This is a genomic window from Enterobacter sp. A8 (assembly GCF_004296595.1).
Lineage (GTDB): Bacteria > Pseudomonadota > Gammaproteobacteria > Enterobacterales > Enterobacteriaceae > Enterobacter > Enterobacter cloacae.
The window spans coordinates 1-57671 of record NZ_SCMF01000008.1; the positions used below are offsets into that span (position 1 = coordinate 1).

Below are 57671 nucleotides of genomic sequence, written 5' to 3' on the forward strand. Positions count from 1 at the left end.
GGCCTGCCGCCAGCGTTCAATCTGAGCCATGATCAAACTCTTCAATTTAAAAGTTTGATGCTCAATGAATTAAACTTCGTAATGAATTACGTGTTCACTCGTTGAGACTTGGTATTCATTTTTCGTCTTGCGACGTTAAGAATCCATGTCACTTTGAGTGCCCACACAGATTGTCTGATAAATTGTTAAAGAGCAGTGCAACGCGGCTTTCGCTCACCGTTGCGAGGTCCCGTATAATACGTTTTCCTCATTCAGAGTCAAGTGATTATTTTCACTTTTCTCTGCCGGCATTCATCTCTGAACCCCGCTAACCCGGCGGCTTGCAAGCCGTTGTTCCGTGTCAGTGGAGGCGCATTATAGGGAGTTCTCAGACGTTGACAACCCCTCTTTAAAAAAAAACGTTCAACCGTCTCTTTTTTGCTCAAAACCGTGCTACAGCGCGAGTTTTTCGAGCTTTTCAAATCCATAACGGCGTAAAACGGGTAAAAGTTGTTCAGTCTCGTTTGTTAATGCCATACAAAAAGCGATATTCGCATCGGCAGATTTGGCATCCGGCGCTTCATGTTCCAGCAGCCAGGCAGTACGACGGGCAATAGCCGCACCGGAATCCACCAGACGCGTCCCCTCCGGCAGTACTTCTAACAATTCTTCCTGTAAGAGCGGGAAATGAGTGCAGCCCAGTACGACGGTATCCGGCGGTTCCGGCATACGCAGCCACGGGCGAAGAATACGACGCAGCTCCTCAAGTGGCACCGTCTTGCCATGCAGCTTCGCTTCAGCCATCTCCACCAGCTCTGCCGAACCGAGCATCGCGATCTGACATTCATTGGCAAAACGATCGATCAATTCACGCGTATAAGGACGCTTCACCGTGCCGCGCGTAGCCAGCAGACCCACAATACCATTCGCAGTCAGGCGCGCAGCAGGCTTTATTGCGGGAACCACGCCCACAACCGGGAACTGAAATTTTGCGCGCAAGGCTGGCAGCGATACCGTGCTTGCCGTATTACAGGCGATGACCGCCAGCGCCAGAGGATAACGCTGCTGTACCGCGGTGACGATTTCAACGACACGCTCAACAATAAAGTCCTCGCTCTTCTCCCCATAAGGGAAAGCGACGTTATCGAAGGCGTAGATATAATGGAGATCCGGCAGGAGATGCCGAATCTCATCATAGACCGAAAGCCCACCGACGCCGGAATCAAATACCAGCACGGTGGGACGCGGATTAGAAGGTGTAGCTGCCAGACAAGGTGTATTCCCGTCCTGCAGTTTGGTAGCCATAAACTGTCTCGTAATCTTTATCGAACAGGTTGGCTATTTTACCACGAACTGTAAGGTGAGAGGTGACAGGATATGAAACTGCGACATCCCACAGGCTTACCCCGCCCATTTTCACGCGTTCTGACGCATACGTGTCTGGATCGATTGCGACATCATAGCGGGTGCCGAGGTAACGGTAAGCGAGGTTCCAGTCGAGATCCCATACCTGCCAGTCAAGTTGATACTTAACCTGCTGCTTAGAACGGCGGGCCAGCACTTCATGAGTTTTGGCGTTACGCGGGTCAACATAATCATAGGAGATCTGATGTCCAACCGGTCCAGTTTCGAACTGTGCCGTCGCTTCCACACCTTTAATACGCGCTTCGTCAACGTTGTAGTACCGATACGTATGCGGATCGCTGCTGATCAGGTTATCAATATCATTACGATAACCGGTGATACGCCAGTTGACCGGTCCCGTCAGGCCTTCAAAGCCCCCTTCCCACTGTTTACTCTCCTCCGGTTTAAGGTCCGGATTGCCGTAAGAAGCGCTGTGGATCTGGCTCATCGTCGGTGCTTTAAAAGCGGTGCCGTAGGAGGCAATCACGCGATAACCATCCACAAACTCCCACGCTGCGCTGGTTTGCCACGTGCCATGGTTGCCAAAGTTGGAGTTGTCGTCATTACGCGCCGCCGCTTCCAGCGTCACGCTGTTGAACTGCTGCATCGCAGACGCGAACACGCCGGTATTACGTTGCTCGTAACCTTTTTCCAGGTAACCGGTCCCGGCCTGCGTCTTCTGCTTTTGCCAGTCCAGGCCTGCGCCGATATTGCCATGGCCAACTTCTATAGTGTTGAGCCATTGGGTGGTGTACTGCTTCACGTCATCCATGGTTGCGGAATCAGCGTAGCGCCCTTTCTTCGGATCATAGTTCTGATCTTTACTGCGGCCGTAACCCGCCACCAGCTGTGACTGGAAAATCCCCTGGCTGTAACGCAAACCGGTATCCCAGTTCTGGCTGTAAAGCTGGCGAGTATCAGGTCGTCCATCCACCATAAAATTGGCGTCGTAATGATCGTAACCGTCATACGCGGTGCGGTTGTCATAACCAAAGCCACGGAAGAACCCGCTCACGCTGTCGGTAATTTGCTGTTCCACGGAGCCGTACAGCGATTTACTCATAAAACCATCGCGGTCAGGCTGGCGCGGCGCATCCTGGGCAGCAATATCAAAGCCGCGGGTATAGGTGTAGTTACCCGCCATAGTGATTTTGGTTTTATTCAGCACCTGCTGGAAAGCGCCATCATAGGTCTGGTAGCCCTTAGAGCCGGCGCCCGCTGAGATTTCCGCACCCGGCTTATCACGCCCGGTGATGATATTAATCACGCCGCCAATCGCGTCGGAGCCATACAGCGCAGAACGCGGGCCACGGACGTATTCGATTCGCTGAATCAGCGAGGTTGGGATTTGGCTCAGATCGGGAACGTTGCTAATCCCGGCGCTGTTCAACGGTACACCGTCAATCAGGACCAGAACATGACGGGATTCAGTGCCGCGAATAAAGGTAGAAGAGGTGGCACCCAGGCCACCGCTTTGCGCGATATCTACGCCCGGCAGACGTGACATAATCTCCACAACGCTCTTTGCCTGCCAGCGCTCAATATCTTCACGCGTCACCACGGACGTCGGTGCCAGAACTGTTTTTGCCGGTTGTTCAAAACGATTTGCTGTCACCACCAACGAGTCAGCGCTATCCTGCGCCCAGCCCGAAAATGCCGTAACGGACAACGCCGTTAACAGCGATACTTTTTTAATCATTGTTAAAGCATCCACAATATAAGAAGGATGCCGCAGGCCTCATCTATAGCACGCGATGATGAAACCAAATGCGACGTGATCCCGGCAGGTCTTCGGGCTGGGTGGCGTTTTGTGGATGAAGACTTCCCATTTTCACAGTGTCTGCAACTCTCATCCCGCCAGTCTTTACCGCTGCGCGTCAGCTCCAGATTTACACTGGATTCCCTTTTCACTCTCAGGAGACCGGAAACAGAATGCTACAATTAGACACGTATAGATGTCCAGATAGCTATTAGCCATTAAATCTGGACATCCACTGCACAATCCCTACAATCCCCGCGTAATTCTTTATCACTCAGGACGCATCATGACCCCCGAACACCTCCCGACAGAACAGTACGACGCACAGCTGGCAGAGAAAGTTGTCCGCCTGCAAAGTATGATGACGCCTTTCAACGCGCCCGTTCCTGAGGTGTTCCGTTCGCCCGTCAGCCACTACCGTATGCGCGCCGAGTTCCGCATCTGGCACGATGGCGACGACCTGTATCACATCATTTTCGATCAGCAGACTAAATCCCGTATCCGGGTTAACAGCTTCCCGGCGGCGAGTGAGCTGATTAACCAGCTCATGACTCTGATGATTGACGGTGTGCGCAACAACCCGGTGCTGCGCCATAAGCTGTTCCAGATTGACTACCTGACCACCCAAAGCAATCAGGCCATTGTCTCTCTGCTGTACCACAAGGCGCTTAACGACGAGTGGCGCGAGCAGGCAGAAGCGCTGCGCGATGCGCTGCGGGCGCAAAACATCAACGTTCACCTGATTGGCCGCGCGACAAAAACCAAAATCATGCTGGATCAGGATTACATCGATGAGCGCCTGTCGGTGGCAGGAAAAGAGATGGTTTACCGTCAGGTAGAGAACAGCTTCACCCAACCTAACGCGGCGATGAACGTGCAAATGCTGGAGTGGGCGCTGAAAGCGACCGAAGGGTCAAAGGGGGATCTGCTTGAGCTGTACTGTGGGAATGGCAACTTCTCGCTGGCACTGGCGCGCAATTTCGAGCGCGTACTGGCAACGGAAATTGCCAAACCGTCCGTTGCGGCCGCGCAGTACAACATTGCCGCCAACCATATCGACAACGTGCAGATTATTCGTATGGCAGCAGAAGAGTTTACGCAGGCCATGAACGGCGTGCGCGAATTTAACCGTCTTGAGGGGATCGATCTGAAGAGCTATCAGTGCGAGACGATTTTTGTCGATCCGCCGCGCAGTGGCCTGGACAGCGAAACCGAGAAGATGGTGCAGGCATACCCGCGTATTTTGTACATTTCCTGTAACCCGGAAACGCTGTGCAAAAACCTGGAAACATTAAGCCAGACGCACAAGGTTGAACGTCTGGCGCTGTTCGATCAATTCCCGTATACGCACCATATGGAGTGCGGTGTTTTACTTACCGCACGGTGATCTGTAGGCCGGATAAGCGTAGCGCCATCCGGCGTTTTTGGCAGGTGGCGCTTCGCTTACCTGCCCTACAAATAATTCCTTACTCTGGCAACTGGCTCTTGCGGCTGCGCATGCGAGAGCCAATCCAGAACACCAGCGCCACAGACAGAACAGCAGGGAAGAAGTTAGAGCCGATATCCGGGTACTCTGCGCGCACCACCGTGCTGTACAGCAACACACCCAGAATAAAGCAGGCAGCGGCCAGACCCGGTAACCCCACCGGCATGGTGCGGTTCAGATAACGCTGGTGCAGGCAGTAAACCGTCAGCACCAGGGCGATAAGCGGGAAAATCGAGAAGGGTACGATGGAGCTAAAAATAGCGGCAAACGTACCATTAATGGATAAGCCAGCGATCAATGCCAGCAACAGCGTCCCTTTATCCTGACCTGACTGTTTCATTACTCACCTTCACTCTTCGGTTTGATGTGCCAGTTTCTCTTGTTCACGGCGATACCAGTAGTACGCTCCTTTGGAAATCATCCTGAGCTGCAATACCAGTCGCTCTTCGAGTTGCTTACGTTGTTCAATGCTGACATCCAGCGCTTCGGCACCTGCACTGAAAACAATCGTCACCATTGCTTCAGCCTGTGCTTCGGTGAACGCACGCGGCATATGGTTTTCGAGTTCAAGATAGTCGGCAAGTTCCGCAATGAAATGCTGAATTTCACGCGCGACAGCGGCACGAAATGCCGCTGACGTCCCTGAACGCTCGCGCAGCAACAGGCGAAACGCGTTGGGGTTATTGCCGATAAATTCCATAAAGGTCGACACGGAGGTACGGATAACGCTACCGCCTTTCGCAATACGCTGCCGCGCCTGGCGCATCAACTGGCGCAGCATGAGCCCACTCTCGTCGACCATGGTCAGACCCAGTTCATCCACATCACGGAAATGGCGATAGAAGGACGTTGGCGCAATCCCGGCCTCGCGTGCGACTTCACGCAGGCTCAAACTGGCAAAACTCCGCTCAGCACTCAGTTGACTGAATGCCGCTTCCACCAGCGAACGCCGGGTTTTCTCTTTTTGTTGTGCTCTTACGCCCATCACGATAGTTGAATCCTTCCAAAGGTCTGATGGCACTATACCAGAGAATAAAATTAATCTGTTTACCTGGCTTTGTGAATGATTGTTTACGCGCGCTTTGTGCTCCACTGCCGGAAAAAAGCACAACGATAATTGGGTTACCCTGGCAATGATGTTATGATTCTGTTGCTTTTATGTATAAGAACAGGTAAGCCTTGCCATGCCACATTCCTACGATTACGACGCAATAGTTATTGGTTCCGGCCCCGGCGGCGAAGGCGCTGCTATGGGTCTGGTAAAACAGGGAGCCAGAGTAGCGGTCATTGAGCGCTACCATAATGTTGGCGGCGGTTGCACCCACTGGGGCACCATCCCTTCCAAAGCCCTCCGCCACGCCGTTAGCCGCATTATTGAATTTAACCAGAACCCTCTTTACAGCGACCACTCCCGACTTCTTCGTTCCTCTTTTGCCGATATCCTGAATCACGCAGATACCGTTATTAACCAGCAGACACGCATGCGTCAGGGTTTTTACGAGCGTAATCACTGCGAAATACTTCAGGGTAACGCGCATTTTGTGGATGAACATACGCTGGCGCTGGAGTGTCACGACGGTTCGGTTGAAACCCTCACCGCTGAAAAATTTGTTATCGCCTGTGGTTCCCGCCCGTATCATCCGGCAGACGTGGATTTCTCACACCCACGCATTTACGACAGCGATTCCATCCTCAGCCTGCACCATGAACCTCGCCATGTGATTATCTATGGCGCGGGGGTGATCGGGTGTGAATATGCGTCTATCTTCCGCGGAATGGATGTCAAAGTTGATCTGATTAACACGCGCGACCGCCTGCTGGCTTTCCTGGATCAGGAGATGTCAGACTCGCTCTCCTACCACTTCTGGAACAGCGGTGTGGTGATTCGCCACAACGAAGAGTACGAGAAGATCGAAGGCTGCGACGACGGCGTGATCATGCATCTGAAGTCTGGCAAAAAGCTGAAAGCCGACTGCCTGCTGTATGCTAACGGCCGTACCGGTAACACCGATTCACTGGCGCTGGAAAACATCGGTCTGGAAACGGACAGCCGTGGTCAGTTGAAGGTTAACAGCATGTACCAGACTGCCCTGCCGCACGTTTACGCGGTCGGTGACGTGATTGGTTACCCGAGCCTCGCTTCCGCGGCCTATGACCAGGGGCGCATTGCTGCGCAGGCGCTGGTAAAAGGCGAAGCGACGGCGCATCTGATCGAAGACATTCCAACGGGGATTTACACCATTCCGGAAATCAGCTCCGTAGGGAAAACCGAGCAGCAGCTGACCTCCATGAAGGTGCCTTACGAGGTGGGTCGCGCCCAGTTTAAACATCTGGCACGGGCACAAATTGTTGGCATGAGCGTGGGAACGCTGAAGATCCTGTTCCATCGTGAGACGAAAGAGATCCTCGGTATTCACTGCTTTGGTGAACGCGCGGCGGAAATCATTCATATCGGCCAGGCGATAATGGAGCAAAAAGGTGGCGGTAACACCATTGAATACTTCGTTAACACCACCTTTAACTACCCGACCATGGCGGAAGCCTATCGGGTCGCCGCGCTGAACGGTTTAAACCGCCTGTTTTAACGCGTTGTCAAAATGGCCATCCATCGCACCACGGATGGCCTCTGCCAGCTGCTCATAGCGGCTGCGCAGCGGTGACCCCGGACGATAAACCAGACCTATAGTACGACGTGGCTCTGGTTTAATGCACGGCAGGTAAACCACACCGTCACGTTTACGCTCGCGCGGCACGGCCAGCGCAGGCAGCAACGTAATACCACTTCCCGCCGCCACCATATTACGCAGCGTTTCCAGGCTGGTTGCGCGGAAATGGGTATCTTCATCCGCTCCCGCTTCAAAACAGAAGCCCATCGCCTGATCGCGCAGGCAGTGACCGTCTTCCAGCATCAGCAGCTTTTCACCGGCCAGATCGGCCATCGGCACACGATCGCGGTTCGCCCACGGGTGATCTTCGTAGATCGCCAGCATCATCGGCTCGTCAAACAGCGGCACTTCGATAAAGGCTTCGCTCTCTTTTACCAGCGCCAGAATGGCGCAGTCGAGCTTGCCGCTATCTAACTGTGCCAGCAGCTGATGGGTTTGCGCTTCATGCAGATACATTTCGAGTTTCGGGAACGTCTGGTGCAGCATCGGAATGATGTGCGGCAGAAGGTACGGACCAACGGTTGGGATCAGGCCAATATGCAGCGGGCCGGACATGGTCTCCCCTTGCTGACTTGCCATTTCCTTGAGCACTTTGACCTCGCGCAGCACGGTGCGCGCCTGATCCACCAGCAGCAAACCCGCCTGAGTGAACAGCACTTTACGACTGGTGCGCTCCAGCAGCATCACGCCCAGCTCATCTTCCAGCTTGCGGATCTGACCGCTCAGCGTAGGCTGGCTGACGTGGCAGGAATCTGCCGCACGGCGAAAGTGGCGATGCTCGGCTAACGCTACCAGGTATTCAAGATCACGAATATTCATTATTCATCCTCCGTCGCCACGATAGTTCATGGCGATAGATAGCATAGCAACGAACGATTATCCCTATCAAGCATTCTGTTGAATAATACACCACATAGACGAGGCGGCACGTGTTTGACCCTTGACGTCCCCGCACCGTCAGCGAGTTTCTCTCAAAACTCGAACAACTAAAGCCAACGTGAACTTTTGCGGACCCCGTGGTCCGCTTTTTTTTGCGTAAAAAAGCCCGGGGGTAAAAGCAAAATGGCAACCGAAGTTGCCATTTTTAGGGTTTGCTCCCTCTCCCTGTGGGAGAGGGCCGGGGTGAGGGCACCAGCCCGCACAAATCAAACCAACCGGTTTTTTGCGTCCGCAATCGCCTGCGCTACCTGCTTCGGCGACACACCGCCTTTCGCCGCACGCTTATCCAGGCATGACTGCAACGAGAGAATCGGGTACACATCCTCCCCAATAACCGCACTGAATTTCTGCAGGTCGGCAAGCGCCAGCTCTTCCAGCGGTTTCCCCTGACGAATCGCTTCCACTACCGCTTCGCCCACAATGTGGTGCGCTTCACGGAACGGTACGCCTTTCGCCACCAGGTAATCCGCCAGTTCGGTCGCGTTTGCATAACCCTGCTGCGCCGCTTCCTGACAACGAGAACGTTTCACCTGAATGCCGTCCAGCACCAGCGCACCCATATGCAGGCAGTCCAGCCAGGTGTCGAGCGCGTCGAACAGCCCTTCTTTGTCTTCCTGCATATCTTTGTTGTACGCCAGCGGCAGCCCTTTCAGGGTCATCATCATGCCGGTCAGTGCGCCCTGTACGCGGCCACACTTCCCGCGGATCAGCTCCAGCGCATCCGGGTTTTTCTTCTGCGGCATCAGGGAAGAGCCGGACGTCACACGGTCAGACAACTCCACAAATCCGGCTTCGCCAGAGTTAAAGAAGATCAGGTCTTCGGCAAAGCGTGACAGGTGGACCATCCCGATAGAAGCATTCGACAGCAGTTCCAGCACGTGGTCACGGTCAGAGACGCTGTCCAGACTGTTACGGGTGGCAGACGCAAAGCCCAGCCAGCCTGCCAGCTGCTCGCGGTCAATTTCATATGCCGTACCCGCCAGCGCACCGCTGCCCAGCGGGCTGACGTCCAGGCGCTTCAGGGTATCCTGCAGGCGGCTTTCGTCACGCGCCAGCATCTCGACATAGGCCAGACACCAGTGCGCAAAGGTCACCGGCTGCGCGCGCTGCAAATGGGTATAACCCGGCATCACCGCGTCCTGGTTGTTCTGCGCCGTGTCTACCAGAGCGCTCTGCAGCTGACGGTTAGCCGCCAGCAGCTCCGCGACGGTATCTTTACACCACAGCTTTAGATCGGTCGCGACCTGGTCGTTACGGCTACGGCCGGTGTGCAGCTTTTTACCCAGCTGGCCAACTTTGTCGATCAGTTTGCCTTCTACCCAGCTGTGAATATCTTCGGCATCGCTCTGGAGAATTTGCTGCGGATCCAGACGCACTTCTTCCAGCAGATTATTGAGCGCCTCTTCCAGCTGCTGCTGCTCCTCTGCGGTCAGCACGCCCACCGTCACCAGCGCTTTGGACCAGGCCACAGAGCCGACGATATCCTGTTCGGCCAGGCGGTAGTCGAAGCGCAAAGAGTCGTTGAACTGTTTGAACCGTTGATCCGCTGCCTGTGTAAAACGCCCACCCCAAAGTGCCATAACATCGTTCCTTTATTCGTTAGTTCCGCCGGGTGGCGCTGCGCTTACCCGGCCTACGGTCATTCATTAATAACTTACGCTAAAATACGCGTGCCAATTGGCGTGCCGTTAAACAGCGCCGGAAGCTGCTCCGCGTGACGCCAGGAGGCGATATCCACCGGGCGACCGAGCGTACGGGCGGCATCCAGCGCGGCATTCACTTTGACGATCATCCCGTCGGTAATAATGCCCTGGGCGATCAGCTGTTCGGCTTTTGCCGCGGTCATTTCCGCAATGCGCTGGCCTTTGCCGTCCAGAATACCGCTCACATCGGAGAGCAGGATCAGGTCCGCGCCCAGCGTTGCCGCCAGTGCCGTCGCCGCCTGGTCCGCATTCACGTTCATCAGCTCACCCTCTTCGGTCACCCCGATAGAGCTCACCACCGGCAGGAAACCGCCTTCCAGCAGCGTGTTAATCAGCTTAGGCGAACCTGGCTGCGCCAGTCCAACGTGGCCGAGTTCTTCATCGAGCTGGGTCACTTTTACGCTGTCACCGTCGCCCAGATAGAGGCCAACGGAGGCAATGTGGTGTTTCTTCGCCCAAGACAACAGAGTCTTATTCGCCGTACCTGCCAGCGCACCGGTGATGATGTCAATCTGGTCGGCAGGCGTCACGCGCAGGCCGTTTTTCTTTTTCACCGTCAGGTTGAGCCCTTTCATCAGCTCATCCACCACGCAGCCGCCGCCGTGCACAATCACCAGCGGACGCTGGTGTGATTCGCGATAGTTAACCAGCGCGGTAAACAGACGCTCCAGCGCTTCTTCGCTGTCCAGCAGTACACCACCGAGTTTGATAATTAATGGGTTCATCATCACACCTTAAATAAGAGCCTGCGTTTCCGGGAAACCGAAACGAATATTTGCACACTGCATTGCCTGAGCGGCAGCGCCTTTGAGTAAGTTATCTTCTGCTGCCACCACGATCAGATGCTCGCCCTGGACGGCATAGCCGATGTCACAGAACGGCAGGCCAACCACGTTTTTCAGCGCGGGCACGCCTTTGTCGTAGAGACGCACCAGCGGTTTATCCGCATACGCCTGAGTAAAGGCCTCGCTCACCTGGTCTTTGGTCACGCCCGGTTTCAGGCGGCAGGTAATGGTTTCGAGGATCCCACGCGGGAAGCTGCCCAGGTGCGGTGTAAAGATGACATTGGCCCCCAGATGGGTAGTGATTTCCGGATGATGGCGGTGATTAAACACGCCATACGGCTGCAGGCTGACTTCACAGAAGCTGTTAGAAATAGCAGCCTTGCGTCCGGCACCGCTGACACCACTGGTGGCGTTGATCACCGGCCACTGGTTCAGATCCAGCAGGTCTGCGTCGATCAGCGGCTTCAGAGAAAGCTGTGCGGCCGTCGGGTAGCAGCCCGGCACGGCAATCAGATCCGCTTCTTTCAGCTTGTCTGCGCTCCACTCCGCCAGCCCATACACGGCTTTTGCAAGCAGGTCCGGGTGCTGATGGGTAAAGCCATAATATTTTTCGTAGAACGCGCCGTCGTTAACACGGAACGCGCCGGAGAGGTCGAACACCACGCAACCGGCCGCCAGGAATTGCGGCGCCAGGTCGTGACTGACCTCGTGCGCGGTGGCCAAAAACACCACGTCGACGCCGTCAGTGAACTCGCTGATGTCAGACATTGGCTGCAGTGGCAAATCGACAATGCCCTTAAGCCACGGATGCAAATCGGAAATTAACTTTCCTGCATCATTGCTTTGCGCTGACACGGTCAAAGCGGTTATGGTCATATGTGGATGGCGATTCACGTAGCTTACAAGCTCTGCGCCCGCATAACCGCTAGCGCCTACAATCAGCGTATTCAACATCGGGTTCCTTTATGCTCAACGTTAATGTATTTTTATTCACATTTATTGCATGAATATTGATACTATCACGACCTAAGGTGTGTCAACAATGAAAATGAACTTACCGCCATTTATCGAGATTTACCGCGCCCTGATTGCCACACCCTCCATCAGCGCGACCGAAGAAGCGCTGGATCAGAGCAATGAGTCTTTAATCAATCTGCTGGCGGGTTGGTTTAGCGATCTTGGCTTTAACGTTGAGGTTCAGCCTGTTCCCGGAACACGCCATAAATTTAACCTGCTCGCCAGTACCGGACACGGCGCAGGCGGACTGCTGCTGGCCGGTCATACCGACACGGTGCCGTTTGACGATGGCCGCTGGACCCGCGACCCGTTTACCCTGACCGAGCATGACAACAAGCTTTACGGCCTTGGCACCGCCGACATGAAAGGCTTCTTCGCTTTTATCCTTGACGCGCTGCGTGACGTGGACGTGACAAAACTGAAAAAGCCGCTCTACATTCTGGCGACCGCCGATGAAGAGACCAGCATGGCGGGGGCGCGTTACTTCTCAGAAAACACATCGATTCGCCCGGATTGCGCCATCATCGGTGAGCCAACGTCATTACAACCGATCCGTGCGCATAAAGGCCATATTTCCACGGCAGTGCGCGTGATGGGCCAGTCTGGCCACTCCAGCGATCCGGCGCGTGGCGTGAACGCCATTGAACTGATGCACGACGCCATCGGCCGCATCATGACTCTGCGCGACGAACTGAAAGAGCGGTATCACTACGACGCCTTCACCGTGCCGTATCCGACGCTGAACCTCGGGAGCCTGCACGGTGGCGATGCCTCTAACCGTATCTGCGCTTGCTGTGAGCTGCACATGGATATCCGTCCGCTGCCGGGCATGACGCTAAGCGATCTCGACGGCTTGCTGACCGAAGCGCTGGCCCCGGTGAGTGAACGCTGGCCTGGCCGCCTGACGGTGTCTGAACTGCATCCACCGATCCCGGGTTATGAATGTCCACCGGATCATCAGCTGGTTGAAGTGGTGGAAAAACTGCTCGGCGAGAAAACCGACGTGGTGAACTACTGCACCGAAGCGCCGTTTATTCAGACGCTGTGCCCGACGCTGGTACTTGGCCCAGGCTCCATCAACCAGGCGCACCAGCCGGATGAATACCTGGAAACCTGCTTCATCAAGCCCACCCGCGAACTGATTACCCAGGTCGTGCATCACTTCTGCTGGCATTAAAACCGCACCGATTAGTCCCCTCTCCCGGTGGGAGAGGGCAACAAATCCCGCGATCTCCGTCACATTCCCATAAGCATCTCTTATCTGACGCAATGCGAATTAAATTTCGTAAATTGCCCGCATTTATTCGTTTGCTGAACCGTTTTCGCAGCAATTGACGACGGGGGTTTTACGTGGCTTTATAAAGGGAGATGACAAAATAATGTCCAGAAGATTTTCGCATGGGCATAAACAAAAATGATGGGGTGACTGGGTTTTTATGAACGAACAATATTCCGCGTTGCGTAGTAATGTCAGTATGCTCGGCAAAGTGCTTGGAGATACCATCAAAGATGCGTTGGGGGAAAACATCCTCGACCGCGTTGAAACCATCCGCAAGCTGTCTAAATCTTCCCGTGCCGGTAACGAAGCGAGTCGTCAGGAGCTGCTCACCACCTTGCAGAACCTCTCTAACGATGAGCTGCTGCCCGTTGCACGCGCATTCAGCCAGTTCCTGAACCTGGCAAACACGGCTGAGCAATACCATAGCATTTCGCCAAACGGCGAAGCTGCCAGCAACCCGGAAGTCATTGCCCGTACGCTTCGTAAACTCAAAGACCAGCCAAACCTCAACGAAGCCACCATTAAAAAAGCGGTGGAGTCCCTTTCGCTGGAGCTGGTGCTGACTGCCCACCCAACCGAAATCACCCGTCGTACCCTGATCCACAAAATGGTCGAAGTGAACAACTGTCTGAAGCAGTTGGATAACAAAGACATTGCCGACTACGAACGTAACCAGCTTATGCGCCGTCTGCGCCAGCTGATTGCGCAGTCCTGGCACACCGATGAAATTCGTAAGCATCGCCCAAGCCCGGTAGACGAGGCCAAATGGGGCTTTGCGGTGGTAGAAAATAGCCTGTGGGAAGGGGTGCCGAACTACCTGCGTGAGCTGAACGAACAGCTGGAAGCAAACCTGGGCTACCGCCTGCCAGTAGATTTTGTCCCGGTACGCTTTACCTCCTGGATGGGCGGTGACCGCGACGGTAACCCGAACGTGACGGCAGAAATCACCCGCCACGTGCTGCTGCTGAGCCGCTGGAAAGCCACCGATCTGTTCCTGAAAGACATTCAGGTGCTGATCTCCGAGCTGTCGATGGTGGAAGCAACGCCAGAACTGCGCGCGCTGGCCGGTGAAGAAGGTGCCAGCGAGCCGTATCGTTTCCTGATGAAAAAACTGCGCAGCCAGCTGATGGCGACCCAAGCCTGGCTGGAAGCACGCCTGAAAGGCCAGCGCCTGCCGAAGCCGGAAGGTCTGCTGAGCCAGAACGAACAGCTCTGGGAACCGCTATACGCTTGCTATAAATCACTACAGGCCTGCGGGATGGGCATCATCGCCAATGGCGAACTACTCGACACCCTGCGCCGCGTGAAGTGTTTTGGCGTGCCGCTGGTGCGTATCGACGTGCGTCAGGAGAGCACCCGCCATACCGAAGCGCTGGGCGAACTGACCCGTTATCTTGGCATTGGCGACTACGAAAGCTGGTCTGAAGCCGACAAACAGGCCTTCCTGATCCGCGAGCTGAACTCCAAGCGACCTCTGCTGCCGCGCAACTGGGAGCCAAGCAACGAAACCCGCGAAGTGCTCAACACCTGTAAAGCGATCGTGGATGCGCCAAAAGGATCGGTCGCCGCCTATGTGATCTCGATGGCGAAAACCCCGTCCGACGTGCTGGCCGTTCACCTGCTGCTGAAAGAAGCCGGTATCGACTATGCCCTGCCGGTCGCCCCGCTGTTTGAAACCCTCGACGACCTGAACAACGCCAATGATGTAATGACCCAGCTGCTGAACATCGACTGGTATCGCGGCTTTATTCAGGGCAAACAGATGGTGATGATCGGCTATTCCGACTCTGCAAAAGATGCGGGCGTGATGGCGGCATCCTGGGCGCAGTATCAGGCGCAGGACGCGCTGATCAAAACTTGCGAGAAAGCCGGTATTGAGCTGACGCTGTTCCACGGTCGCGGTGGCTCCATTGGCCGTGGCGGTGCGCCTGCGCACGCGGCGCTGCTCTCTCAGCCGCCGGGAAGCCTGAAAGGCGGCCTGCGCGTGACCGAACAGGGCGAGATGATCCGCTTCAAATACGGCCTGCCGGAAGTGACCATCAGCAGCCTGTCGCTCTATACCAGTGCGATTCTCGAAGCAAACCTGCTGCCACCGCCGGAGCCGAAAGAATCCTGGTGTCGCATTATGGATGAGCTGTCTGACATCTCGTGCGACCTGTACCGCGGCTACGTGCGTGAAAACAAAGATTTCGTACCTTACTTCCGCTCTGCTACGCCAGAGCAGGAGCTGGGCAAACTGCCGCTGGGTTCACGTCCGGCTAAGCGTCGTCCGACCGGCGGCGTGGAGTCTCTGCGTGCAATCCCGTGGATCTTCGCCTGGACGCAGAACCGTCTGATGCTGCCAGCCTGGCTGGGTGCCGGTGCGGCGCTGCAGAAGGTGGTTGAAGATGGCAAACAGAACGAACTGGAAACCATGTGCCGCGACTGGCCATTCTTCTCTACCCGTCTGGGTATGCTGGAGATGGTCTTCTCGAAAGCTGACCTGTGGCTGGCGGAATACTACGATCAGCGCCTGGTGAAACCAGAGCTGTGGGCGCTGGGTAAAGAGCTGCGCGAACTGCTGGAAGGCGACATCAAAGTGGTGCTGGATATCGCCAACGACTCCCATCTTATGGCCGATCTGCCGTGGATTGCCGAGTCTATCCAGCTGCGTAACATCTATACCGACCCACTGAACGTCCTGCAGGCGGAGCTGCTGCACCGTTCGCGTCTGGCGGAAGAGGAAGGTAAAGATCCGGATCCACGCGTTGAACAAGCGCTGATGGTGACGATTGCGGGCGTTGCAGCGGGTATGCGTAACACCGGCTAATGCTCACTGCCCGGCGGCGCTTCGCTTGCCGGGCCTACGACAGGTAGGCCGGGTAAGCGTTAGCGCCACCCGGCAATACCTCGGTATTTACACCATGCAGCATGATATTACCCACATCCTGACTGACCTGATTAGCGGTACGATGCCGCTACGTCAGGTTCATTTCGCCAACCCCGCCCTCTGCGCACCCGAACTCGCCCTGCAGGTTGATTTCCCCCGTCTGGAGATCGTGCTCGAAGGCTCGGTGAAAGACCAGGCGGCTTGCGTATTACAGCAGGGTGATGTTTTATACGTTCCGGCGGGAGGCTGGAACGATCCGCAATGGCAAACGCCCGCGACAACGCTGAGCATCCTGTTTGGTAAACAGCAGCTTGGATTTAGTCTTTTACACTGGAACGGCGTGGATGCTCGTAATCTTGCAAAACAGCACGTCGCCCGTCGGGGGCCACGCATCGGATCCTTCCTGTTACAGACGCTTCATGAAATGCAGATGCAGCCGCACGAGCAGCAAACAGCGCGATGATTGTTGCCAGCCTGCTTAGCCACTGCGTCGATTTGTTGGGTAGCCAGATCCAGACCGCCTCCCGAAGTCAGGCGCTGTTTGAAGCTATTCGCGTTTATATCGATGAACATTATGCGACCCCGCTTACCCGGGAATCCGTAGCGCAGGCGTTTTACATCTCTCCGAACTATTTATCGCATCTTTTTCAGAAAACCGGCGCGGTAGGTTTTAATGAGTACCTGACCCACACGCGGCTGGAGCACGCGCGTCAGTTGCTGAAAGGGTATGACTTAAAGGTAAAAGAAGTGGCGCATGCCTGCGGTTTTGTCGACAGTAACTATTTCTGCCGTTTATTCCGTAAAAACACGGAGCGCTCGCCGTCGGAATACCGTCGTCAGTATCACAGCCAGCTAATCGGAAAAGCGGCTAATCCAGAATGACCTGCGTATGCTGCGGTGCGGATACCATTTTTCGTACCGCTGCCATGACCTTTTGCGGGTCCCGCAGGAAAGCATTAATGCCGCATTTCACATAGCGGGCGGATTCGAAGCGTTCGTTGCCCGCCAGCTCAATATCCGTGATAAGTAATACGACATCGGCGCGGCAGATATCGTCCTCCGTCAGCTCACTTTCAATGCCTAACGCCCCTTGCGTCTCAATGCGCACTGACCATTTCTCCTGCTGGCAAATCCGCTCCAGCCGTTCTGCGGCCATGTACGTATGCGCCACGCCGCTCACGCACGCGGTTACCGCCACCAGATGACGCCCTGCTATTACTGTCATTTTTAACCTCCAATGGTGACATGAAACCCTTTATCTTCGGCCATACGGCGCATTGCCGCGACCTTGTCAGCTGTCGGAGGACTCACCTCCCGCATCGACCATTGTTGCCCAAGCAGACGGTATTTTGGTTCACCATAAGAGTGAAACGGTAATAAATGCAGCTGCCGTACCCCTGAAGGTAATAAAAATGCCAGCACGCTCGCCATGTTGGCGTCAGTTAGCGTATAGCCCGGAATAAGCGGCACACGGGGGATGACGTTTATGCCTTCGGCCACCAGCTGCGTAAGGTTTTCCAGCACTCTGGGAAGATTTACTGCCGTCACCGAACGTGCCTGCTCAGGATCCATAATCTTCAGGTCAAACAGTACTTCATCACACTGGCGTGCCAGCGGCAGCAATCGGGACAGGGGCGCATCTCCCGCCGTCTCAATAGCGGTATGAATACCGTAGCGGCGCAAACGCTTAAGCAGCTGCGTCGCAAAGGGTGCCTGCATTAATACTTCCCCGCCTGACAGCGTCACCCCGCCTCCCGATGAGCGAAAGAAGACGTCATCCTTCATCACTTCGCGTTCCAGCTCGTCCAGCGTCACGTCGCGTCCGATGCGTTCAAACGCGCCGGACGGGCACTCGTCCGCATCACGCAGGCAGGGAGCGCAGTGCAAACATTTGCTCTCCCGGCGAACCGTCTCTATTTTCGGCGAGATCGACTCAGGATTGGCGCACCACGGGCAACGGTGAGGACAGCCTTTGAAGAAGACTACCGTGCGAATACCTGCTCCGTCGTTCAACGAATAACGCTGAATATTGAAAATACGCGCGACGTCGGCGCGTGTTTCAACGACGTCACAGCTGATGCGCGGTCCGACGGATAATGTCATCCTGGATCTCCTTCGACAGCTCAACAAAGAAGGCGCTGTAGCCGGCAACGCGTACCACCAGCCCGGCAAAATCCTGAGGACGCCGCTGCGCCTCACGCAGGGTTTCCGCGTTGACCACGTTGAACTGGATATGCTGTAACTTAAGCTGCGTAAACGCACGGAGGAAGTCCGCCAGCTTCTGCAACCCGGCATCGCCTTCCAGCGTGGCGGGGGTGAATTTAACGTTTAGCAGCGTACCGTTAGATAACAGATAGTTATCCAGCTTACTTACCGACTTCAGCACAGCTGTCGGCCCCTGCATATCCTGGCCGAGCATCGGAGAAAGCCCTCCATCCGCCAGCTGTTCGCCCGCCAGGCGGCCATCCGGCGTAGCCCCCACGACCGCGCCAAGCGGCACATGGGCGGAGACGGTGTACGAGCCAGGCGTGAAGATTCCACCACGCGGGTTGCGGTATTTTTCGACCTCTTTACAGTAATGGCGCAGCAGTTCCGCACTGATATTATCGACATCGTCGATATCATTACCGTATTTCTCAAAGCGATTGATCAGCCGCGCGCGTACCTTTTCGCCCTCCGGGGTGGCAAAATTCGCTTTTAACACCGCCAGCAGCTCGTCAAAACTTAAGCGTTGCTGTTCAAATACCAGCCCTTTCAGGGCGTGAAGCGAGTCGCTCAAATTAGCAATACCAATCCCCTGCACACCGGAGAAGTTATAGCGCGCGCCACCGTCAGTAATGTCTTTCCCCGTTTCCAGACAGTCGCTGATAAAGGAGGAGAGCAACGGCACGGGTGCCCAGTCGCGATGGCCGATATCGCAAATGTTGCTTCCTTCCACCATCAGTGCAATGTAGTGATTAATCCTGGCGCGTATATGTTCAATTAACCCCTCGTACGTCAGCCCGCTATTACCTTCGTTCTCCTTCATGGCGATTTCCATTACCTTCAGCAGGTTAAACATGGCGATATCATGCAGGCCGTAAGTTTTCCCTGGAATCGACAGTTCAACGCAGCCGACAACCGCATAGTCACGCGCATCTTCCAGCGACACGCCGCGATTCAAAAAGGCAGGTACTATCACTTCATCGTTAAAAATCTGTGGAATGCCGGTGCCCAGCCGAATAGTCTCCGCTGTTTTCAGCAGGAAAGGCCGGTCGATCAGTTCGTTTACCCGTACGCCGAGGTTAGGCTGGGGAAGCTGAACGCTCTGGTAGGCATCCAGACACAGGAACGAAAGCACGTTCACCGCGCTACGCCCGTTTTCCGTCAGGCCACCCAGCAGCGCGGTATACCCGGTCGGGAACCCTGCAAAATAACGGGCGCTGCTGGTCGAGCGCAAGAGCACCACATCGTTACACTTCACCCATAGCGACTCCAGCAACTCTTTCAGAAACGCTGGATCGTCTCCCTGCGTTAACGAGGCCTGATAAAACGGCAGCATATACTGGTCAAAACGCCCGATGGAGAGCGAACTGGCGTTAGATTCGTACTGCAAAATGACGTTCATGTACCAGAACAGCTGACACGCCTGCCAGAAGGTTTGCGGCTTATGCTGTGCGTTGTGTCGCGAGATGTCGGCCATTGCCAGCAATTCTTCGCGGCGAGTAGCATCGCTGCTCTGAGCCAGTTCTTCAGCGAGCGCCGCATAACGCAGAATATGGCGCTGGGACGCTTCGAGCAGAATGAGCGCCGCTGCATAGAACGTGTTTTGCGTATCACGAGCGCAGCGTTCACGCATTTCCGCCACCAGCGCGCCTAGCCCGTTATTAAGCAGGCGAGGATAATCAATAATGATATGCCCCTGCCCTTTATCCGTCTGGTTGACGCTAAAAATCTGCGTCCCTACGGCGGCCTTCACCTCCTCCGTCATCTGGCTGTTGATGAAATCCTTCATCGACCGATTTTCCCAATAGGGATACAGCACCTCACGGTAGGTCTGCTTATCCTCATCGCTGATTTCAAAGCGATCCTGTGGACGGGTGGCGAACTGGTCCAGTTCCTTAAGCAACCAGTAGGGATCCATCTCCGGTGACATAATGCCTGCACGCGGCTTAACGGTGCGGTTTCCGGCAATCAGTTCTTCATCACGAATCGCGATTTCCACATGGTCGAGAATGTGCGCCGTTGCTTTCGCGCGACGGAGAATAACCGGCTCGCCTTCCGTCTGTTGATGGCTGGCTGTATAGAGCAGCGCACGTTCAAGCGAGATCTCGCGAGGGTTGGCAAAGAGCGCATTTTTCAAACGCGGTATACGATTCGTCATGAGGGAACTCCTGTAACGGAAAAAACCAGCCCGCCCCGAAGGGCGGGAGAGCATCAGGCGGTTTGCGCCAGGTGGGCATCGATTTTGTTCATGATGGCGTCGGCACGTTTTACCGCGTCGCTGATATTGACGCGCACGATGGTTTTCCCGGCAAAACGCTCTTCGAATTTAATGCCGATATCTTTAGTCAGGATCACCATATCTGCTGCGGCGATATCCTCTGCCGTCAGTTCGTTCTCAAGACCAATCGACCCCTGCGTTTCTACCTTCACTTCCCAGCCTTTCGCTTTTGCGGCGCTTTCCAGCGCTTCGGCAGCCATATAGGTATGGGCAACGCCAGACGGACATGCGGTTACTGCGATAATTCGGGCCATGTTCTCTTCCTCACTCAGTTAATTTCGAAATCCAGATCCAGGTCATCCTCTTTTTCCTCGACCTGCTTTGTGTTCTTTCGGACAATACGCTTTAGCACGTTGACGCTGACCGCCGTCACCACTGCACCCACGGCAACCGCCGCGATATAGCCGAGCTTGCCGTCCACCACGGGAAGCACAATTAACCCGCCCCATCCGGCATAGCATTGCGCGCCCATAACCGCAGCCGTGACCGCGCCGCAGGCGGAGCCCAACATAATGGAAGGAATCACGCGTAGCGGGTCCGCTGCGGCAAACGGAATCGCTCCCTCGGTGACACCCACGCAGCCCATCACCAGCGCCGCTTTACCTGCTTCACGTTCTTCACCGGTAAAATTCTTACGGCCGATAAGCGTTGCCAGGCCTAACCCCAGCGGCGGTATACAAATAGCCACGGCGGCAATTGCAACGACGGTATAGACGCCTTGCGCAACGCAAATCAGCATGAAGGCATACGCCACTTTGTTGACCGGGCCGCCCATGTCGAACGCCAGCATGAGACCGATAATAATGGCGAGTACCACAATGCTGCCCTGCTGCATGCCTTGCAGCCACTGGGTGAGACCGGTAGTAAGCGCGCCTACAGGCTCGCCCAGTCCCCACATCATAATGCCTGCGGTAATAAACGTGCCGATAATCGGGATGATGAAGATAGGCATAACGGAACGCAGCACTTTCGGCACGGGCAGCTTTTTCAGATACCAGACGACAATGCTACCGAAAATCCCGGCGATAATTGCGCCAAAGAACCCTGCACCGAAGCTGTTGCCCACCCAGGCGGCAATAGCACAGGGAGCAAGCGCGGCGCGTTCTGCAATGGAATAACCAATATAGGCGGCGAGGAATGGCACCATCAGCGTTAAACCCGCCACACCGATATCAAAGAGCTTTTTCAGATTGGGATCGGTTGCGGCATCGGGCACCGCACCTTTGCCGTATAGCATGACCGAAACCGCCAGCAGAATGCCGCCCGAGACCACAAACGGGATCATGTGCGACACCCCTGTCATCAGATGCTGTCGCGTGTTCTTGAGAATATGCACCAACGCTTTCATATGCCGCTCCAGGCCTTTATCCACAAAGATGTTGTGGCAAACAATAGGCAATCAGGAAGACGGCGGACAGGAGACAAAAAGGCCATTTACTGGATTTTTGTAATATCGGAATGAAAATGCGATCCGCCTCGACATTTCTCATCGACTTCGCATTACGCAAACGGTCACAACTTGTGAGTAAAATCTCAATTTTAAGGTGACATTACATTTGTCCAGTTTTTGGCAGTTTTGTCACATGGCGCGCCTCATCATCACGCTCGTATGCTGTTCCGCATAATTGACGATTAGTTTCAGGAGTGTGTATGGCTCTGGTAGTGGAATTTACCTGTGAATTGCCCAACGGCGTTCACGCGCGTCCTGCAAGTCATGTAGAAACGCTGTGCAACACGTTTATCTCGCAAATTGAATGGCATAACCTGCGTACGGATCGTAAAGGCGACGCCAAAAGCGCGCTGGCGCTGATTGGTACCGATACGCTGGCAGGCGATGCCTGCCGCCTGGTGATAAACGGTGAAGACGAGCAGCATGCCCGGCAGCGGCTGGAGCTGTGGCTCAGAGAGGAGTTTCCGCATTGCGACGCGCCGCTTGAAGGGGTAATCAGCACGGAGCTGGATCCCTTGCCTGAATCCCTGACACGCCTGAACCCGACGCTGTTTCGCGCTACTCCGGTATGCAGCGGGAGTGCACATGGCGTCCTGACGTTATTGTCCTCGCTCGATCTCAACGCCCTGACCGATTTGCCCGACGCGCAAAGCGTGGAAACTGAGCAGTCGGCGCTGGATAACGGCCTGACGCAGCTGATCAAACACATTGAGCTGCGCGCCCTGGACAGCGACAGTACTGCCAGCGCTATTCTTGAAGCCCACCGCTCGCTGGCTACAGATACCTCGCTGCGTCAGCACCTCCTGTCAGGGGTCAGCCAGGGTCTAAGCTGCGCCCAGGCCATCATCGCCACGGCGAACCATTTCTGCGACACCTTCTCCCGTTCCAGCAGCACCTATTTGCAGGAGCGGGTGCTCGACGTGCGCGACATCTGCTACCAGCTTTTACAACATATCTATGGTGAAGCGCGTTTCCCGGCTCACGGCCAGCTGACGCAGCCGAGCATCTGCCTTGCTGACGATCTGACTCCCGGTCAGTTTCTTGAACTCGATAAAACGCAGCTAAAAGGACTGCTGCTGAAAAGTGGCGGCACCACCTCGCATACCGTGATCCTCGCGCGTTCCTTCAATATTCCGACGCTGGTTGGCGTCAACAGTGAAAGCCTGCTGCAATGGCGCAATCAGCCTGTATTTGTGGACGGCAATGCCGGTGCGGTGGTCGTCAATGGCAGTGACGCCGTAGCGCGTTACTATCAGCAGGAAGCGCGCGTCCAGCAGGCGATACGCGAGCAACAGCGCGTCTGGCTTGACCGTGAAGCCAGAACCGCCGACGGCCTGCGGGTAGAAATTGCCGCCAATATTGCCCACGCGGTGGAGGCCCAGGCAGCATTTGGAAATGGTGCCGAAGGCGTGGGCCTGTTCCGCACCGAAATGCTCTATATGGATCGTGCCAGCGCACCCGGCGAAAACGAGTTATACAACATTTTCTGTCAGGCTCTGGAAAGTGCAAATAGCCGTAGCATTATTGTGCGCACTATGGATATCGGCGGCGACAAGCCGGTGGAGTACCTGAATATTCCAGCTGAGAACAATCCCTTCCTCGGCTACCGTGCCGTACGCATATATGAAGAGTATTCTTCGCTGTTCACGACCCAGCTTCGGGCGATCCTTCGCGCCTCTGCCCACGGAAACCTTAAAATCATGATCCCGATGATCTCCTCCATGGAGGAGATCCTGTGGGTAAAAGAGAAGCTCGCCGACGCGAAGCAACAGCTCCGGGCTGAACATATTCCGTTTGATGAGAAAATCCCACTCGGCATTATGCTGGAAGTCCCCTCGGTGATGTTCATCATCGATCAGTGCTGCGAAGAGATTGATTTCTTTAGCATCGGCAGCAATGACCTGACACAGTATCTGCTTGCCGTCGACCGCGACAACGCCAAAGTAACGCGCCATTACAACAGCCTGAACCCCGCCTTTCTGCGGGCGCTGGACTACGCGGTGCAGGCCGTTCACCGTCAGGGTAAGTGGATTGGCCTCTGCGGTGAGTTAGGCGCGAAAGGGTCGGTGCTGCCGCTGCTGGTGGGTCTGGGGCTGGACGAACTGAGCATGGGCTCCCCTGCCATTCCTGCCACCAAAGCACGCCTGGCGCAGCTTGATAGCCGCGCCTGTCGCCAGCTGTTGAACCAGGCCATGGCGTGTCGCACCTCGCTTGAAGTAGAACATCTGCTCGCCCAGTTCCGTATGAATCAGCAGGATACGCCACTGGTGACGCCACGCTGTATTTCTCTGGATAACGACTGGAACAGTAAAGAAGAGGTCATGAAAGGCATGACCGATAACCTTTTGCTCGCCGGGCGATGCCGCTATCCGCGCAAGCTGGAAGCCGATTTATGGGCACGCGAAGCCGTATTTTCCACCGGGTTGGGTTTTGGATTCGCCATTCCACACAGCAAATCAGAACACATTGAGCAATCCACTATCAGCGTCGCACGCCTGAAAGCGCCTGTTATGTGGGGTGACGAGGAGGCGCAATTCATCATCATGCTGACGCTGAATAAACACGCTGCTGGCGACCAGCATATGCGTATTTTCTCCCGCCTGGCCCGTCGCATCATGCATAACGATTTTCGCAGTGCTCTGGTTAATGCCAGTTCCCAGGAGGCTATCGCTTCCCTGCTGCAACACGAATTAGAACTCTAAAACGAGGAAAAATAATGGAACTGTATCTCGATACCGCCAACGTGGCAGAAGTAGAACGCCTTGCGCGCGTTTTCCCCCTTGCAGGCGTCACCACCAATCCGAGCATCATTGCCGCCAGCCGTGAGTCAATCTGGGAGGTGCTGCCGCGCCTGCAAAACGCCATTGGTCCGAAAGGCAGGCTATTCGCCCAGACAATGAGCCGCGACGCAGAAGGCATGGTGGCCAAAGCCAAACGCCTGAGCAATGCTATCCCGGATATCGTGGTGAAAATCCCGGTCACCGCCCAGGGGCTTATCGCCATTAAGGCGCTAAAAACAGCGGGCATCACTACGCTGGGTACCGCCGTGTACAGCGCCGCGCAAGGCCTGCTGGCCGCGCTGGCCGGGGCAAAATATGTCGCGCCATACGTAAACCGCGTGGATGCCCAGGGCGGGGACGGCATTCGCATGGTTCAGGAGCTGCAATCCCTGCTGGAACAGCATGCACCGGAGAGCAAGGTGCTGGCAGCCAGCTTCAAAACGCCACGCCAGGCGCTGGACTGCCTGCTCGCCGGATGTGAAGCAATCACGCTTCCCTTAGATGTAGCGCAACAAATGCTCGGCACGCCGGCGGTAGAGTCAGCAATAGAGAAGTTCGAGCAGGACTGGAAAAACGCGTTTGGTAACCTCAACCTCTAAGGGAGATATGTTATGGACCGTATCATTCAATCGCCGGGGAAATATATCCAGGGCGCTGATGTTCTCACCCGTCTCGGCGACTATCTGAAACCTCTGGCTACACGCTGGCTGGTTGTTGGCGATAAATTTGTGCTGGGTTTTGCCGAAGAGACCCTGCGCCAGAGTTTTAAAAATGCAGAGCTACATGCCGAAATCGCGCCGTTTGGCGGCGAATGTTCGCAGAATGAGATCGATCGTCTGAAAAAACTGGCCGACAGTGCGGACTGCATGGCGGTGCTGGGTATTGGCGGCGGTAAAACGCTGGATACCGCCAAAGCGCTGGCACATTTTATGGACGTGCCGGTCGCTATCGCCCCGACTATCGCCTCCACCGATGCCCCGTGCAGCGCCCTTTCTGTGATTTATACCGACAGCGGCGAATTCGAACGCTATCTGATGCTGACGCATAACCCCAATATGGTGATTGTCGACACCAAAGTGGTGGCTGGTGCGCCGCCGCGTCTGCTGGCCGCCGGAATTGGCGATGCCCTTGCCACCTGGTTTGAAGCACGCGCCTGCTCGCGCAGCGGCGCCACGACCATGGCGGGCGGCAAGTGCACGCAAGCCGCGTTAGCGCTTGCCGAGCTGTGCTACAACACGCTGATTGAAGAGGGAGAAAAAGCGATGCTGGCCGCCGAGCAGCACGTAGTAACCCCGGCGCTGGAACGCATTATCGAAGCCAATACCTATCTGAGCGGCGTAGGGTTTGAAAGCGGCGGGCTGGCGGCAGCGCATGCCATTCACAACGGGATGACGGCAGTGCCGGATGCGCATCACTTCTACCACGGTGAAAAAGTGGCGTTTGGTACGCTGACGCAACTGGTGCTGGAAAACGCGCCGGTTGAGGAGATCGAAACCGTCGCGGCGCTTTGCCACAGCGTTGGATTGCCGATCACGCTGGCGCAGCTGAATATCAAAGAAGACATTCCGGCCAAAATGCGCCTGATTGCCGAAGCGTCTTGCGCTGAGGGAGAGACCATTCACAACATGCCGGGTGGCGTGTCGCCGGATCAGGTTTACGCGGCACTGCTGGTTGCCGACCAGTATGGACAGCGTTTCCTGCAGGAGTGGGAGTAACAAAAACGCCGGGTGCGCTACGCGTACCCGGCTCAATGTTTATTTCACGTCAAAACGGTCCAGATCCATCACCTTCGCCCACGCTGCAACGAAGTCGCGAACGAACTTCTCGTGAGCATCACTGCTGGCGTACACCTCTGCCAGCGCGCGAAGGACAGCGTTAGAGCCGAAGACCAGGTCAGCGCGAGTGGCGGTGTATTTCACTTCACCGCTGGTGCGATCGCTTCCGGCAAACAGCTCGTTCGATTCATCGGTCGCCTTCCACTGGGTGTTCATATCCAGCAGGTTCACGAAGAAGTCATTGCTCAGCACGCCTTCGCGGTTGGTGAACACACCATTTTTACTGCCGTCAAAGTTTGCACCCAGTACGCGCAGGCCGCCGATCAGCACCGTCATTTCTGGTGCGGTTAACGTCAACTGCTGGGCTTTATCAATCAGCAGCGATTCGGTGGTGGAAACATCAACCTGCGCACGATAGTTACGGAAACCGTCAGCAATCGGTTCAAGCAGGTTAAACATATCGATATCCGTCTGATCCTGACGTGCATCCACACGGCCCGGCGTGAACGGTACGGTGACGTAAACGCCAGCCGCTTTCGCCGCCTGCTCAACGCCTACCACACCCGCGAGCACGATAATATCGGCCAGTGAGGCTTTATTGGTGGTGCGCTGAATAGCTTCCAGAGCAGGCAATGCACGTACGGCTGCGGCGTTAACATCCCAGTTGCGCTGAGGCGCAAGCGCCAGACGCGCACCGTTGGCACCGCCACGCTTGTCGCCGCCGCGGAAGGTAGAGGCTGACGCCCATGCCACGGAAATCAGTTCGCTCACGGAGAGCCCGGATGCTGCAATTTCCGCCTTCAGGCTCTCAATGTCCTCTTTGGTCGGATTGAATACTACCTCCGGCAGCGGATCCTGCCAGATCAGATCTTCTTTCGGCACTTCCGGGCCAAGATAACGCGATTTTGGCCCCATATCGCGGTGGGTCAGTTTGAACCACGCGCGGGCGAAGGCTTCGTTGAAAGCCTGCGGATCGTTCAGGAAGCGACGGGAAATTTTTTCGAATTCCGGGTCAAAACGCAGCGTCAGGTCGGTAACCAGCATGGTGGGTTTGCGTTTTTTCGACGGGTCGAACGGGTCTGGCATGATCTCAGGCGCGTCCACGGCTTCAAACTGAATCGCACCGGCCGGGCTGCGGGTTTGCACCCATTCGTATTTGAACAGGTTCTCGAAGAAGTAGTTGCTCCACTGGGTCGGGGTTTGTGACCAGATGACTTCCAGACCGGAAGTAATGGCGTCAGCGCCAATACCGGTACCGTGCGTGCTGGCCCAGCCCAGGCCCTGCGCTTCAATCGGAGACGCTTCCGGGTCTGTGCCAACGTGCGTTGCTTCACCCGCACCATGAGTTTTACCGAGCGTATGCCCCCCGGCAATCAGCGCCACGGTCTCTTCGTCGTTCATTCCCATGTTACCGAAGGTGGCGCGAATGGCTGCCGCCGCGGACAGCGGTTCACCGCTGGCGTTTGGTCCTTCCGGGTTAACGTAGATCAGCCCCATTTCTGTGGCCGCCAGCGGGCGTTTCGCCAGCGCTTCCGGGTCACGATGGGTCAGCCAGGCTTTTTCATCCCCCCAGTTAACGTCGAGATCCGGTTCCCAGACATCTTCACGACCGGCACCAAAACCAAAGGTGCGGAAGCCGGAGTTTTCCAGCGCCACGTTACCCGCAAGAATAAACAGGTCTGCCCAGGAGATTTTTTGACCATATTTTTGCTTGATCGGCCACAGCAGACGGCGAGCTTTATCCAGACTGACGTTATCTGGCCAGGAGTTCAGCGGCGCAAAGCGCTGTTGACCGCGTCCGGCACCGCCGCGTCCGTCAACGGAGCGATAGGTTCCCGCACCGTGCCAGGCCATGCGAATAAACAGGCCCGCATAGCTGCCCCAGTCGGCAGGCCACCACGGTTGAGAGTCGGTTAAGAGTGCTTTGAGATCGCCCTTGAGGGCGGAGTAATCCAGCTTGCTAAATTCTTTGCGGTAGTCGAAGTCTTCACCCATAGGGTTCGAACGATTGGAATGTTGGTTAAGAAGATCGATGCGGAGTTGTTTTGGCCACCAGTCGCGGCTGCCTGTACCTGCCCCCGCGCTGTGATCGACGCCGCCCTGGTGGAACGGGCATTTGCCGACTGATGCCGCTTTATTGCTCTCGTCTGACGTGCTCATCGCTATGCTCCCTTTTACAGTGTTACCGTTACGATATACACCACTAGCAATAAGATATAGTTGAATTAATCCACAGATTCGATAGCTAATACCTTTTAACTTTTAGCCAGACTAAAAAGCCCTCCATTCAGGAGGGCTTGATGTTTATTACGCCGGGCGAACACCGAGCGTATGACAAATGGCGTAGCTCATTTCCGCGCGGTTCAGCGTGTAGAAGTGGAAATCTTTTACCCCTTCCCGACTTAAAATTTTCACCATGTCCATTGCGATATTGGCACCCACCAGCTTGCGCGTTTCCGGATCATCGTCCAGCCCTTCGTACATTTTGGACATCCACAGCGGAATGCGTACGTTGGTCATATCGGCAAATTTCTTCGCCTGTTTGAAGTTAGAGACCGGCAGAATACCCGGGATGATTTCCACGTCGATACCCGCAGAAACGCAGCGGTCACGGAAGCGCAGGTAGCTTTCCACATCAAAGAAGAACTGAGTAATGGCCCGGTTCGCACCGGCATCCACTTTACGCTTCAGGTTAAGGAGGTCAGCCTGAGCGCTTTTCGCTTCCGGATGCACTTCCGGGTACGCCGCCACGGAGATATCAAAATCAGCAACGTCTTTCAGCAGCGCGACCAGATCTGCCGCATACATTTCCGGCTTACCGCTACCCGGCGGCAGGTCGCCGCGCAGGGCGACGATATGACGAATCCCGTTATTCCAGTAATCCTGGGCGATAGCACGCAGCTCGTCACCGGTGGCGTCGATACAGGTCAGATGCGGCGCCGCTTCCAGACCGGTTCTGTCTTTAATGCCTTTAATAATGCTGTGCGTACGGTCACGCTCGCCGGAGTTCGCGCCGTAGGTCACGGAGACAAATTTCGGTTTCAGGCTGCTCAGGCGATCGATAGAGCTCCAGAGGGTTTGCTCCATTTCACTGGTGCGCGGCGGGAAAAATTCAAAAGAGACGTTAATCTGGCCGTTTACTTCGGCCAGGCTCTGATTCAGGGCTTCCCGCTGGTTGGCGTGAAAAAAGCTCATACCTTACCTCTATCTTTCGCGTGTCGTTGTTTGTTGTGTTGTGAACTTCTATACGTTTAGACGTCCAGATGTAAAAATGACGGAAAAGCGGGGTGACGTCAACAGAAATAATCAACAATAACGGTGAGGAATGCTCAGGGAAGATGAAGGAAATTCAAGATGGGGTGAGTGCGGTCTGATGCCCTCACCCTAACCCTCTCCCACCGGGAGAGGGAAATACAGGGGTTACAGTAGCTTAGCGAGACGATTGATGTCCGACTGGATCGCCCCGGCGGTGACATCGCGCCCTGCACCCGGGCCACGGATCACCAGTGGGTTATCGCGGTACCAGCGGCTTTCGATTGCAAAGACGTTATCGCAAGGCAGCAGCGCCGCCAGCGGATGTTCAGGACGCACCGCCTCAACCCCCACACGCGCTTTACCGTTGGCCTCGAAACGCGCCACATAGCGCAGCACCAGCCCCATCTCGTTTGCGGCTTCCAGACGTTGCAGCATCTGCTCGTTCAGTTCATCACCGTTTTCAAAGAAGTGGTCAATGGATCCTTCCTCGCAGCCTGCCGGCACCAGCGACTCGACGCGAACAGAGCCGGGTTCAATGTCATAACCGGCTTCACGCGCCAGGATCACCAGCTTACGCATCACATCTTTACCGGAAAGATCGACGCGGGGATCGGGTTCGGTTAGCCCCTGCTGCCACGCCTGATCCACCAGGTCAGTGAACGGTACGGTGCCATCAAACTGCAGGAACAGCCAGGAGAGCGTACCGGAGAAAATACCGCTCAGCGCCAGAATGCTGTCGCCGCTTTCAATCAGATCGCGCACGGTATGGTTAACCGGCAGACCCGCGCCTACGGTGGCGTTATAGAGCCAGTGACGACCGGTTTTTTCGAACGCGTCGTGGATCTGACGGTACTTATCGGTGCTGCTTGCCCCCGCCAGTTTGTTCGCACTGATGACGTGGAAACCGTGGCTGGCGAAATCAAGATACTGATCGGCAAGCTGTTCGCTGGCAGTAACGTCCAGCACCACCAGATCGTCATACGGGTGCGCGCGCATCCACAGGAACAGCGCCTCTTCGTCTTGTTCAACCGCTTCATCATTAAAGAAGGCAAGCGCGCGGCTGGCATCCAGCCCCTCGTAGTTCAACAGACTGCGGCGGCTGTCCACCACCCCGGCGAGGATAAATTCAAAGCCGGTACGTGCTGAGAGCGTGACCTGTTCGCGCGCGAACAGCTCCAGCCAGCGAGAACCGATGTTGCCTTTACCGAACAACACCAGGCCGATGCGTTTTTCCGCACGGAACAGAGAGGTATGCAGACCCTGAATCAGGCTCTCAGTTGGCCCTTTACGCAGGACGGCAACGAGGCTGATGCCCTCTTCCGACTGCCAGGTAAATTCAACCGGTTGCCCTTTCAGCTGTTGCCAGAAGCGGTGGCAGTGCAGTGGGTTACGGGTGACGCCCGCGCCCACCATCGCCACCAGCGCCAGCCCCTGACGCAGACGAAGCTCGCCCGGCAGGCCCGCTTCATCCAGAATTTTTAGCGCGCTGTCCGCCACTTCGGCGGTATAGCAGAACTGCAGCAGTTGACGGTCGTTATGTACGCCAACCGCCAGCGGACGCACCTGAGCACGTTTGAGGATCGTGTCGATATCTTTATGCGCCTGTTTGAAGTCCTGGCCCGCCGGGACCTGGAACTCAATCAGGCAGATATCGTCGTGGCTGGTGACAATACGCGCGCCCGTACCGGATGCCAGCACGCGTTCGATGCGCGTGGAGCCCTGATCCGGGGTGTAACTGCAGCGCAACTGCAAATCGATATCGCTGCCGGAAACCGGCTGCAGCGTACGCGCGTGCAGAACCGGCGCGGCCAGACGTGCCAGCTCGCTGGCTTCATCCAGGCGCAGCAGCGGCAGCAGGCAGGCGTCTTTCACCTTACGTGGATCAGCACTGTAAACACCGGCGACGTCACTCCAGATGGTGACGCGGGACACGCCCGCCAGGGCACCGATTTGCGTCGCCGAGTAGTCAGAGCCGTTACGCCCCAACAGCACGGTTTCCCCGGCATTGCTGCGGCTGATAAAGCCGGTCACCACAATGCGTTTACCCGGATGCTGTACCAGCAACTGTTGCAGCAGCGGGTAGGATAGACCTTCGTCCACCTGTGGCTGTGCGGCGCGTTCGGCACGCAGGAAATCACGCGCGTCGAGCCAGGCAGCCTCAACGCCCAGATGTTGCAGCACGGCGGCCATCAGGCGCGCAGACCACACTTCACCGTGACCCACCACTTCGGCGTACACCGCATCGGTAATACCGCTGTCCAGCAGGGCGGCCAGACGCTCAAGGTCATGCGTAAAAGCGCTAATCAACCCATCCGCCACGTCTGCAGGCAGCAAACCGGCAATCAGCTCACTCTGGTAACGGCGTAAGGACTGTTGCACCTGATGCGCAGAGAGGCGATCGGTCTGGCTCAATTTCAGCCAGCTAATCAGCTGGTTGGTGGTGCTGCCCGCCGCGGAGACAACCATCATGTCACCCGGCTGTGAATACTCTGTCATGATCCCTGCAACGCGCAGGTAACACTTCACATCAGCAAGACTACTACCACCAAACTTGTGCAGTTGACGACCCTTCGCCCCTGCCTGCGCTATCACACTCATGATTACCCCTTGGCTGCGACCCGGAAGCCATTTTCCAGATCGGCAATTAAATCTTCAGAATCTTCAATACCGGTTGAGATCCGCAGCAGCGTCTCAGAAATCCCGGCGGCGGCACGTGCCTCTGGTGCCATACCTGCGTGCGTCATGGTTGCGGCGTGGGAGATCAAACTTTCAACCCCACCTAACGATTCCGCCAGCGTAAACAATGACAGCCCGCTCAGGAAGCGACGCAGCGTTTGCTCGTCACCGTCCAGTTCAAAACTTAACATCGCGCCAAACCCTTTCTGCTGACGCGCGGCAATCTCGTGCCCCTGGTTTTCAGGCAGCGACGGGTGATAAAGCTTCTTCACCAGCGGCTGCGTTTTCAGGAAATCGACAATCGCCTGGGCATTGCGCTGTGCCACCTCCATACGCGGCGACAGCGTACGAATCCCGCGTAACAACAGATAACTGTCGAAGGCCCCGGCGGTGACGCCAATGTTATTGGCCCACCATGCCAGTTCGGTGACAACGTCGGGATCTTTTGCAATCACCACGCCTGCGACGACATCAGAATGACCGTTCAGATATTTAGTGCATGAATGCAAGACCAGATCTGCACCCAGCGCCAGTGGGTTCTGAAGGGCCGGACTAAGGAACGTATTATCCACTACACTTATCGCTCCCGCATCCCTTGTGAGCTGACAAATTTTCGCAATATCGACAACGCGCAACAATGGATTACTTGGACTTTCCACCAGCACCAGCTTCGGTTTCTCTGCCAGCGCCTGTTTCAGCGCCTGTTCGTCATTTTGATCGACAAACAGTACCCGGTAACAGCCGCGTTTTGCCAGGCTATCAAACAGACGATAGCTGCCGCCGTAACAGTCGTGCGGCGCAACCAGCAGATCGCCCGGCTTCAGGAACACGGTAGTCACCAGATGAATGGCAGACATGCCGGTATTGGTTAATACTGCCCCTGCGCCACCTTCCAGTTCCGCCAGCGCGCGCTGGGTAACATCACGCGTAGGGTTGCCACGACGCGAGTAGTCATGCGCACGGGGTTCATTAAATCCGGTGAAATTATAGGTACTGGAAAGATGAATCGGCGGGACAACACAGCCGTACTGCTCGTCATCATTCAATCCGCTACGCACTGCGATGGTGGCCTGTTTACGCGTCATGGTGAAGGCTTCCTGGCTAATTAGGTGAAAAGTCAGGCACCAGAGTAAACATTGAAAGTATGGACGTCAATACATCTGGACATCTAAACTTCTTTGCGTATAGATTGAGCAATGCGCAAATAGCCGTTAAAATTATATGCTTTAGTGCACGCTGCAGCGGCAATATCCGTGCCACGGTATCGTCTCTACGGTAAACTACGCAGGTTTACGGTTCAAAACCGACGGTTACAGGTTTTGCACCTTTAGATTAATGACTGAGAGGATTAAAGGTATCTCATGGCTGAATGGAGCGGCGAATATATCAGCCCATACGCTGAGCACGGTAAGAAGAGTGAGCAAGTAAAGAAAATTACGGTTTCCATTCCTCTGAAGGTGTTGAAGATCCTCACCGATGAACGTACGCGTCGTCAGGTGAACAACCTGCGCCACGCAACCAACAGCGAACTGCTGTGCGAAGCGTTTCTGCATGCGTTTACCGGCCAACCGTTGCCGAACGATGACGACCTGCGCAAAGAGCGTAGCGACGAAATCCCGGAAGAGGCGAAGGTGATCATGCGTGAACTGGGTATCGACCCGGAGACGTGGGAATACTGATAAGCGGATACAAAAAAGGCACCTTGCGGTGCCTTTTTTTCGGGAAACTTATTTAGCGCCCGGGATGCTGAAACGCTTGTTGAAGCGGTCAACACGGCCACCGGTTGCAACGTCACGCTGCTTACCAGTGTAGAACGGGTGGCATTTGCCGCACACGTCCAGGTTCAGATCGTGACCCACGGTAGAGCGGATCTGGATAGAGTTACCGCAAGAGCAGTTTGCAGTAATCATTTCGTATTTCGGGTGAATATCTTTTTTCATGGGAGAACCTCAGTTAAGGCCGCGTCGCTCTTCCAGCCCTAACGCCAGACACCACGCGATGTTGAATGTAAGTTCTTTGGCGTAAAGTACACCAAAGGCGGCGAATCATACAGAATTTGACCAACGTATGCAAACTGATCCGCACGCCGCTTTCACTAATGTGTATACTAACGCGCCACTTTTCAAGTCAGGAAGATTCGATGCCCGTCGCTCACGTTGCCCTGCCCGTTCCGCTTCCCCGCACGTTTGACTATCTGCTGCCCGACAGCATGAGCGTTAAAGCGGGCTGTCGCGTGACCGTGCCCTTTGGCAAACAGCAGCGCGTAGGGATCGTCGTCTCCGTCAGCGACAAGAGCGAATTGCCGCTTAACGAACTGAAATCGGTCGTTGAGGTGCTCGACAGCGAGCCCGTTTACTCCACCAGCACCTGGCGACTGCTACTATGGGCGGCGGATTATTATCATCATCCGATTGGCGATGTTCTGTTCCACGCTTTACCGATTATGCTGCGCCAGGGCAAAAGCGCCAGCCACGCGCCAATGTGGTACTGGTTTGCGACCGAACAGGGCCAGGCGGTGGACATTAACAGCCTGAAGCGCTCCCAGAAACAACAGCAGGCGCTGGCCGCCCTGCGTCAGGGGAAAATCTGGCGCCATCAGGTCGATGAGATGGAAGTCAGCGAAACCGCGCTCCAGGCACTACGAAAAAAAGGGCTGAGCGAACTGGCAAGCGAGGCTCCGGCCCTGTATGACTGGCGGGAGCGATTTTCCGTCTCGGGCGATCGCCTGCGCCTGAACACCGAGCAGGCCACCGCCGTGGGGGCGATCCACAGCGCTTCCGGCCATTTCTCCGCCTGGCTACTGGCCGGGGTCACCGGTTCCGGCAAGACAGAAGTCTATCTCAGTGTGCTGGAAAACGTGCTCGCGCAGGGCAAACAGGCGCTGGTGATGGTGCCGGAAATTGGCCTGACGCCGCAAACCATCGCGCGCTTTCGCGAGCGGTTCAATGCGCCGGTTGAGGTGCTGCACTCTGGCCTGAATGACAGCGAACGCCTCAGCGCCTGGCTGAAAGCGAAAAACGGCGAAGCGGCGATCGTGATTGGCACCCGTTCATCACTGTTTACACCGTTCAAAAATCTTGGCGTCATCGTCATTGATGAAGAACACGACAGCTCTTATAAGCAGCAGGAAGGCTGGCGGTATCACGCCCGCGATTTGGCCGTCTATCGCGCGCACAGCGAGCAAATCCCCATTATTCTGGGCTCTGCTACCCCGGCGCTCGAAACGCTGCATAATGTTCGTCAGCGTAAATACCATATGCTGCGCCTGACGCGTCGCGCGGGGAATGCGCGTCCGGCCATTCAACACGTGCTGGATCTGAAAGGTCAGCAGGTGCAGGCGGGGTTAGCACCTGCCCTTATCACCCGGATGCGTCAGCATTTGCAGGCGGGCAATCAGGTTATTTTGTTCCTCAACAGACGCGGCTTTGCCCCGGCACTGCTGTGTCACGACTGCGGCTGGATCGCAGAATGCCCGCGCTGCGACCACTACTACACCTTCCATCAGGCCCAGCGCCATTTGCGCTGCCACCACTGCGACAGCCAGCGCCCGGTGCCGCGTCAGTGCCCGTCGTGCGGGTCAACGCACATCGTGCCGGTCGGTCTGGGCACTGAACAGCTGGAACAGGCCCTGGAGCCGTTCTTCCCGGACGTGCCCATTTCCCGAATCGACAGGGACACCACCAGCCGCAAAGGGGCGCTGGAACAGCAGCTGGCAGAAGTGCATCGCGGTGGCGCGCGCATCCTGATTGGCACCCAGATGCTGGCTAAAGGTCATCACTTCCCGGACGTGACGCTGGTTGCCCTGCTGGATGTCGATGGCGCACTGTTCTCTGCCGATTTCCGCTCAGCCGAGCGTTTTGCCCAGCTTTATACCCAGGTGGCCGGACGCGCGGGACGCGCCGGGAAACAGGGCGAAGTGGTACTGCAAACGCACCATCCTGAGCATCCGTTGCTGCAAACCCTGCTGCACAAAGGCTATGACGCCTTTGCCGAGCAGGCGCTGGCTGAACGCCAGACCATGCAGCTTCCCCCGTGGACCAGCCACGTGATCATCCGCGCGGAAGATCATAACAACCAGCAGGCGCCGCTTTTCCTGCAGCAGTTGAGAAACCTTCTGCAGGCCAGCCCGCTGGTCGATAATCAATTGTGGATTTTAGGGCCGGTTCCGGCGCTGGCCCCCAAGCGCGGCGGACGTTTTCGCTGGCAGATTTTGCTCCAGCACCCTTCGCGCATCCGTTTACAGCACATCGTCAGCGGCACGCTGGCCTTGATCAACACCCTGCCAGAAGCGCGCAAAGTGAAGTGGGTGCTTGACGTTGATCCCATCGAAGGCTGAAGCCGGATCGAAAAATTTAACGTCCCTCATACTTTTTATGAAAATTCTGTAACCGATTCCATTAACTATCTGTAAAAATGGTGGCGTCAGAAGTTCGGTGTTCAGGCGAGGAGAAGACATTGAAGTCCAGGAAAGAGGTTGCCACGGCGACCATGAAAGACGTTGCCCAGAAAGCACAAGTCTCTACGGCAACCGTGTCCCGCGCATTAATGAACCCGGATAAAGTCTCTCAGGCGACCCGCAACCGGGTAGAACAGGCCGCGCTGGAAGTGGGGTATTTCCCACAGGCGATGGGGCGTAACGTTAAACGTAATGAGTCGCGGACCATCCTGGTGATCGTACCGGACATCTGCGATCCCTTCTTCAGCGAAATTATTCGCGGCATCGAAGTGACCGCTGCGGAGCAAGGGTATCTGGTGCTCATTGGCGACTGCGCGCACCAGAATCAGCAGGAAAAAACCTTTATCGACCTCATTATCACCAAGCAGATCGACGGCATGCTGCTGCTTGGTTCGCGCCTGCCGTTTGATGCCAGCATTGAAGAGCAGCGCAATTTACCGCCGATGGTGATGGCCAACGAGTTTGCGCCGGAGCTGGAACTGCCAACGGTGCATATTGATAACCTGACCGCCGCGTTCAACGCCGTTAACTACCTGCAGGAGCTGGGGCATAAACGGATTGGCTGCATTGCCGGGCCAGAAGAGATGCCGCTGTGTCACTATCGCCTGCAGGGCTATGTTCAGGCGCTTCGCCGAACCGGCGTGACGGTTGATCCGCACTACATTGCGCGCGGTAATTTTTCCTTCGAAGCCGGTGGTCAGGCGCTGGAAAAACTACTGGCGTTGCCTGAGCCGCCTACCGCAGTGTTCTGCCACAGCGACGTGATGGCGCTGGGGGCATTATCGTATGCGAAACGCCGCGGCCTGCGCATACCGAAAGATTTGTCGATTATCGGTTTCGATAATATTTCGCTTTCAGAATTTTGCGATCCCCCGCTCTCAACCGTTTCGCAACCACGCTACGACATTGGCCGTGAAGCGATGCTTCTTTTGCTCGATCAGTTGCAGGGTCAAACAGTTAGCAGCGGATCGAGGTTGCTGGACTGCGAACTGATTATTCGTGGTTCTACCCAGGCATTGACTTAAAGTAAATGTCTTTAGGACACCCTTATCTGGTCAAAGCCCCGCCGCTTAAGTAACATGGCGGACTGACGAACGAATAAATACAGCGAAACGATAGTGGCACAACGAGATTATGTACGTCGCGGCCAGCCGGCACCTTCGCGACGCAAAAAGAGTAGCGCAAAGAAAAAGCAACGTAACCTGCCTGCTGTCTCGCCAGCAATGGTCGCTATTGCTGCGGCGGTACTGGTGGCCTTCATCGGCGGCCTGTACTTTATCACGCACCATAAAAAAGAAGAGGCTGAGGCCCTTCAGGGCAACAAAGTGGTTGGAAATGGTCTGCCACCGAAGCCTGAAGAGCGCTGGCGCTATATTAAAGAGCTGGAAAGCCGTCAGCCTGGCGTGCGTGCGCCGACCGAGCCATCCGCCGGTGGCGAGGTGAAAAATGCCGATCAGCTAACGGACGAACAGCGTCAGTTGCTGGCACAGATGCAGGCCGATATGCGCCAGCAGCCTACGCAGCTGAATGAAGTGCCGTGGAATGAACAAACGCCGGCGCAGCGTCAGCAAACACTGCAACTGCAGCGCCAGCGTCAGGCACAGATTCAGCAGCAACAACAACAGCAGCAGTGGACGCAAAACCAGCCGGTACAGCAGCCTAAAGCGCAGCCGCGCGTGACGGAACAGCCGTACCAGCAGCCGCAAACGCGAACGGCGCAGTCTCAGCCTGCTCAGCAGCCAAAGGCCCAGACGCAGAAGCAAACGGCTCAACCGTATCAGGATCTGCTGCAGACGCCTGCGCATACCACCGCGCAGCAGCCGAAAACACAGCAGGCCGCACCGGTCACCAAAGAGACCGAGGCACCGAAGCAGACGGCTGAGAAGAAAGACGAACGCCGCTGGATGGTGCAGTGCGGTTCGTTCAAAGGTGCCGAGCAGGCCGAAACGGTCCGCGCTCAGCTGGCATTTGAAGGATTTGACTCGCGCATTACCACCAATAACGGCTGGAATCGCGTGGTGATTGGCCCGGTCAAAGGCAAAGAAAATGCCGATGGCACCATTTCTCGTTTGAAAGTCGCCGGTCACACAAACTGCATCCGACTTGCTTCCGGGGGTTGAAACCCCCAAATTCCCCCCCATCTATCTTTCTATTCAGCCCTGAGCACAGGCTCAGGGCTTCTGTTTCCCGATTCTGTAACCAGGGGGTCTGCTCGTGACAACAATAGTAAGTGTACGCCGTAACGGCCACGTGGTAATCGCCGGTGATGGCCAGGCCACGCTGGGTAATACCGTAATGAAAGGCAACGTGAAAAAAGTCCGTCGTTTATACAACGACAAAGTGATCGCCGGTTTTGCAGGCGGCACGGCTGATGCTTTCACGCTGTTTGAACTGTTTGAACGTAAACTGGAAATGCACCAGGGTCATCTGGTGAAAGCCGCCGTGGAGCTGGCGAAAGACTGGCGAACCGACCGCATGCTGCGCAAACTCGAAGCGCTGCTGGCCGTGGCCGATGAAACCGCATCGCTGATCATCACCGGTAACGGTGACGTCATTCAGCCGGAAAACGACCTGATTGCCATCGGCTCTGGCGGCCCTTATGCCCAGGCTGCGGCTCGCGCACTGTTGGAGAATACCGACATGAATGCGCGTGATATCGCGGTGAAGGCGTTGGATATTGCGGGTGATATCTGCATCTATACCAACCACAACCACACCATCGAAGAATTGACCTCTAAAGCGTAAGGATCTCCCATGTCTGAAATGACCCCACGCGAAATTGTCAGCGAACTGGACAAACATATTATCGGCCAGGATAACGCCAAGCGTTCCGTGGCTATTGCTCTGCGTAACCGCTGGCGCCGCATGCAGCTCGACGAAGAGCTGCGCCATGAAGTGACGCCAAAAAACATTCTGATGATCGGCCCAACCGGTGTCGGTAAAACCGAAATCGCGCGCCGTCTGGCTAAACTGGCTAACGCGCCGTTCATCAAAGTTGAAGCCACTAAGTTCACCGAAGTGGGCTATGTAGGTAAAGAAGTTGACTCTATCATCCGCGATCTGACCGACTCGGCAATCAAGATGGTTCGCGTTCAGGCGATCGAGAAAAACCGCTATCGCGCGGAAGAGATGGCTGAAGAGCGTATTCTTGACGTGCTGATCCCGCCGGCGAAAAACAACTGGGGCCAGGCTGAACAGCAGGCTGAACCGTCTGCGGCACGTCAGGCATTCCGCAAAAAGCTGCGCGAAGGCCAGCTGGATGACAAAGAGATTGAGATCGATCTCGCCGCCGCGCCAATGGGTGTGGAAATCATGGCGCCTCCTGGCATGGAGGAGATGACCAGCCAGCTGCAGTCCATGTTCCAGAACCTGGGCGGTCAGAAACAGAAAGCGCGTAAGCTGAAAATAAAAGATGCGATGAAGCTGCTGATTGAAGAAGAAGCAGCAAAGCTGGTGAACCCGGAAGAGCTGAAGCAGGATGCTATCGACGCGGTTGAGCAGCACGGTATCGTGTTTATCGACGAAATCGATAAGATCTGTAAGCGCGGTAACGCGTCCGGCCCGGATGTCTCCCGTGAAGGCGTGCAGCGCGACCTGCTGCCGCTGGTAGAAGGTTGCACCGTCTCCACCAAGCACGGGATGGTTAAAACGGACCACATCCTGTTTATCGCATCCGGTGCGTTCCAGATTGCCAGCCCGTCTGACCTGATCCCGGAACTGCAGGGTCGTCTGCCTATCCGCGTTGAGCTGCAGGCGCTGACCACTGAAGATTTCGAACGTATCCTGACCGAGCCAAACGCGTCTGTGACCGTACAGTACAAAGCGCTGATGGCGACCGAAGGCGTGAACATTGAGTTCACCGAAGACGGTATCAAACGCATCGCCCAGGCGGCCTGGCAGGTCAACGAAACCACCGAGAACATCGGTGCGCGTCGTCTGCACACGGTGCTGGAACGCCTGATGGAAGATATCTCTTATGATGCGAGCGACCTGAACGGTCAAACCATTACCATTGACGCAGAATATGTGGGTAAACACCTGGATGCGTTAGTGGCAGATGAAGATCTGAGCCGTTTTATCCTATAATCGCGGTTACTGCATTCTCATCACATTTAATGGGGGCTAATGCCCCCATTTTTTTGGCTTAATAACTATGACTGATATCAGCCGTACTCAGGCGTGGCTCGAAAGTCTGCGCCCTAAAACCCTTCCTCTGGCCTTTGCCGCGATTATCGTCGGTACCGTCCTTGCCTGGTGGCAGGGGTATTTCAATCCGCTGGTTGCCGTGCTGGCGCTGGTCACCGCCGGTTTGTTGCAGATCCTCTCTAATCTCGCCAACGACTACGGCGATGCGGTTAAAGGTAGCGATAAGCCTGACCGTATCGGCCCTCTGCGCGGGATGCAGAAAGGGGTGATTACGCAGGCACAGATGAAGCGCGCGTTGATTATCACCGTGGTACTGATTTGTTTATCCGGCCTCGCGCTGGTGACGGTCGCCTCGAAAACCACCAGTGATTTCATTGGTTTTCTGGTGCTGGGCCTGCTCGCTATTATCGCCGCCATTACCTATACCGTCGGCACGCGCCCTTACGGTTATATCGGCCTGGGTGATATTTCCGTGCTGGTATTTTTTGGCTGGCTGAGCGTGATGGGCAGCTGGTACTTACAGGCGCATACGCTTATCCCTGCCCTGTTCCTGCCCGCCACCGCCTGCGGTCTGCTGGCAACGGCGGTACTTAACATCAACAATCTGCGCGATATCGACAGCGACCGTAAGAACGGCAAAAACACGCTAGCCGTGCGTCTGGGGCCGGTTAACGCGCGTCGCTATCATGCCTGCCTGCTGATGGGCGCCCTGCTCTGCCTCGCGCTGTTCAACCTGATCTCGCTGCATAGTCTCTGGGGCTGGCTGTTTGTGCTCGCCGCGCCGCTGCTGATTAAACAGGCCCGCTTTGTGATGCGTGAGCTCAGCCCGGCAGCCATGCCACCGATGCTTGAGCGCACGGTAAAAGGCGCATTGCTCACTAACCTGTTGTTCGTGATAGGGATTGTCCTGAGCCAGACGCTGAGTTAACTGACAAATATCAATTAACAATTGATGATTTTGCCAACAACGCATTTCGCACGATATACTGAACACATTCGCAGCAACAGAGCGTTAAACCTATGAAATACGATACCTCCGAGCTTTGTGACATCTACCAGGAAGATGTCAACGTCGTTGAACCGCTGTTCTCCAACTTTGGTGGACGGTCTTCGTTTGGCGGACAAATCATCACGGTGAAATGTTTCGAGGATAACGGGTTGCTGTACGATCTGCTCGAACAGAACGGTCGTGGTCGCGTGCTGCTGGTTGATGGCGGCGGCTCCGTACGTCGTGCATTGATTGACGCGGAACTGGCCGGAATTGCCGTGCAAAATGAATGGGAAGGCATTGTGGTCTACGGTTCAGTCCGCCAGGTGGACGACCTCGAAGACCTCGATATCGGCATTCAGGCGATTGCCGCCATTCCGGTAGGCGCCGCAGGTGAAGGCATTGGCGAAAGCGATATCCGCGTCAATTTCGGCGGCGTGACCTTCTTCTCCGGCGACCATCTCTATGCCGATAACACCGGCATTATCCTCTCCGAAGATCCGCTGGATATTGAGTAGTAAACAGTAAGCGAGCGCCATAAAAAAACCGCCATCAGCAATGTGGCGGTTTTTTTGTCCCTTGGGATTCGCGGTCCGTTGGGAAGGCTTGCAGGCTAATACCAAGGATCTTCATCATACTCTCGTCCAAACCTTGGGCAACCCCTCAGAAGCTTTATAAAATCCTAATTCTTTATGAATACCTTAACACCACGGTTGCTGCTTATTATGATGCAGCGTCCCTTTCCGCCATCTCGCAAATGGGCATCGGTCCAGGGAAAGGTGTATTCACAACCGTAATACAGGCTAATACCAGGGCTTGTGTCCACCAACTTATCACCGGTGGTGAACGGTGGAGCGGTTAGCTGCAGGGACCGCATAATGAAACGCTATTTATGTATCGCGTTCATTGTCGCCAGCGTACTCGTTGTGAAGAGTGATGAACCCAATGTGTTCTTTGCTTTTGCTACGACAGCGCAGGACAAGTAGCGTTAAGGCCGCCTTGGGCGGTCTTTTTTATGGTTATTACCCATTCGCGATAACCATAAAAAAGCCGGGTGGCGGCTTCGCCTTACCCGGCCTACTCAGTTCAATCCCAGGGGAATTAAACCTCTTCCATACGTCCCAGCAGCGCCTGCAGACGTTCCTGCCAGCCGTTCTGCTGTTCACGCAGCTGGTTGTTTTCGCGCTCCAGTTCTTCACGGCCGTGCTGAGCTGTCTGCACTTCTTGCGCCAGGCTGTTGTTCTTTTCTTTCAGCTCTTCAATTTCCATCTGCAGCAGCGTGATGGTGTCAATCGCCTGCTGTACTTTCGATTCCAGTTTCTCAAACACTTCTAAAGACATGATCCTACCTCTCCTGAATTGCAAGGCGACGCTTTAACGTAAACGCGCACAACATCTATGCCGATTGTATGAAGCCCCGTCGCCCCTGTCCAGCGACACACCGCGCAGATCGCGGTTTGCAACACTTTTCGGCCTCGTCCTGGTGCGTTCGCGGCAATTACCCCTAAGTTGTTAACTCATTAGTTAATGAAATGATTCAGCTCACACTCTCTCGCTGATGCAAAAATGCGCTTTATGGCGCGTAAACGCTCATTTTATTGACGCAGACCACACATTTTGATTTCGATATTTCTCGTTTTTGCTCGTTAACGATAAATTAACACTATGTCTACAGGACATCATGGCTGTCACGGGCGGCCATGCTAACAATAAACATCAATCTCTTCAGGATTCCGATTATGAGTCAGACATCAACCTTAAAAGGCCAGTGCATTGCCGAGTTCCTTGGTACCGGGTTGTTGATATTCTTCGGAGTGGGCTGTGTTGCTGCACTGAAAGTGGCAGGTGCCAGTTTTGGTCAGTGGGAAATCAGTATTATCTGGGGTCTGGGTGTGGCAATGGCCATCTACCTGACTGCAGGGGTTTCTGGCGCACATCTTAACCCGGCGGTGACCATCGCACTGTGGCTGTTCGCGTGCTTCGACGGACGCAAAGTTGTTCCTTTCATTATTTCTCAATTTGCCGGCGCGTTTTGCGCAGCGGCGTTAGTTTACGGGCTTTATTACAATCTTTTCATCGACTTCGAACAGACGCATCATATGGTGCGCGGCAGCGTCGAAAGTCTGGACCTGGCAGGTATCTTCTCAACATATCCAAACCCGCATATCAATTTTGTGCAGGCGTTCGCAGTTGAAATGGTGATTACCGCTATTCTGATGGGCGTTATCCTGGCGCTGACCGACGACGGAAACGGCATTCCGCGCGGCCCGCTGGCACCTCTGCTGATTGGCCTGCTGATTGCGGTGATCGGTGCATCCATGGGCCCGCTGACCGGCTTCGCGATGAACCCGGCGCGTGATATCGGACCAAAAGCGTTCGCCTTTATCGCAGGCTGGGGCGACGTGGCCTTCACCGGTGGCAAAGACATTCCTTACTTCCTGGTTCCGCTGTTTGCGCCGGTTGTCGGGGCTGCGCTGGGTGCGTTTAGCTATCGCAAATTAATTGGTCGCCACTTACCGTGCGACACCTGTGTGGACGAGGAGAAAGAGACGACTTCTACCGCACAACAAAAAGCTTCGCTGTAATCTGACTACGGGACTTACACCATGACCGAAAAAAAATATATCGTTGCGCTCGACCAGGGCACCACCAGCTCCCGCGCTGTCGTAATGGATCATGACGCGAACATTGTCAGCGTGTCACAGCGTGAATTTGAGCAAATCTATCCTCGTCCAGGCTGGGTAGAGCACGACCCGATGGAGATCTGGGCATCGCAAAGCTCCACGCTGGTCGAAGTGCTGGCGAAAGCCGATATCAGTTCTGACGAAATAGCCGCGATTGGTATTACCAACCAGCGTGAAACGACAATCGTCTGGGAACGTGAAACCGGCAAGCCAATTTATAACGCCATCGTCTGGCAGTGTCGTCGTACGTCAGAGATTTGCGAACAGCTGAAGCGCGACGGTATGGAAGAGTACGTCCGCAGCGCCACGGGCCTGGTGGTCGACCCGTATTTCTCGGGTACCAAAGTGAAGTGGATCCTTGACCACGTGGAAGGTTCACGTGAGCGTGCAAAACGCGGCGAACTGCTGTTCGGTACCGTCGATACCTGGCTTATCTGGAAGATGACCCAGGGTCGCGTCCACGTCACGGACTACACCAACGCCTCGCGCACCATGCTGTTCAACATCAACACGCTGGAGTGGGATGACAAGATGCTGGACGCGCTGGATATTCCACGCGCTATGCTGCCAGAAGTACGTAAATCTTCTGAAGTGTACGGTCAGACCAACATCGGTGGTAAAGGCGGCACGCGTATTCCTATCGCCGGTATCGCCGGTGACCAGCAGGCGGCGCTGTTCGGCCAGCTGTGTGTTAAAGAAGGGATGGCGAAAAACACCTACGGTACCGGCTGCTTTATGCTGATGAATACCGGCGAGAAAGCGGTGAAATCAGAAAACGGTCTGCTGACCACCATCGCCTGCGGCCCACGCGGTGAAGTCAACTATGCGCTGGAAGGTGCGGTGTTCATGGCGGGTGCATCCATCCAGTGGCTGCGCGACGAGATGAAGCTTATCAGCGATGCGTTCGACTCCGAGTACTTCGCCACCAAAGTGAAGGATACCAACGGCGTGTACGTGGTACCTGCGTTTACCGGTCTGGGCGCACCGTACTGGGATCCGTATGCACGCGGCGCGATTTTCGGCCTGACGCGTGGCGTGAATTCTAACCACATTATTCGCGCCACCCTGGAATCTATCGCTTACCAGACGCGCGACGTACTGGAAGCGATGCAGGCTGACTCCGGCATCCGTCTGCACGCTCTGCGCGTGGACGGCGGTGCGGTCGCGAACAACTTCCTGATGCAGTTCCAGTCCGACATTCTGGGCACCCGCGTGGAACGCCCGGAAGTGCGCGAAGTGACCGCGCTGGGTGCGGCGTACCTTGCGGGTCTGGCGGTCGGCTTCTGGCAGAATCTGGACGAGCTGCAGGAAAAAGCGGTTATCGAACGTGAATTCCGCCCTGGCATCGAAACCACCGAGCGTAACTACCGCTACAGCGGCTGGAAGAAAGCGGTGAAACGCGCCCTGGCGTGGGAAGAGCACGAAGAGTAATCATACATTCCCTCTCCCTCGGGGAGAGGGTCAGGGTGAGGGGCTCCGGCTGCACCGGTCCCCTCGCCTCGCCCCACTCTGTGATAAACTTCGTGCAATTCCTTTTGATTGCACGAGTACCTCATGAAACGTGAACTTGCTATCGAGTTTTCCCGCGTTACCGAAGCCGCTGCCCTGGCAGGCTATAAATGGCTTGGCCGTGGCGACAAAAATACCGCCGACGGTGCGGCTGTCCATGCCATGCGCATTGTCCTCAATCAGGTCAATATTGACGGCACTATTGTGATCGGCGAAGGCGAGATCGACGAAGCGCCAATGCTCTACATCGGTGAAAAAGTGGGTACCGGCAAAGGCGATGCCGTGGATATCGCCGTCGACCCGATCGAAGGCACACGCATGACGGCGATGGGTCAGGCCAACGCGCTGGCCGTGCTGGCCGTGGGTGATAAAGGCTGCTTCCTCAACGCACCGGATATGTACATGGAAAAGCTGATTGTCGGTCCTGGCGCGAAAGGCGCCATCGACCTCAGCCTGCCGCTGGAAGAGAACCTGCGTAATGTCGCCAGCGCGCTGAACAAGCCGCTGAGCGAACTCACCGTCACCATTCTGGCGAAACCACGTCACGACGCTACCATCGCGCAGATGCAAAAGCTGGGCGTACGCGTGTTTGCCATCCCGGATGGCGACGTGGCGGCCTCCATTCTGACCTGCATGCCAGACAGTGAAGTGGATGTCCTGTACGGTATTGGCGGCGCGCCGGAAGGCGTGGTCTCTGCTGCGGTGATCCGCGCGCTGGATGGCGACATGCAGGCCCGCCTGTTGCCCCGTCATGAGGTCAAAGGCGACAACGAAGAGAATCGCCGCATTGGCGAAGATGAGCTGGCGCGCTGTGAGGCAATGGGTATCGAAGCCAATAAAGTCCTCGCACTTCACGAAATGGCCCGCAGCGACAACGTTGTTTTCTCCGCGACCGGCATCACCAAAGGCGATCTGCTGGATGGCATCACCCGCAAAGGCAACATGGCGACCACGGAGACGCTGCTGATCCGCGGTAAATCGCGCACCATTCGTCGCATTCAGTCGATTCACTATCTCGACCGTAAAGACCCGGACGTACAGACGCACATTCTGTAAAACCGTTTGATCGATAGAGCTTTCCGGCCCGAATGGGCTGGATATCTTCATCACAAATACGGAAGATAGATCCGAGAAACAGCACAGGAGAAGATCATGGCGGACTGGGTAACAGGTAAAGTCACTAAGATAAAATTCTGGACCGATGCGCTATTTAGTCTCACCGTGCACGCCCCCATCCATCCGTTTACGGCCGGACAGTTTGCCAAACTGGGGCTGGATATCGACGGCGAACGCGTGCAGCGCGCTTACTCGTACGTCAACGCGCCTGATAATCCGGATCTCGAGTTCTATCTGGTTACCGTCCCGGACGGCAAACTCAGCCCGCGCCTGGCGGCGCTTAAACCCGGTGATGATGTCCAGATTGTGAGTGACGCAGCAGGTTTCTTCGTGCTGGACGAAATTCCGGACTGCGAAACCCTGTGGATGCTGGCAACCGGCACGGCCATCGGCCCCTATCTCTCCATTCTGCAGTACGGCAAAGACCTGGAGCGGTTTAAAAACATCGTGCTGGTGCATGCCGCGCGTTACGCCGCAGACTTAAGCTATCTGCCGCAGATGCAGGAGCTGGAGCGGCAGTATGCCGGAAAGCTGAAAATCCAGACCGTGGTAAGCCGCGAAACGGCAGCAGGTTCGCTGACCGGCCGCGTGCCGGCATTAATTGAGAGTGGAGCCCTGGAAGAGGCCGTTGGCTTGCCGATGCGTGCCGAAACCAGCCACGTGATGCTGTGTGGTAACCCGCAGATGGTACGGGACACTCAGCAGCTTCTGAAAGATACCCGGCAGATGACGAAACACCTTCGCCGCCGACCGGGTCATATGACCGCCGAACACTACTGGTGATCAGCGGTATTTCACCTCAAGGGTGTCTTTACCGTATTTGTTTTCGCTCTGGGTGCCGATGAACGCACCCAGATCGATAACCATCATCACAAAGATAATGGTCGGTAGCAGTCTGCCCACCACCCAGGGGAGGATGGACGGAAGTATTGACCAGTTCCCGGCGACCAGCATCCACGCCAGAATAATCAGAAAAGCCCATGCACCGGAACGACCGCGATCGTGCAGGCGTTTCACCACCACGGCCGCGGTTGGCCACAATAAACAAACCAGCGCAAACGCCGCGGTTTGCGTGCTCAGCCATGCGTTATAGGCCACAAAAAACAGAAGCAGCATGGCGATAATCCACGTCGCCATCCAGATCCAGAAATCACGGCGTCCAATACGCCCTTTGAATGAAAACAACCACTGCTGTATGGTCATGTAAGGTTCCTTATTATCATATCGTGCGCATTTTACCCTGGAGTTGTGACCTTTTGACAAGCCGACCAGATATCGATTTAATCATGAGCACTTACGGCCAGGGACAATGTTGATGAAAAATTCGGCACACCTTCTTTTCCTGTGTTTCGCGATGCTGAGCGCCGGTCTCCCCCTGCACGCCGCCGAACCCCCTGCTCCGACAACCGCGCCCTACCTTCTGGCGGGTGCGCCATCGTTCGATCAGTCCATCAGTCAGTTTCGTGAAACGTTTAACAAAACCAATCCAACGCTGCCGCTGGATGAATTTCGCGCCATTGATGGCGCACGCGATACTCCAAACCTGACCCGTGCCGCCAGCAAGATTAACGAAAACTTGTACGCTTCCACTGCGCTGGAGCGCGGTACGCTAAAAATCAAAAGTATGCAGATCACCTGGCTGCCGATTCAGGGGCCAGAGCAGAAAGCCGCGAAGGCGAAGGCGCTGGAGTACATGAGCGCGGTGCTGCAGGCGTTTACGCCCGCACTGACGAAAAAACAGAGCCAACAAAAGCTGCAAAAACTGCTGGTTGCGGGTAAAAACAAGCGCTATTACACCGAAACCGAAGGCGCGGTGCGCTATGTGGTGGCGGATAACGGCGAAAAAGGCCTGACCTTCGCTGTTGAACCGATTAAGCTGGCACTATCTGACACACTCGGAGGGGCGAATTAATGACAAAAAGCAAAGCCTTTCGAGGGAAAATCTCTATACTGATTCACAGACCATGCTGCCCGTCAGGGTGGCCATATTCCTTAATTCGCTTATTTAGCGTGGAGAATTGAAATGCGACATCCTTTAGTGATGGGTAACTGGAAACTGAACGGCAGCCGCCACATGGTAAACGAACTGGTTGCGAACCTGCGTAAAGAGCTGGCTGGCGTGACTGGCTGCGCGGTTGCTATCGCTCCGCCGGATATGTACCTGGATCTGGCTAAACGTGCCGCTGACGGCAGCCACATCATTCTGGGCGCACAGAACGTTGACGTTAACCTGTCTGGCGCATTCACCGGTGAAACCTCCGCTGAAATGCTGAAAGATATCGGCGCCAAATACATCATCATCGGCCACTCTGAGCGTCGCACCTACCACAAAGAATCCGACGAGTTCATCGCGAAGAAATTTGCGGTGCTGAAAGAGCAGGGTCTGATCCCGGTTCTGTGCATCGGTGAAACCGAAGCAGAAAACGAAGCAGGCAAAACGGAAGAAGTGTGCGCACGTCAGATCGACGCTGTGCTGAAGACGCAGGGCGCGGCAGCATTCGAAGGCGCGGTTATCGCTTACGAGCCAGTCTGGGCGATCGGTACCGGCAAATCTGCAACCCCAGCGCAGGCTCAGGCGGTTCACAAATTCATCCGTGACCACATTGCTAAAGCCGACGCGAAAGTGGCAGAGCAGGTCATCATCCAGTACGGCGGTTCCGTAAATGCCTCTAACGCGGCAGAACTGTTCACCCAGCCAGACATCGATGGCGCGCTGGTTGGCGGTGCATCCCTGAAAGCTGACGCTTTCGCGGTGATCGTTAAAGCGGCAGAAGCGGCTAAACAGGCGTAATGCTGTTGTGGCGGGTGGCGCTTGCGCTTACCCGCCCTACAAAATCGCTACAAACGACCTAAAACGCTAAACCACAGATAATCCAGCGGCAGCAGCACCAGATACGTGGCAATTGCCAGCGCCAGACAGAGCACCATCCCCGCCCTTGCAGGCACCTTTCCTAAGCCCATCGCCACCACTATCGGCGACGCCTGATACGGCAGCAGCGGCGTGGAATAGCCCAGCACCTGAATCATGATGACAGACAATAGCGGAAAGCCCGTCGCCTCTGAAAAATTCTGCGCCAGCGTGGTATAGAGCGCCGGAACACCGTTAGCCGTCATAATAAAGTTCATTGCCGTAGTGATCCCGGTCAGCGCCAGGAAACTGGTGAACGGTCTGTCGGCGTCCAGCGGCATTATCTTCAGCAACGCCTCCCCCACCGCCGGACCGATACCGGTTTGCGTCACCACAATGGCCAAACCGAGGATGCCTGCCACATAAATACAGGTGCGCATATTCACCCCCGCCGAGAACTCTTCTCCGGTGATAAAACCTACGCGTGGCAGCATCACAATGACCGATGCCGCAAGTCCGGTCCATGCCGGCCCCACACCGTGCCAGCTCTCCGTCACCCACATTCCCAATACCACCGCCAGCAGCCAGGCAAGGCGTTTTTCATCACGCCCCATCGGTTCAGCGGGCGCCAGATCCCTGGGCGGCTTCGGGCTGCCGGGGAATAACCAGCAGATTAAACCAATCAGAATCAACCCTTTGAGAATACCGAGCACGGGCGTGTGCAGCAGCAGATAAGGCACGTAGTTCAGATGAATACCGTATGATCCCTCTGCCGCGCCGCTCATCACCAGATTGGGAACGTTGGCAGGCAGGATGGTGGCCGAAAGCTGGAAGGTGCCGAAACCAACGGCCAGCGCCAGGCCAAACCAGGCGCGCGATCCGTCGGCAATACCGGCACGTTTTGCCATCGCGGCCACGATGGGCATCAGCAGCGCGATACGCCCCATGTTCGACGGCATCACAAACGCCAGGGCATAACTCAGCAGAACCACGCTGGCCACCATTAGCACCCAGGAGTCAGTAAGCCGGGCGGAGAGCGCCCGTGCAGCCCTGTCAGCCAGACCGGTTTTCCGGATTGCCACACCAAGCACAAAGCCGCTGAACACCAGCCAGAAGGCAGACGAGGCAAAGCCGCCAAAAATGACCTCCGGCGGGGCAATTCTGGCGGTCATCGCTGCCGTGAAGAACAGCAGCGCGGTAATGAATTCCGGCAATAGCGACGTCGCCCATAACACAATGGTGACGCCGACGATCGCTGAGGGCACAAACAGAGGGTGGGTTAACCAGAGCGACATGCCTGTCTCCTGTCGTTTTTTTCAGCAAGTCTACGGCGACAGGCAGGACGAGTAAACGCTATTTATGGTGGGGTCACTTCAGGATATCGCATTGATGATCCTGCAATTCCTCAGCCGACGCGCGGTTAAGCATCAGCAGATTACGTTCGGTTGCCAGCAACACAAACGAGCCATCAGACTGCTGGGCCATCGCCAGCGCGAAGCGCCCCATATGGTCACGCGCTTCCGGCAGCTCTTCCGCCAGCATCATAAACGGACTCCGCTGCACCAGCTCGTTCTCCGTCACCCGGCGGGCGAGATATTCATGTCCTTCCAGTCCACCGGGAAGGGGCAGCCATTGGGTGCTGATTTGCCCCTGCGCGGCATTGAGCTTCTCGCGCACGTCCGGGCGCAGGCAGGAGATGTGGATATGGAAATGATTCTGCGTGCGGCCCGTGGGTGAGTTGATGGTCAATGAAATTGCGCTGTCTGGCACCTCGGATCCGTGCTTCATGCTCATAAAGCTACGGGCCTGCCATGCCAGCCAGAAGAAGTTCGGTGTTTGAGGCTTTGTCAGAAGCGGGCTTTCGGTGCCGTTGATGCGGTAGGTGGGCATCAATAAGTACTGCAGCGGACCGTTGCGATCCTTGAACACCACATAGCCCGCGTCAGGTTTCACCTGTGCACACGGCGCCGGATTGCGGTGCTGGATCTGATTCGGCACACACTGGTCCAGCACGATGTGACGCAACGCATTCGGATTACCTGCTTTCATCCAGTACACGCCACCCGCGGCAAGGGCGATAACAATCAGAATCAGTAAGATAATTTTTTTCACAATGCGTTCCCTGTTTTCAGTAGAGGCCAAAGAGTAACGCAAAATGATGACCAAATAAAAAACCCGGCGGATTTCTCACACCGGGTCACCGTGTCGTTCGTTACAAAAGCCTAGCGTTTGCTGATCTGATCGAATGTACCGCCGTTAGAGAAGTGGTCTTTCTGGGCTTTTGTCCAGCCGCCAAACTCATCATCAATGGTGAAGAGCTTCAGTTTCGGGAATACGCTGTCGTATTTCTTCGCAACCGCCGGATCGCGTGGGCGATAGAAGTTTTTCGCTGCAATTTCCTGGCCTTCTGGCGAATAGAGATACTTCAGGTAGGCTTCCGCCACCGCTTTGGTCCCTTTCTTATCGACCACTTTATCCACCACAGAAACGGTCGGCTCGGCGAGGATAGATTCGCTCGGGGTCACGATCTCGAATTTGTCTTTACCCAGTTCGTTGGTTGCCAGCAGGGCTTCGTTTTCCCAGGCAATCAGCACATCGCCAATGCCGCGCTCTACGAAGGTATTAGTTGCGCCACGCGCGCCGGAGTCGAGCACTTCAACGTTTTTATACAGCGCTTTGACGAACTCCTGAGCCTTGGCCTGATCGCCATTGTTGTGATGCAGGGCATAGCCCCAGGCTGCCAGATAGTTCCAGCGTGCGCCGCCGGAGCTTTTCGGGTTCGGCGTGATGACCGATACGCCAGGTTTAACCAGGTCGTTCCAGTCATGGATCTGTTTGGGGTTGCCTTTACGCACCAGGAAAACGATGGTCGAGGTATATGGCGCAGAGTTATCCGGCAGGCGTTTGATCCAGTTTTTGTCGATGCGGCCACGTTCGGCAATTGCGTCCACATCGTAGGCCAGTGCCAGAGTCACCACATCCGCTTCAATGCCGTTGATGACGGAGGTCGCCTGCTTACCAGAGCCGCCGTGAGACTGGCGAACCACCACGTTGTCGCCCGTTTCCTGTTTCCAGTGTGCCGCAAAGGCTTTGTTGTACTGCTCGTACAGCTCACGCGTCGGGTCGTATGACACGTTCAGTAACTGGATGTCCTTAGCCAGAACGCTGGTCGATGCCAGCAATAATGTTAAACCCACGCCCCATTTATTCATCGCCCAGCTCTCATATGTAGTGTTTTGATGAATGCAGCGTGCCAGAAACGGAATTGATGATTAAAGAATAAAAAAAGATTGGCTATAACTTTGAGGAATAAAAATGGATGAGTGGCCTGATGCCCTCACCCCAACCTTCTCCCACGGGAGAGGGCGCAACCATAAAAAACGGTAACCCTGGGGTTACCGTTTTGCATTTACCTTGCCGCCACCCGGCACAATACAAACACCGATCAGTACAGTTTTTTCGCGCAGTCCAGCCAGTCACCTTTGAACGGACGCTTCATGTTTTCGATGGCGTCGATGATGTCATGGTGAACCAGTTTTTCGTTCTGAATACCGACGCAACGACCGCCGTGACCCTGCAGCAGCAGTTCAATGGCGTACGCACCCATGCGGGAAGCCAGGATACGGTCGTATGGACCCGGGGAACCACCACGCTGGATGTGACCCAGAACGGTCGCGCGGGTTTCGCGTTTGGTTTCTGCTTCGATGTACTTCGCCAGCTCATCAACGTCACAGATATGCTCGGTGATCGCGACGATGGCGTGTTTCTTACCTTTGGCGATACCGGCTTTGATTTCTGCAACCAGATCTTCACGGCTGAATTCCACTTCCGGAACCACGACGAACTCACAACCGCCCGCGATAGCCGCAGCCAGGGTCAGGTCACCACAGTAACGGCCCATCACTTCAACGATGGAGATACGCTGGTGAGAAGAAGAGGTGTCACGCAGACGGTCAATCGCTTCCACAACGGTACCCAGGGCGGTGAAGTAACCGATGGTGTAGTCAGTACCTTTGATGTCGTTGTCGATGGTGCCAGGCAGACCGATGCACGGGAAGCCCATTTCAGTCAGACGTTTTGCACCCATGTACGAACCATCACCACCGATAACAACCAGTGCGTCGAGGCCGCGTTTTTTCATGTTCTCGATAGCCACTTCACGCACGTGTTCGTCGCGGAATTCCGGGAAGCGCGCAGAACCGAGGAAAGTACCACCGCGGTTGATCATGTCAGATACGCTGTAACGGTCGAGCTGAACCATACGGTCTTCATACAGACCCAGATAACCATCATAGATACCAAAAACTTCCAGACCTTCCGTCAGCGCTGCACGAACAACCCCACGAATTGCCGCGTTCATGCCCGGCGCATCACCGCCGCTTGTCAACACACCGATTTTCTTAATCATGACTACCTCTGAACTTAGGAATGCAAAATTGAAATCTGTTGCCGGAAGAAACTTGTCGACCAACGAATACTGCAAATAGTATATCAACCACTTCCAGCTGAATTGATTCAGGTCAGACCAAATGGCGGTAATTTATACACAAAATGCTGGCCTGGCTCACTTTTTTACAACGAATTACGAAAGCCCAACATAACCGGGTACAACCGAGCAGGGATCCTGGTGAATAATGACGTCTGACCCAGGAAAACGCTGCAAAATCGCCTGCTCCACCTGCTCAGCAATAACGTGAGCCTGAACCAATGGCAGGTTGTCTTCCATTTCTATGTGAATCTGAATAAAGCGGGTCGGCCCTGACTGCCGCGTACGAAGATCGTGAGCACCACTGACACCCGGCCAGGAGGTCACGATAGTATAAATTTCATCGCGTTCTGCGTCGGGGAGCGCACGGTCAAGAAGCGATTGCACCGCGTCATACCCCATCCGCAAAGCGCTGTATAAAATATAGATGCCAATCCCTAACGCAAATAACGCATCGGCCCGATGCCAGCCATACCAGGCCAGACCGAGCGCAATAAGAATAGCGCCATTCATCATAACATCAGACTGATAATGAAGCATATCCGCCCGTACAGCCTGACTTTGCGTTTTTCGAACCACCCAGCGCTGGAACGTTACAAGAACAAGGGTGCATATAAGTGCAGCCACCGTCACCACCACGCCCACGCCGGGATCGTTCATGGGTGATGGCGAAACAAGATGCTGAATGCCGGTTAAAAACAGAAACAGCGCAGAGCCGGAAATAAACATACTTTGCGCCAGCGCCGCCAGCGATTCGGCTTTGCCGTGTCCGAAGGTGTGCTCTTCATCCGCCGGTTGCAGCGAGTAACGCACCACCAGCAGGTTGGTCAGCGAGGCGGCAATATCCATCAGCGAGTCCACCAGCGCCGCCAGAATACTGACCGAGCCCGTGTACCACCACGCGAATATTTTGATGACCAGTAAGCTTGAGGCCACGACCGTCGCGGCAATGGCGGCCCGGCTGACCAGTCTTCCATAGGATTGATTCATAAATACTCCTGTCATGCCATGCCGCTAGTATAACGGAAGGTTACGGAGTCAAAGGATGAATAAACGGTTAACACATCAGAATGAAGGGCAAAAAAAACCCCCACATCATGTGGGGGAAGACAGGGATGGTGTCTATGGCAAGGAAAACAGGGTTTACTGGTTACTACGGGTACTGCTATTGCTACTGAAAAGCGTCGTTTCTGAGCTTCGCTGCATCCGTGCAACCTTACGCAATTGGTCCATACGTTGCTGATGTTTCTGGTTCAAAACCGCTTGCTGCTCGGGCGACAACAGGTGGAACATCTGGTTGCGAACCTTCGCCATCTCTACCTGGCGGGCAACCTGCTCCTGTGCCATTTTTTCTGCCTGAGCACGTACAGCGTTTTCGTCAAAATTTTCTGCGGTGACAAGGCGATGCATTGTCTCCATTTCGCTAACATTAACAGGGGGCTGATCGTGTCGTGCCCTCTGCATCAGATCTCGCATCTGTTGACGCTGATGTTCGGTTAAACTTATGCCGTCAAACATATGGCTTTGGCTGCTGTGCTGCGCGATACCCTCTTGTGAGGACGCGTTATCGCCGATGATAGCTACAGCGGCCTGGCTAAACGCACTGAACGCCAGCGTTGAGGCCATGACGGCAGCGGTAACTTTGCGCATCACTTGCTCCCAAAATCTTTCATGTCGCGATTCAACGAGAGACAGTCTACGATTCAGGCTGCAAACATGCGTCAGGGGGTGTAAAACAACGTAAAGTCATGGATTAGATAGCCTTGATGTCGTAATTTCTGCCTCGGAGGTATTTAAACAATGAATAAAATCCTGTTAGTTGATGATGACCGAGAGCTCACATCTCTTTTAAAGGAGTTGCTCGACATGGAAGGTTTCAACGTTCTGGTCGCCCATGATGGCGAGCAGGCGCTGAGTCTCCTTGACGACAGCATCGATCTACTTTTGCTCGACGTCATGATGCCGAAGAAAAACGGCATTGATACGCTGAAAGAGCTTCGCCAGACACACCAGACCCCCGTTATCATGCTGACCGCACGCGGCAGCGAACTAGACCGTGTACTCGGCCTTGAGCTGGGTGCGGATGACTATCTACCGAAGCCGTTCAACGACCGCGAACTGGTCGCCCGTATTCGCGCTATCCTGCGTCGTTCCCACTGGAGCGAACAGCAGCAGAATACTGACAACAGTTCACCGACGCTGGAAGTGGACTCACTGAGCCTCAATCCGGGTCGTCAGGAAGCGAGCTTTGACGGTGAAACGCTGGAGCTGACCGGTACCGAGTTCACGCTGCTGTATCTGCTGGCGCAGCACCTCGGCCAGGTGGTATCGCGTGAACACTTAAGCCAGGAAGTGCTGGGTAAACGCCTCACGCCGTTTGACCGCGCCATCGATATGCATATCTCGAACCTGCGCCGCAAACTGCCGGAGCGTAAAGACGGTCATCCGTGGTTTAAAACCCTGCGTGGTCGCGGCTATCTGATGGTTTCCGCTTCATGATAGGAAGCTTAACCGCCCGCATCTTCGCCATCTTCTGGCTGACGCTGGCACTGGTTTTAATGCTGGTTTTGATGTTGCCAAAACTCGACTCACGCCAGATGACGGAGCTTCTCGACAGCGAGCAACGTCAGGGCGTGATGATCGAGCAGCACGTAGAAGCCGAGCTGGCAAACGATCCGCCAAACGATTTGATGTGGTGGCGCAGGCTGTTTCGCGCTATCGACAAATGGGCACCTCCCGGACAACGCCTGCTGCTGGTGACCAGCGAAGGCCGCGTGATTGGCGCGGATCGCAATGAAATGCAGATCATCCGCAACTTTATTGGCCAGGCGGATAACGCCGATCATCCGCAGAAGAAAAAATATGGTCGGGTTGAGATGGTGGGCCCTTTCTCAGTCAGGGATGGGGAAGATAACTACCAGCTTTATTTGATTCGTCCGGCGAGCAATTCCCAGTCCGATTTTATCAACCTGCTGTTTGACCGTCCGCTTCTGCTGCTGATTGTGACGATGCTGGTCAGTTCACCGCTGTTGCTTTGGCTGGCGTGGAGCCTGGCAAAACCGGCGCGTAAGCTGAAAAACGCCGCCGACGAAGTGGCGCAGGGTAACCTGCGACAGCACCCTGAGCTGGAAGC

Annotated in this window: 49 protein-coding genes, 1 pseudogene and 1 riboswitch (1 of these 51 running past the window's edge); of the genes and pseudogenes, 24 read left to right on the forward strand and 26 right to left on the reverse strand. The window is 55.5% G+C overall.

All coding sequences use genetic code 11. From position 1 onward, the window contains the following. Positions 1–432: 432 nt before the first annotated feature. On the reverse strand, positions 433–1284 hold the full coding sequence (gene murI, locus EQV24_RS22105; RefSeq protein ID WP_130627060.1) for a glutamate racemase: 852 nt from the start codon (positions 1282–1284) through the stop codon (positions 433–435). After that, positions 1229–3082 carry a TonB-dependent vitamin B12 receptor BtuB gene (gene btuB / locus EQV24_RS22110; RefSeq protein WP_130627061.1) on the reverse strand — a complete coding sequence of 618 codons (1854 nt, stop codon included), beginning with the start codon at positions 3080–3082 and terminating at the stop codon, positions 1229–1231. Before btuB ends, murI begins: the two co-directional genes overlap by 56 nt. Before the next feature lie 65 nt (positions 3083–3147). Beyond that, a riboswitch (cobalamin riboswitch) is annotated at positions 3148–3324 on the reverse strand. A gap of 104 nt (positions 3325–3428) precedes the next feature. On the opposite strand from btuB, the gene trmA reads away from it, so the two are divergent. Next, complete coding sequence (gene trmA, locus EQV24_RS22115; protein WP_040020274.1) at positions 3429–4529, forward strand: tRNA (uridine(54)-C5)-methyltransferase TrmA; 1101 nt, start codon at positions 3429–3431, stop codon at positions 4527–4529. A gap of 79 nt (positions 4530–4608) precedes the next feature. Here the strand turns inward: trmA and EQV24_RS22120 are convergent, their stop codons facing one another. Both EQV24_RS22120 and fabR read right to left on the reverse strand, forming a co-directional pair. Next, a complete protein-coding gene (locus tag EQV24_RS22120) occupies positions 4609–4968 on the reverse strand; it encodes a YijD family membrane protein (protein WP_008501783.1) in 360 nt (119 codons plus the stop codon). A gap of 9 nt (positions 4969–4977) precedes the next feature. Next, positions 4978–5616 (reverse strand): HTH-type transcriptional repressor FabR, encoded by a 639-nt coding sequence (gene fabR / locus EQV24_RS22125; RefSeq protein WP_008501784.1) that lies wholly within the window; start codon positions 5614–5616, stop codon positions 4978–4980. Between the two features lie 196 nt (positions 5617–5812). On the opposite strand from fabR, the gene sthA reads away from it, so the two are divergent. Beyond that, positions 5813–7213 carry a Si-specific NAD(P)(+) transhydrogenase gene (sthA, locus tag EQV24_RS22130; RefSeq protein ID WP_014833741.1) on the forward strand — a complete coding sequence of 467 codons (1401 nt, stop codon included), beginning with the start codon at positions 5813–5815 and terminating at the stop codon, positions 7211–7213. Here sthA and oxyR read toward each other — a convergent pair. The 4 genes from oxyR to argC form a co-directional block, all read right to left on the reverse strand. Then, positions 7196–8113 carry a DNA-binding transcriptional regulator OxyR gene (gene oxyR / locus EQV24_RS22135; RefSeq protein WP_014833742.1) on the reverse strand — a complete coding sequence of 306 codons (918 nt, stop codon included), beginning with the start codon at positions 8111–8113 and terminating at the stop codon, positions 7196–7198. The genes sthA and oxyR overlap by 18 nt on opposite strands. Positions 8114–8439: 326 nt before the next feature. Further along, complete coding sequence (gene argH / locus EQV24_RS22140; protein WP_095428051.1) at positions 8440–9813, reverse strand: argininosuccinate lyase; 1374 nt, start codon at positions 9811–9813, stop codon at positions 8440–8442. A 74-nt stretch (positions 9814–9887) separates the two neighbouring features. Continuing rightward, positions 9888–10664, reverse strand: a complete 777-nt coding sequence (gene argB, locus EQV24_RS22145; protein WP_130627062.1) for an acetylglutamate kinase — start codon at positions 10662–10664, stop codon at positions 9888–9890. A 6-nt stretch (positions 10665–10670) separates the two neighbouring features. Then, complete coding sequence (gene argC / locus EQV24_RS22150) at positions 10671–11675, reverse strand: N-acetyl-gamma-glutamyl-phosphate reductase (protein WP_020686922.1); 1005 nt, start codon at positions 11673–11675, stop codon at positions 10671–10673. Between the two features lie 88 nt (positions 11676–11763). Here argC and argE point away from each other — a divergent pair, with 88 nt between their 5' ends. The 3 genes and pseudogenes from argE to EQV24_RS22165 all read left to right on the forward strand — a co-directional run bounded on the left by argE (position 11764) and on the right by EQV24_RS22165 (position 16768). Beyond that, positions 11764–12915 carry an acetylornithine deacetylase gene (argE, locus tag EQV24_RS22155; RefSeq protein ID WP_130627063.1) on the forward strand — a complete coding sequence of 384 codons (1152 nt, stop codon included), beginning with the start codon at positions 11764–11766 and terminating at the stop codon, positions 12913–12915. A gap of 259 nt (positions 12916–13174) precedes the next feature. After that, positions 13175–15826, forward strand: coding sequence for a phosphoenolpyruvate carboxylase (ppc, locus tag EQV24_RS22160; RefSeq protein WP_013099302.1), 2652 nt, complete (start codon positions 13175–13177; stop codon positions 15824–15826). A gap of 94 nt (positions 15827–15920) precedes the next feature. Beyond that, a pseudogene (locus EQV24_RS22165) lies at positions 15921–16768 on the forward strand (AraC family transcriptional regulator). Here the strand turns inward: EQV24_RS22165 and EQV24_RS22170 are convergent. The 5 genes from EQV24_RS22170 to EQV24_RS22190 are packed head-to-tail and all read right to left on the reverse strand — an operon-like array spanning position 16755 to position 21717. Next, on the reverse strand, positions 16755–17111 hold the full coding sequence (locus EQV24_RS22170; protein ID WP_130627064.1) for a PTS fructose-like transporter subunit IIB: 357 nt from the start codon (positions 17109–17111) through the stop codon (positions 16755–16757). The pseudogene EQV24_RS22165 and the gene EQV24_RS22170 sit on opposite strands and share 14 nt — an antisense overlap. A gap of 2 nt (positions 17112–17113) precedes the next feature. After that, a complete protein-coding gene (locus tag EQV24_RS22175; protein WP_130627065.1) occupies positions 17114–17989 on the reverse strand; it encodes a [formate-C-acetyltransferase]-activating enzyme in 876 nt (291 codons plus the stop codon). Next, a complete protein-coding gene (locus tag EQV24_RS22180) occupies positions 17955–20249 on the reverse strand; it encodes a formate C-acetyltransferase (RefSeq protein WP_130627066.1) in 2295 nt (764 codons plus the stop codon). The genes EQV24_RS22175 and EQV24_RS22180 overlap by 35 nt, the downstream gene beginning before the upstream one ends. 53 nt (positions 20250–20302) lie before the next feature. Next, complete coding sequence (locus EQV24_RS22185; RefSeq protein WP_029882888.1) at positions 20303–20623, reverse strand: PTS fructose-like transporter subunit IIB; 321 nt, start codon at positions 20621–20623, stop codon at positions 20303–20305. Between the two features lie 14 nt (positions 20624–20637). Then, on the reverse strand, positions 20638–21717 hold the full coding sequence (locus EQV24_RS22190) for a PTS fructose transporter subunit EIIC (protein ID WP_130627067.1): 1080 nt from the start codon (positions 21715–21717) through the stop codon (positions 20638–20640). A gap of 302 nt (positions 21718–22019) precedes the next feature. On the opposite strand from EQV24_RS22190, the gene ptsP reads away from it, so the two are divergent. The 3 genes from ptsP to EQV24_RS22205 are packed head-to-tail and all read left to right on the forward strand — an operon-like array spanning position 22020 to position 26314. Further along, positions 22020–24521: a phosphoenolpyruvate--protein phosphotransferase gene (gene ptsP / locus EQV24_RS22195; RefSeq protein WP_130627068.1), complete on the forward strand. Its 2502-nt coding sequence runs from the start codon at positions 22020–22022 to the stop codon at positions 24519–24521. A 14-nt stretch (positions 24522–24535) separates the two neighbouring features. Continuing rightward, positions 24536–25198: a fructose-6-phosphate aldolase gene (gene fsa / locus EQV24_RS22200; protein WP_130627069.1), complete on the forward strand. Its 663-nt coding sequence runs from the start codon at positions 24536–24538 to the stop codon at positions 25196–25198. Positions 25199–25210: 12 nt separating this feature from the next. Further along, on the forward strand, positions 25211–26314 hold the full coding sequence (locus EQV24_RS22205; protein WP_130627070.1) for a glycerol dehydrogenase: 1104 nt from the start codon (positions 25211–25213) through the stop codon (positions 26312–26314). Between the two features lie 39 nt (positions 26315–26353). Here EQV24_RS22205 and katG read toward each other — a convergent pair whose 3' ends face one another. The 4 genes from katG to metB all read right to left on the reverse strand — a co-directional run bounded on the left by katG (position 26354) and on the right by metB (position 33390). Continuing rightward, entirely contained in the window at positions 26354–28534 is a 2181-nt protein-coding gene (gene katG / locus EQV24_RS22210; protein ID WP_130627071.1) for a catalase/peroxidase HPI, read from the reverse strand. A gap of 147 nt (positions 28535–28681) precedes the next feature. Beyond that, the gene (gene metF / locus EQV24_RS22215) at positions 28682–29569 is read right to left on the reverse strand and encodes a methylenetetrahydrofolate reductase (RefSeq protein ID WP_013099307.1); all 888 of its coding nucleotides are present in this window, start codon (positions 29567–29569) and stop codon (positions 28682–28684) included. Positions 29570–29794: 225 nt separating this feature from the next. Next, positions 29795–32227 carry a bifunctional aspartate kinase/homoserine dehydrogenase II gene (locus tag EQV24_RS22220; RefSeq protein WP_130627072.1) on the reverse strand — a complete coding sequence of 811 codons (2433 nt, stop codon included), beginning with the start codon at positions 32225–32227 and terminating at the stop codon, positions 29795–29797. A 2-nt stretch (positions 32228–32229) separates the two neighbouring features. After that, complete coding sequence (gene metB / locus EQV24_RS22225; RefSeq protein WP_013099309.1) at positions 32230–33390, reverse strand: cystathionine gamma-synthase; 1161 nt, start codon at positions 33388–33390, stop codon at positions 32230–32232. 276 nt (positions 33391–33666) lie between these two features. Here metB and metJ point away from each other — a divergent pair, with 276 nt between their 5' ends. Beyond that, positions 33667–33984, forward strand: a complete 318-nt coding sequence (gene metJ, locus EQV24_RS22230; RefSeq protein ID WP_003862042.1) for a met regulon transcriptional regulator MetJ — start codon at positions 33667–33669, stop codon at positions 33982–33984. Positions 33985–34032: 48 nt separating this feature from the next. On the opposite strand, the gene rpmE is transcribed toward metJ, so the two are convergent. Continuing rightward, positions 34033–34245, reverse strand: coding sequence for a 50S ribosomal protein L31 (gene rpmE, locus EQV24_RS22235; protein WP_003862040.1), 213 nt, complete (start codon positions 34243–34245; stop codon positions 34033–34035). 200 nt (positions 34246–34445) lie between these two features. Here rpmE and priA point away from each other — a divergent pair, with 200 nt between their 5' ends. The 7 genes from priA (at position 34446) to rraA (ending at position 42413) form a co-directional block, all read left to right on the forward strand. Then, on the forward strand, positions 34446–36641 hold the full coding sequence (gene priA, locus EQV24_RS22240; RefSeq protein ID WP_020686910.1) for a primosomal protein N': 2196 nt from the start codon (positions 34446–34448) through the stop codon (positions 36639–36641). 119 nt (positions 36642–36760) lie between these two features. Beyond that, on the forward strand, positions 36761–37786 hold the full coding sequence (gene cytR, locus EQV24_RS22245; RefSeq protein ID WP_013099311.1) for a DNA-binding transcriptional regulator CytR: 1026 nt from the start codon (positions 36761–36763) through the stop codon (positions 37784–37786). Positions 37787–37879: 93 nt separating this feature from the next. Continuing rightward, on the forward strand, positions 37880–38881 hold the full coding sequence (gene ftsN, locus EQV24_RS22250) for a cell division protein FtsN (protein ID WP_028028089.1): 1002 nt from the start codon (positions 37880–37882) through the stop codon (positions 38879–38881). Positions 38882–38975: 94 nt separating this feature from the next. Next, positions 38976–39506 (forward strand): ATP-dependent protease subunit HslV, encoded by a 531-nt coding sequence (gene hslV / locus EQV24_RS22255; protein ID WP_008501802.1) that lies wholly within the window; start codon positions 38976–38978, stop codon positions 39504–39506. Between the two features lie 9 nt (positions 39507–39515). Further along, positions 39516–40847 carry an HslU--HslV peptidase ATPase subunit gene (gene hslU / locus EQV24_RS22260; RefSeq protein WP_013099313.1) on the forward strand — a complete coding sequence of 444 codons (1332 nt, stop codon included), beginning with the start codon at positions 39516–39518 and terminating at the stop codon, positions 40845–40847. 67 nt (positions 40848–40914) lie between these two features. Beyond that, positions 40915–41835, forward strand: a complete 921-nt coding sequence (gene menA, locus EQV24_RS22265) for a 1,4-dihydroxy-2-naphthoate polyprenyltransferase (RefSeq protein WP_058679176.1) — start codon at positions 40915–40917, stop codon at positions 41833–41835. Between the two features lie 92 nt (positions 41836–41927). Further along, the gene (gene rraA, locus EQV24_RS22270; RefSeq protein ID WP_013099315.1) at positions 41928–42413 is read left to right on the forward strand and encodes a ribonuclease E activity regulator RraA; all 486 of its coding nucleotides are present in this window, start codon (positions 41928–41930) and stop codon (positions 42411–42413) included. A gap of 583 nt (positions 42414–42996) precedes the next feature. Here rraA and zapB read toward each other — a convergent pair. Beyond that, the gene (zapB, locus tag EQV24_RS22275; protein ID WP_013099316.1) at positions 42997–43236 is read right to left on the reverse strand and encodes a septal ring assembly protein ZapB; all 240 of its coding nucleotides are present in this window, start codon (positions 43234–43236) and stop codon (positions 42997–42999) included. A gap of 398 nt (positions 43237–43634) precedes the next feature. Here zapB and EQV24_RS22280 point away from each other — a divergent pair, with 398 nt between their 5' ends. From EQV24_RS22280 to fpr, 4 genes are all read left to right on the forward strand, one after another. Beyond that, on the forward strand, positions 43635–44480 hold the full coding sequence (locus EQV24_RS22280) for an MIP/aquaporin family protein (RefSeq protein ID WP_013099317.1): 846 nt from the start codon (positions 43635–43637) through the stop codon (positions 44478–44480). Positions 44481–44501: 21 nt separating this feature from the next. Next, positions 44502–46010: a glycerol kinase GlpK gene (gene glpK, locus EQV24_RS22285; protein WP_013099318.1), complete on the forward strand. Its 1509-nt coding sequence runs from the start codon at positions 44502–44504 to the stop codon at positions 46008–46010. Between the two features lie 123 nt (positions 46011–46133). Beyond that, positions 46134–47144 carry a class II fructose-bisphosphatase gene (glpX, locus tag EQV24_RS22290; protein WP_013099319.1) on the forward strand — a complete coding sequence of 337 codons (1011 nt, stop codon included), beginning with the start codon at positions 46134–46136 and terminating at the stop codon, positions 47142–47144. A 96-nt stretch (positions 47145–47240) separates the two neighbouring features. After that, positions 47241–47987 (forward strand): ferredoxin--NADP(+) reductase, encoded by a 747-nt coding sequence (gene fpr / locus EQV24_RS22295; RefSeq protein ID WP_013099320.1) that lies wholly within the window; start codon positions 47241–47243, stop codon positions 47985–47987. On the opposite strand, the gene EQV24_RS22300 is transcribed toward fpr, so the two are convergent. Next, positions 47988–48407, reverse strand: a complete 420-nt coding sequence (locus EQV24_RS22300; RefSeq protein WP_020686904.1) for a DUF805 domain-containing protein — start codon at positions 48405–48407, stop codon at positions 47988–47990. A gap of 112 nt (positions 48408–48519) precedes the next feature. Here EQV24_RS22300 and EQV24_RS22305 point away from each other — a divergent pair, with 112 nt between their 5' ends. Both EQV24_RS22305 and tpiA read left to right on the forward strand, forming a co-directional pair. Then, complete coding sequence (locus EQV24_RS22305; RefSeq protein ID WP_020686903.1) at positions 48520–49116, forward strand: DUF1454 family protein; 597 nt, start codon at positions 48520–48522, stop codon at positions 49114–49116. Between the two features lie 111 nt (positions 49117–49227). Continuing rightward, a complete protein-coding gene (gene tpiA / locus EQV24_RS22310) occupies positions 49228–49995 on the forward strand; it encodes a triose-phosphate isomerase (protein ID WP_003862019.1) in 768 nt (255 codons plus the stop codon). A gap of 47 nt (positions 49996–50042) precedes the next feature. Here tpiA and EQV24_RS22315 read toward each other — a convergent pair whose 3' ends face one another. From EQV24_RS22315 to cpxP, 6 genes are all read right to left on the reverse strand, one after another. Further along, entirely contained in the window at positions 50043–51347 is a 1305-nt protein-coding gene (locus EQV24_RS22315) for an SLC13 family permease (protein WP_095453652.1), read from the reverse strand. Between the two features lie 73 nt (positions 51348–51420). After that, complete coding sequence (locus EQV24_RS22320; RefSeq protein WP_020686902.1) at positions 51421–52164, reverse strand: CDP-diacylglycerol diphosphatase; 744 nt, start codon at positions 52162–52164, stop codon at positions 51421–51423. Positions 52165–52274: 110 nt separating this feature from the next. Then, on the reverse strand, positions 52275–53264 hold the full coding sequence (locus EQV24_RS22325; RefSeq protein WP_013099326.1) for a sulfate ABC transporter substrate-binding protein: 990 nt from the start codon (positions 53262–53264) through the stop codon (positions 52275–52277). Between the two features lie 233 nt (positions 53265–53497). Further along, positions 53498–54460 carry a 6-phosphofructokinase gene (pfkA, locus tag EQV24_RS22330; protein ID WP_013099327.1) on the reverse strand — a complete coding sequence of 321 codons (963 nt, stop codon included), beginning with the start codon at positions 54458–54460 and terminating at the stop codon, positions 53498–53500. Between the two features lie 174 nt (positions 54461–54634). Further along, positions 54635–55528, reverse strand: coding sequence for a CDF family cation-efflux transporter FieF (gene fieF / locus EQV24_RS22335; RefSeq protein WP_013099328.1), 894 nt, complete (start codon positions 55526–55528; stop codon positions 54635–54637). Positions 55529–55681: 153 nt separating this feature from the next. Beyond that, positions 55682–56188, reverse strand: coding sequence for a cell-envelope stress modulator CpxP (cpxP, locus tag EQV24_RS22340; RefSeq protein ID WP_013099329.1), 507 nt, complete (start codon positions 56186–56188; stop codon positions 55682–55684). Positions 56189–56338: 150 nt separating this feature from the next. Here cpxP and cpxR point away from each other — a divergent pair, with 150 nt between their 5' ends. Both cpxR and cpxA read left to right on the forward strand, forming a co-directional pair. Beyond that, complete coding sequence (gene cpxR, locus EQV24_RS22345; protein WP_003862004.1) at positions 56339–57037, forward strand: envelope stress response regulator transcription factor CpxR; 699 nt, start codon at positions 56339–56341, stop codon at positions 57035–57037. Next, a protein-coding gene (cpxA, locus tag EQV24_RS22350; RefSeq protein ID WP_013099331.1) for an envelope stress sensor histidine kinase CpxA crosses the window boundary here: on the forward strand, positions 57034–57671 show its start. The gene runs 736 nt beyond the window's last position; 638 of the gene's 1374 nt are visible here — the first part of the coding sequence; the start codon lies at positions 57034–57036; its stop codon lies off the right edge, out of view. Before cpxR ends, cpxA begins: the two co-directional genes overlap by 4 nt.

What these genes read in the sequence shown, in the direction of transcription:
- argC (WP_020686922.1), bottom strand. Translation starts at nt 11,675, where the DNA reads ATGTTGAATACGCTGATTGTAGGCGCTAGCGGTTATGCGGGCGCAGAG.
- glpK (WP_013099318.1), top strand. Translation starts at nt 44,502, where the DNA reads ATGACCGAAAAAAAATATATCGTTGCGCTCGACCAGGGCACCACCAGC.
- ptsP (WP_130627068.1), top strand. Translation starts at nt 22,020, where the DNA reads ATGGCTCTGGTAGTGGAATTTACCTGTGAATTGCCCAACGGCGTTCAC.
- EQV24_RS22170 (WP_130627064.1), bottom strand. Translation starts at nt 17,111, where the DNA reads ATGACAGTAATAGCAGGGCGTCATCTGGTGGCGGTAACCGCGTGCGTG.
- EQV24_RS22325 (WP_013099326.1), bottom strand. Translation starts at nt 53,264, where the DNA reads ATGAATAAATGGGGCGTGGGTTTAACATTATTGCTGGCATCGACCAGC.
- glpX (WP_013099319.1), top strand. Translation starts at nt 46,134, where the DNA reads ATGAAACGTGAACTTGCTATCGAGTTTTCCCGCGTTACCGAAGCCGCT.
- rpmE (WP_003862040.1), bottom strand. Translation starts at nt 34,245, where the DNA reads ATGAAAAAAGATATTCACCCGAAATACGAAATGATTACTGCAAACTGC.
- zapB (WP_013099316.1), bottom strand. Translation starts at nt 43,236, where the DNA reads ATGTCTTTAGAAGTGTTTGAGAAACTGGAATCGAAAGTACAGCAGGCG.
- cpxP (WP_013099329.1), bottom strand. Translation starts at nt 56,188, where the DNA reads ATGCGCAAAGTTACCGCTGCCGTCATGGCCTCAACGCTGGCGTTCAGT.
- fieF (WP_013099328.1), bottom strand. Translation starts at nt 55,528, where the DNA reads ATGAATCAATCCTATGGAAGACTGGTCAGCCGGGCCGCCATTGCCGCG.
- EQV24_RS22120 (WP_008501783.1), bottom strand. Translation starts at nt 4,968, where the DNA reads ATGAAACAGTCAGGTCAGGATAAAGGGACGCTGTTGCTGGCATTGATC.
- rraA (WP_013099315.1), top strand. Translation starts at nt 41,928, where the DNA reads ATGAAATACGATACCTCCGAGCTTTGTGACATCTACCAGGAAGATGTC.
- EQV24_RS22175 (WP_130627065.1), bottom strand. Translation starts at nt 17,989, where the DNA reads ATGACATTATCCGTCGGACCGCGCATCAGCTGTGACGTCGTTGAAACA.
- pfkA (WP_013099327.1), bottom strand. Translation starts at nt 54,460, where the DNA reads ATGATTAAGAAAATCGGTGTGTTGACAAGCGGCGGTGATGCGCCGGGC.
- oxyR (WP_014833742.1), bottom strand. Translation starts at nt 8,113, where the DNA reads ATGAATATTCGTGATCTTGAATACCTGGTAGCGTTAGCCGAGCATCGC.
- fsa (WP_130627069.1), top strand. Translation starts at nt 24,536, where the DNA reads ATGGAACTGTATCTCGATACCGCCAACGTGGCAGAAGTAGAACGCCTT.
- fpr (WP_013099320.1), top strand. Translation starts at nt 47,241, where the DNA reads ATGGCGGACTGGGTAACAGGTAAAGTCACTAAGATAAAATTCTGGACC.
- metB (WP_013099309.1), bottom strand. Translation starts at nt 33,390, where the DNA reads ATGACGCGTAAACAGGCCACCATCGCAGTGCGTAGCGGATTGAATGAT.
- EQV24_RS22315 (WP_095453652.1), bottom strand. Translation starts at nt 51,347, where the DNA reads ATGTCGCTCTGGTTAACCCACCCTCTGTTTGTGCCCTCAGCGATCGTC.
- argH (WP_095428051.1), bottom strand. Translation starts at nt 9,813, where the DNA reads ATGGCACTTTGGGGTGGGCGTTTTACACAGGCAGCGGATCAACGGTTC.
- menA (WP_058679176.1), top strand. Translation starts at nt 40,915, where the DNA reads ATGACTGATATCAGCCGTACTCAGGCGTGGCTCGAAAGTCTGCGCCCT.
- murI (WP_130627060.1), bottom strand. Translation starts at nt 1,284, where the DNA reads ATGGCTACCAAACTGCAGGACGGGAATACACCTTGTCTGGCAGCTACA.
- cpxR (WP_003862004.1), top strand. Translation starts at nt 56,339, where the DNA reads ATGAATAAAATCCTGTTAGTTGATGATGACCGAGAGCTCACATCTCTT.
- metJ (WP_003862042.1), top strand. Translation starts at nt 33,667, where the DNA reads ATGGCTGAATGGAGCGGCGAATATATCAGCCCATACGCTGAGCACGGT.
- btuB (WP_130627061.1), bottom strand. Translation starts at nt 3,082, where the DNA reads ATGATTAAAAAAGTATCGCTGTTAACGGCGTTGTCCGTTACGGCATTT.
- EQV24_RS22180 (WP_130627066.1), bottom strand. Translation starts at nt 20,249, where the DNA reads ATGACGAATCGTATACCGCGTTTGAAAAATGCGCTCTTTGCCAACCCT.
- EQV24_RS22280 (WP_013099317.1), top strand. Translation starts at nt 43,635, where the DNA reads ATGAGTCAGACATCAACCTTAAAAGGCCAGTGCATTGCCGAGTTCCTT.
- EQV24_RS22305 (WP_020686903.1), top strand. Translation starts at nt 48,520, where the DNA reads ATGAAAAATTCGGCACACCTTCTTTTCCTGTGTTTCGCGATGCTGAGC.
- sthA (WP_014833741.1), top strand. Translation starts at nt 5,813, where the DNA reads ATGCCACATTCCTACGATTACGACGCAATAGTTATTGGTTCCGGCCCC.
- EQV24_RS22190 (WP_130627067.1), bottom strand. Translation starts at nt 21,717, where the DNA reads ATGAAAGCGTTGGTGCATATTCTCAAGAACACGCGACAGCATCTGATG.
- hslU (WP_013099313.1), top strand. Translation starts at nt 39,516, where the DNA reads ATGTCTGAAATGACCCCACGCGAAATTGTCAGCGAACTGGACAAACAT.
- argB (WP_130627062.1), bottom strand. Translation starts at nt 10,664, where the DNA reads ATGATGAACCCATTAATTATCAAACTCGGTGGTGTACTGCTGGACAGC.
- tpiA (WP_003862019.1), top strand. Translation starts at nt 49,228, where the DNA reads ATGCGACATCCTTTAGTGATGGGTAACTGGAAACTGAACGGCAGCCGC.
- EQV24_RS22185 (WP_029882888.1), bottom strand. Translation starts at nt 20,623, where the DNA reads ATGGCCCGAATTATCGCAGTAACCGCATGTCCGTCTGGCGTTGCCCAT.
- argE (WP_130627063.1), top strand. Translation starts at nt 11,764, where the DNA reads ATGAAAATGAACTTACCGCCATTTATCGAGATTTACCGCGCCCTGATT.
- EQV24_RS22205 (WP_130627070.1), top strand. Translation starts at nt 25,211, where the DNA reads ATGGACCGTATCATTCAATCGCCGGGGAAATATATCCAGGGCGCTGAT.
- ppc (WP_013099302.1), top strand. Translation starts at nt 13,175, where the DNA reads ATGAACGAACAATATTCCGCGTTGCGTAGTAATGTCAGTATGCTCGGC.
- priA (WP_020686910.1), top strand. Translation starts at nt 34,446, where the DNA reads ATGCCCGTCGCTCACGTTGCCCTGCCCGTTCCGCTTCCCCGCACGTTT.
- metF (WP_013099307.1), bottom strand. Translation starts at nt 29,569, where the DNA reads ATGAGCTTTTTTCACGCCAACCAGCGGGAAGCCCTGAATCAGAGCCTG.
- trmA (WP_040020274.1), top strand. Translation starts at nt 3,429, where the DNA reads ATGACCCCCGAACACCTCCCGACAGAACAGTACGACGCACAGCTGGCA.
- EQV24_RS22300 (WP_020686904.1), bottom strand. Translation starts at nt 48,407, where the DNA reads ATGACCATACAGCAGTGGTTGTTTTCATTCAAAGGGCGTATTGGACGC.
- EQV24_RS22220 (WP_130627072.1), bottom strand. Translation starts at nt 32,227, where the DNA reads ATGAGTGTGATAGCGCAGGCAGGGGCGAAGGGTCGTCAACTGCACAAG.
- katG (WP_130627071.1), bottom strand. Translation starts at nt 28,534, where the DNA reads ATGAGCACGTCAGACGAGAGCAATAAAGCGGCATCAGTCGGCAAATGC.